Origin of the sequence: Photobacterium sp., assembly GCF_033720175.1 — a bacterium.
Lineage (GTDB): Bacteria > Pseudomonadota > Gammaproteobacteria > Enterobacterales > Vibrionaceae > Photobacterium.
Window position 1 is genome coordinate 57,672 of sequence record NZ_JAWWDA010000013.1, and the last position, 57,671, is coordinate 115,342.

46 protein-coding genes and 2 pseudogenes (2 of these 48 cut by a window edge) are annotated in these 57,671 nt (G+C 45.4%); 18 read left to right on the forward strand and 30 right to left on the reverse strand.

Going from position 1 to position 57,671, the window contains the following annotated elements:
* The 9 genes and pseudogenes from R3289_RS14645 to R3289_RS14685 form a co-directional block, all read right to left on the reverse strand.
* Positions 1-2,543 carry the 5' portion of a molybdopterin-dependent oxidoreductase Mo/Fe-S-binding subunit gene (locus R3289_RS14645; protein ID WP_318926430.1) on the reverse strand. Its footprint begins 334 nt before the window's first position, so the window shows 2,543 of its 2,877 coding nt (coding positions 1-2,543); the start codon lies at positions 2,541-2,543; its stop codon lies beyond the left edge, outside the window.
* A gap of 2 nt (positions 2,544-2,545) precedes the next feature.
* Positions 2,546-3,322, reverse strand: a complete 777-nt coding sequence (gene ygfM, locus R3289_RS14650; protein WP_318926431.1) for a molybdopterin-dependent oxidoreductase FAD-binding subunit — start codon at positions 3,320-3,322, stop codon at positions 2,546-2,548.
* Positions 3,323-3,779: 457 nt separating this feature from the next.
* Complete coding sequence (locus tag R3289_RS14655; protein ID WP_318926432.1) at positions 3,780-4,634, reverse strand: FAD binding domain-containing protein; 855 nt, start codon at positions 4,632-4,634, stop codon at positions 3,780-3,782.
* Positions 4,628-5,098 (reverse strand): (2Fe-2S)-binding protein, encoded by a 471-nt coding sequence (locus tag R3289_RS14660; RefSeq protein ID WP_318926433.1) that lies wholly within the window; start codon positions 5,096-5,098, stop codon positions 4,628-4,630. Before R3289_RS14660 ends, R3289_RS14655 begins: the two co-directional genes overlap by 7 nt.
* The gene (locus R3289_RS14665; protein WP_318926434.1) at positions 5,088-7,241 is read right to left on the reverse strand and encodes a xanthine dehydrogenase family protein molybdopterin-binding subunit; all 2,154 of its coding nucleotides are present in this window, start codon (positions 7,239-7,241) and stop codon (positions 5,088-5,090) included. Before R3289_RS14665 ends, R3289_RS14660 begins: the two co-directional genes overlap by 11 nt.
* Before the next feature lie 14 nt (positions 7,242-7,255).
* Positions 7,256-8,584: a putative aminohydrolase SsnA gene (gene ssnA, locus R3289_RS14670; RefSeq protein ID WP_318926435.1), complete on the reverse strand. Its 1,329-nt coding sequence runs from the start codon at positions 8,582-8,584 to the stop codon at positions 7,256-7,258.
* 15 nt (positions 8,585-8,599) lie between these two features.
* Entirely contained in the window at positions 8,600-11,731 is a 3,132-nt protein-coding gene (gene ygfK, locus R3289_RS14675) for a putative selenate reductase subunit YgfK (RefSeq protein WP_318926436.1), read from the reverse strand.
* Between the two features lie 351 nt (positions 11,732-12,082).
* A pseudogene (locus tag R3289_RS14680) lies at positions 12,083-12,157 on the reverse strand (IS6 family transposase); the annotation flags it as partial.
* A 139-nt stretch (positions 12,158-12,296) separates the two neighbouring features.
* Complete coding sequence (locus R3289_RS14685; protein ID WP_318926437.1) at positions 12,297-13,823, reverse strand: YfcC family protein; 1,527 nt, start codon at positions 13,821-13,823, stop codon at positions 12,297-12,299.
* Between the two features lie 709 nt (positions 13,824-14,532).
* Here R3289_RS14685 and R3289_RS14690 point away from each other — a divergent pair.
* Positions 14,533-14,622 (forward strand): annotated as a pseudogene (locus tag R3289_RS14690) (IS6 family transposase); the annotation flags it as partial.
* A 116-nt stretch (positions 14,623-14,738) separates the two neighbouring features.
* Here R3289_RS14690 and R3289_RS14695 read toward each other — a convergent pair.
* Entirely contained in the window at positions 14,739-15,332 is a 594-nt protein-coding gene (locus R3289_RS14695) for an NAD(P)H-dependent oxidoreductase (protein ID WP_318926438.1), read from the reverse strand.
* Between the two features lies 1 nt (position 15,333).
* Positions 15,334-16,248, reverse strand: coding sequence for an EamA family transporter (locus R3289_RS14700; RefSeq protein WP_318926439.1), 915 nt, complete (start codon positions 16,246-16,248; stop codon positions 15,334-15,336).
* A gap of 120 nt (positions 16,249-16,368) precedes the next feature.
* Between R3289_RS14700 and R3289_RS14705 the strand changes: the two genes are divergently transcribed.
* Together R3289_RS14705 and R3289_RS14710 are read left to right on the forward strand one after the other, a co-directional pair.
* Positions 16,369-16,869, forward strand: a complete 501-nt coding sequence (locus R3289_RS14705; RefSeq protein ID WP_318926440.1) for a MarR family transcriptional regulator — start codon at positions 16,369-16,371, stop codon at positions 16,867-16,869.
* Positions 16,870-17,569: 700 nt separating this feature from the next.
* On the forward strand, positions 17,570-18,844 hold the full coding sequence (locus R3289_RS14710; protein ID WP_318926441.1) for a divalent metal cation transporter: 1,275 nt from the start codon (positions 17,570-17,572) through the stop codon (positions 18,842-18,844).
* A gap of 122 nt (positions 18,845-18,966) precedes the next feature.
* Here R3289_RS14710 and mocA read toward each other — a convergent pair whose 3' ends face one another.
* On the reverse strand, positions 18,967-19,572 hold the full coding sequence (gene mocA, locus R3289_RS14715) for a molybdenum cofactor cytidylyltransferase (RefSeq protein ID WP_318926442.1): 606 nt from the start codon (positions 19,570-19,572) through the stop codon (positions 18,967-18,969).
* Positions 19,573-19,703: 131 nt separating this feature from the next.
* On the opposite strand from mocA, the gene yqeC reads away from it, so the two are divergent.
* The 5 genes from yqeC (at position 19,704) to R3289_RS14740 (ending at position 25,258) form a co-directional block, all read left to right on the forward strand.
* Entirely contained in the window at positions 19,704-20,576 is an 873-nt protein-coding gene (yqeC, locus tag R3289_RS14720) for a selenium cofactor biosynthesis protein YqeC (RefSeq protein WP_318926443.1), read from the forward strand.
* A 30-nt stretch (positions 20,577-20,606) separates the two neighbouring features.
* Complete coding sequence (yqeB, locus tag R3289_RS14725; protein WP_318926444.1) at positions 20,607-22,205, forward strand: selenium-dependent molybdenum cofactor biosynthesis protein YqeB; 1,599 nt, start codon at positions 20,607-20,609, stop codon at positions 22,203-22,205.
* Between the two features lie 85 nt (positions 22,206-22,290).
* Positions 22,291-22,737 (forward strand): MauE/DoxX family redox-associated membrane protein, encoded by a 447-nt coding sequence (locus tag R3289_RS14730; RefSeq protein WP_318926445.1) that lies wholly within the window; start codon positions 22,291-22,293, stop codon positions 22,735-22,737.
* Between the two features lie 28 nt (positions 22,738-22,765).
* Entirely contained in the window at positions 22,766-23,332 is a 567-nt protein-coding gene (locus R3289_RS14735; RefSeq protein ID WP_318926446.1) for a rhodanese-like domain-containing protein, read from the forward strand.
* Between the two features lie 3 nt (positions 23,333-23,335).
* Positions 23,336-25,258 (forward strand): methyl-accepting chemotaxis protein, encoded by a 1,923-nt coding sequence (locus R3289_RS14740; RefSeq protein ID WP_318926447.1) that lies wholly within the window; start codon positions 23,336-23,338, stop codon positions 25,256-25,258.
* A gap of 155 nt (positions 25,259-25,413) precedes the next feature.
* On the opposite strand, the gene R3289_RS14745 is transcribed toward R3289_RS14740, so the two are convergent.
* Complete coding sequence (locus tag R3289_RS14745) at positions 25,414-25,986, reverse strand: DUF2913 family protein (protein WP_318926448.1); 573 nt, start codon at positions 25,984-25,986, stop codon at positions 25,414-25,416.
* A gap of 205 nt (positions 25,987-26,191) precedes the next feature.
* On the reverse strand, positions 26,192-26,536 hold the full coding sequence (locus R3289_RS14750) for a hypothetical protein (RefSeq protein WP_318926449.1): 345 nt from the start codon (positions 26,534-26,536) through the stop codon (positions 26,192-26,194).
* A gap of 184 nt (positions 26,537-26,720) precedes the next feature.
* On the opposite strand from R3289_RS14750, the gene R3289_RS14755 reads away from it, so the two are divergent.
* On the forward strand, positions 26,721-27,230 hold the full coding sequence (locus R3289_RS14755; RefSeq protein WP_318926450.1) for a DUF4442 domain-containing protein: 510 nt from the start codon (positions 26,721-26,723) through the stop codon (positions 27,228-27,230).
* 70 nt (positions 27,231-27,300) lie between these two features.
* On the opposite strand, the gene R3289_RS14760 is transcribed toward R3289_RS14755, so the two are convergent.
* Entirely contained in the window at positions 27,301-27,678 is a 378-nt protein-coding gene (locus R3289_RS14760) for a nuclear transport factor 2 family protein (RefSeq protein ID WP_318926451.1), read from the reverse strand.
* Between the two features lie 246 nt (positions 27,679-27,924).
* On the opposite strand from R3289_RS14760, the gene R3289_RS14765 reads away from it, so the two are divergent.
* The gene (locus R3289_RS14765; protein ID WP_318926452.1) at positions 27,925-28,242 is read left to right on the forward strand and encodes a DOPA 4,5-dioxygenase family protein; all 318 of its coding nucleotides are present in this window, start codon (positions 27,925-27,927) and stop codon (positions 28,240-28,242) included.
* Positions 28,243-28,319: 77 nt separating this feature from the next.
* A complete protein-coding gene (locus R3289_RS14770) occupies positions 28,320-28,715 on the forward strand; it encodes a DUF2391 family protein (protein ID WP_318926453.1) in 396 nt (131 codons plus the stop codon).
* Positions 28,716-28,995: 280 nt separating this feature from the next.
* On the opposite strand, the gene R3289_RS14775 is transcribed toward R3289_RS14770, so the two are convergent.
* Together R3289_RS14775 and R3289_RS14780 are read right to left on the reverse strand one after the other, a co-directional pair.
* Entirely contained in the window at positions 28,996-29,880 is an 885-nt protein-coding gene (locus R3289_RS14775; protein ID WP_318926454.1) for an aspartoacylase, read from the reverse strand.
* Between the two features lie 152 nt (positions 29,881-30,032).
* The gene (locus tag R3289_RS14780; RefSeq protein WP_318926455.1) at positions 30,033-30,476 is read right to left on the reverse strand and encodes a hypothetical protein; all 444 of its coding nucleotides are present in this window, start codon (positions 30,474-30,476) and stop codon (positions 30,033-30,035) included.
* A gap of 255 nt (positions 30,477-30,731) precedes the next feature.
* Between R3289_RS14780 and R3289_RS14785 the strand changes: the two genes are divergently transcribed.
* Positions 30,732-30,950, forward strand: a complete 219-nt coding sequence (locus R3289_RS14785; protein ID WP_318926517.1) for a VF530 family protein — start codon at positions 30,732-30,734, stop codon at positions 30,948-30,950.
* A 76-nt stretch (positions 30,951-31,026) separates the two neighbouring features.
* Here R3289_RS14785 and arfB read toward each other — a convergent pair whose 3' ends face one another.
* Positions 31,027-31,440: an alternative ribosome rescue aminoacyl-tRNA hydrolase ArfB gene (gene arfB / locus R3289_RS14790; RefSeq protein ID WP_318926456.1), complete on the reverse strand. Its 414-nt coding sequence runs from the start codon at positions 31,438-31,440 to the stop codon at positions 31,027-31,029.
* 257 nt (positions 31,441-31,697) lie between these two features.
* Entirely contained in the window at positions 31,698-32,144 is a 447-nt protein-coding gene (locus tag R3289_RS14795; RefSeq protein WP_318926457.1) for a c-type cytochrome, read from the reverse strand.
* A 223-nt stretch (positions 32,145-32,367) separates the two neighbouring features.
* Here R3289_RS14795 and R3289_RS14800 point away from each other — a divergent pair, with 223 nt between their 5' ends.
* The 3 genes from R3289_RS14800 to R3289_RS14810 all read left to right on the forward strand — a co-directional run bounded on the left by R3289_RS14800 (position 32,368) and on the right by R3289_RS14810 (position 34,711).
* Positions 32,368-32,730, forward strand: coding sequence for a hypothetical protein (locus R3289_RS14800; RefSeq protein WP_318926458.1), 363 nt, complete (start codon positions 32,368-32,370; stop codon positions 32,728-32,730).
* A 179-nt stretch (positions 32,731-32,909) separates the two neighbouring features.
* Positions 32,910-33,623 (forward strand): SGNH/GDSL hydrolase family protein, encoded by a 714-nt coding sequence (locus tag R3289_RS14805; RefSeq protein ID WP_318926459.1) that lies wholly within the window; start codon positions 32,910-32,912, stop codon positions 33,621-33,623.
* 107 nt (positions 33,624-33,730) lie between these two features.
* Positions 33,731-34,711, forward strand: coding sequence for a nucleoside hydrolase (locus R3289_RS14810; RefSeq protein WP_318926460.1), 981 nt, complete (start codon positions 33,731-33,733; stop codon positions 34,709-34,711).
* Between the two features lie 252 nt (positions 34,712-34,963).
* On the opposite strand, the gene R3289_RS14815 is transcribed toward R3289_RS14810, so the two are convergent.
* The 7 genes from R3289_RS14815 to R3289_RS14845 all read right to left on the reverse strand — a co-directional run bounded on the left by R3289_RS14815 (position 34,964) and on the right by R3289_RS14845 (position 42,906).
* Positions 34,964-35,866 carry a LysR family transcriptional regulator gene (locus R3289_RS14815; protein WP_318926461.1) on the reverse strand — a complete coding sequence of 301 codons (903 nt, stop codon included), beginning with the start codon at positions 35,864-35,866 and terminating at the stop codon, positions 34,964-34,966.
* A 34-nt stretch (positions 35,867-35,900) separates the two neighbouring features.
* Positions 35,901-37,061 carry a M20 aminoacylase family protein gene (locus R3289_RS14820; RefSeq protein ID WP_318926462.1) on the reverse strand — a complete coding sequence of 387 codons (1,161 nt, stop codon included), beginning with the start codon at positions 37,059-37,061 and terminating at the stop codon, positions 35,901-35,903.
* A gap of 150 nt (positions 37,062-37,211) precedes the next feature.
* A complete protein-coding gene (locus R3289_RS14825) occupies positions 37,212-37,682 on the reverse strand; it encodes a hypothetical protein (protein ID WP_318926463.1) in 471 nt (156 codons plus the stop codon).
* 3 nt (positions 37,683-37,685) lie between these two features.
* Positions 37,686-38,519, reverse strand: coding sequence for a DUF3100 domain-containing protein (locus R3289_RS14830; protein ID WP_318926464.1), 834 nt, complete (start codon positions 38,517-38,519; stop codon positions 37,686-37,688).
* Between the two features lie 843 nt (positions 38,520-39,362).
* Positions 39,363-40,481 (reverse strand): glycine cleavage system aminomethyltransferase GcvT, encoded by a 1,119-nt coding sequence (gene gcvT / locus R3289_RS14835; protein WP_318926465.1) that lies wholly within the window; start codon positions 40,479-40,481, stop codon positions 39,363-39,365.
* 77 nt (positions 40,482-40,558) lie between these two features.
* The gene (locus R3289_RS14840; RefSeq protein ID WP_318926466.1) at positions 40,559-41,932 is read right to left on the reverse strand and encodes a sodium:alanine symporter family protein; all 1,374 of its coding nucleotides are present in this window, start codon (positions 41,930-41,932) and stop codon (positions 40,559-40,561) included.
* A gap of 347 nt (positions 41,933-42,279) precedes the next feature.
* A complete protein-coding gene (locus R3289_RS14845) occupies positions 42,280-42,906 on the reverse strand; it encodes an XRE family transcriptional regulator (RefSeq protein WP_318926467.1) in 627 nt (208 codons plus the stop codon).
* A gap of 584 nt (positions 42,907-43,490) precedes the next feature.
* Between R3289_RS14845 and R3289_RS14850 the strand changes: the two genes are divergently transcribed.
* From R3289_RS14850 to gcvP, 3 genes are all read left to right on the forward strand, one after another.
* Positions 43,491-44,786 carry a serine hydroxymethyltransferase gene (locus R3289_RS14850; protein WP_318926468.1) on the forward strand — a complete coding sequence of 432 codons (1,296 nt, stop codon included), beginning with the start codon at positions 43,491-43,493 and terminating at the stop codon, positions 44,784-44,786.
* Between the two features lie 93 nt (positions 44,787-44,879).
* Positions 44,880-45,257 (forward strand): glycine cleavage system protein GcvH, encoded by a 378-nt coding sequence (gene gcvH, locus R3289_RS14855; RefSeq protein WP_318926469.1) that lies wholly within the window; start codon positions 44,880-44,882, stop codon positions 45,255-45,257.
* A 166-nt stretch (positions 45,258-45,423) separates the two neighbouring features.
* The gene (gcvP, locus tag R3289_RS14860) at positions 45,424-48,312 is read left to right on the forward strand and encodes an aminomethyl-transferring glycine dehydrogenase (protein WP_413466711.1); all 2,889 of its coding nucleotides are present in this window, start codon (positions 45,424-45,426) and stop codon (positions 48,310-48,312) included.
* Positions 48,313-48,581: 269 nt separating this feature from the next.
* On the opposite strand, the gene R3289_RS14865 is transcribed toward gcvP, so the two are convergent.
* From R3289_RS14865 to R3289_RS14880, 4 genes are all read right to left on the reverse strand, one after another.
* Entirely contained in the window at positions 48,582-52,973 is a 4,392-nt protein-coding gene (locus R3289_RS14865) for a PQQ-dependent sugar dehydrogenase (RefSeq protein WP_318926471.1), read from the reverse strand.
* Between the two features lie 793 nt (positions 52,974-53,766).
* Positions 53,767-55,851 carry a hypothetical protein gene (locus R3289_RS14870; protein WP_318926472.1) on the reverse strand — a complete coding sequence of 695 codons (2,085 nt, stop codon included), beginning with the start codon at positions 55,849-55,851 and terminating at the stop codon, positions 53,767-53,769.
* Between the two features lie 373 nt (positions 55,852-56,224).
* Positions 56,225-57,136, reverse strand: a complete 912-nt coding sequence (locus tag R3289_RS14875; protein WP_318926473.1) for a hypothetical protein — start codon at positions 57,134-57,136, stop codon at positions 56,225-56,227.
* A gap of 180 nt (positions 57,137-57,316) precedes the next feature.
* Positions 57,317-57,671, reverse strand: partial view of a hypothetical protein gene (locus tag R3289_RS14880; protein ID WP_318926474.1) — the 3' portion only. The gene runs 89 nt beyond the window's last position; the window shows 355 of its 444 coding nt (coding positions 90-444); its start codon lies off the right edge, out of view; the stop codon is at positions 57,317-57,319.

The following is a 57,671-nucleotide window of genomic DNA, read 5'->3' on the forward strand; positions in this document are numbered from 1 at the left end:
TCAGGATTGATTGGCGTACCACAGTCAAGCAGGGCATGGAACTTGTTGAGCTTGATCTCACCGGTACGGGTATTCACCGCCACTTCGGCGAAGTTCGCGCCATAAGGGAAGGCAAAATCAGAAGTAATGAAACTACCGCTGGTCAGCAATTGGCCCCAGCCCTTACCGCCTTCAGCCTGATGGGCAATGTCACCGAAGGTAACTTGCTTGCCGTCTTTGCCTTCTACCGTTGCCGGGAAGACCAGTTTCACATCAGCAACCTCTTCACCCAGCATTTCAGCACCACAGATCAAGATACGCTCGCGCATTGCTTCCGCCGCTTTCTTCGCGGCATTACCAGAGAAGCAGGTACCGGAAGAAGCATAAGCCCCCTTATCAAACGGGCAGTGGTCGGTATCGCCCGAGATCACCGTAATTTCTTCTAGCGGCATCTTCAGCGTTTCGGCAGCAATTTTGCCGACCACAAGATCCAGACCGGTTCCGATATCGGCACCGCCGGAGTGGACGATCAGGGTACCGTCAGAGGCGAGTTTAGCCTTACAGTTTGCCTGATCGATATCGGGGATCCCTGATTTCTGCTGGATAATGGCAACACCACGACCTACGGTCCAGTCTGAACCTAAGTCTTCTTTTGGCAAATCCCAGCCGAATGCTTCACGTCCCTGTCGCAACACTTCGTCCAGCGCACATGAGAGTACGCGAGGCGGCTCTGCAGGAAGATCACCCTCGCCCACGGCTCCTTTAATCTTCAGCGCATCCCCTTCGTGAACACGGTTCTTCTCGATGATATCGAGCAGATCCATATCCAGCTCTTCGGCCAGCTCTGCCAGCATCATGGTTAAGGCAAACACGCCTTTTGGTGCACCATAGCCCTGGTAGGCACCGGTCGGACAGATATTTGAGTAATATGTCGTGACCTTAAAGCGCACGTTATCAATCGGGTAAAGCGGCAGTGACAGCGCAGGACCATTTGAAGGTACGGTTAAGGCGTGGTTGCCATAAGGGCCGGTATTGGCCTGGAAATCCATGTCGATCGCCGTCAACGTACCGTCTTTTTTCATCCCCACTTTCAGGTTCACCTTGGCAACGTGGCGAGTTGAACACGCGGTGAACTCTTCTTCACGGGTATAGTGCAGATAAACCGGACGGCCGGTTGTGAAGGTAGCAAACGCTGTTAAGTCTTCAACCAGGATGTCCTGCTTGGAGCCAAAGCCGCCGCCGACACGTTCTTTAACTACATGAACACGGTTCTGTTTGATCCCCAGGATCTTCGCTACCTGGCGGCGAACGTGGAAGGGTACCTGTGTTGAGGCGTGCATAACAACGCGGTTACCATCCATATAGGCATAACAGATGTGCATTTCTGTCGGTGCCTGCTGTGCCTGCTTAGACTCGTATGTACGTTCTAAGATCACGTCTGCATCGGCAAACCCCTGGTCGATATCACCGATTTGACCTTTAACAGAAGCGGCAATGTTCTTGCGCGGCTCACAGCCAATCGGGAAGTTGACAATCAGTTTGCCTTCACGCGGATCGGCATTTTTGTTCTGCTCTTCCAAATCGGCAGGTGCGCCCGCCATATACTCAATTGGTTCATTATGAATAATCGGCGCATCGGCAGCTTGTGCTTCGTCGATACTCATGACCGGCTTCAGCACGTCGTATTCAACATCAATCAGTTTCAGCGCGGCTTCTGCAATTTCAACACTTTCTGCAACCACAGCGGCGACACGGTCACCCACATGACGCAGCTTCTGACAGAACATACGACGATCAAGCGGTGACGGCTCAGGGCCTGTCTGGCCGCCCGGGGTGTAAGGAATATCCGGACAGTTTTCATGAGTGATGATGTGAACAACCCCTTCCAGAGCCTCAGCTTTGCTCACGTCCAGTCGTTTGATCCATGCATGGGGATGTGGACTGCGCAGCACCTTAAGGACACAGGCATCCGCCGGAATGCGATCTTCTACATAACAAGGCTTGGCCTGAACCATTTTCACTGAATCGTCTTTCGGGCTCACTTTGCCGATCACGTCCAGCTCATCGCAAAATTCTGGCGCAACGTCTTCTGTATACTCTGGCGAATTTTTACGCTTCGCCGCCAACTCCACCACCTGGTAGAACTGCTGATAACCGGCATCGCGGCTGAATAAACCGGACAGCGCATCATCGATCTCCTCACGGCTCGGCATCTCTATGCGTTCAAGCAACTCGGTTAAGATCAAGGCTGCCGCCGGATCGTTATAACCCGACTGGACAACACCGACATCGATCATCGCCTGCTGAACGACACTCAACTTATTGTGCGTGCTGAGTGATTCAGCCGTCTTCACTTCCGCACCTTCCAATTGTGCTGCGATCAGCAAAGATGCATTGACCAGTTTTCCGTTCAGTAAAATAACGTCAGAGCCGGCAAAACCAAAACCGTCATCACTGTTGCGTACTGAGTGCAGCCCCAAGCCGTGCAACACTTTCTGGACATTTTCACCCGCTTTGCAATTGAGTTCCTGAGAGCGGTTATTAAGAGTAAAGGTGATAGTCATGATTACGCCTCCTCTGCCAAATGCTGACATTCAGCAAGTAAATCAGTGACAACAACACCCGCGATATAACGCTTGTATTCCACACTTCCTCTTATATCGGCTTCCGGGTAGATGGCATCAGCCACAGCTTGTTCCAGTAACTCGCCTTTTAAGTCCTGACTCTCAACATCACGTAACCGAACCGGTGTCGGAGCGACGCCTTCCAGCGCAATAATCTTCTCTCCATTTTTCGCTACCGACACAGCAGCCGTTACAATGGAAAGTCCTGCGGCCGAGCGAGTAATGTTATAACCCAAACACATTAAATTAACGTTGGGGATAATCACTTTAGTAATTAATCCGCGCTTATCGCTGGCGATATATTCTTCAATATCCATTTCACCTGATTCAGCCAGTTCGAGTTTGGCTTTCAGTGCGATTAAGCTGGGTAGCAGTAATGCTTCATCCTGTACCGCCGCAATTTCACCACCGATGGTGGCCTGATTGCGCACATGACGAGAATAAATAAAGCCCGCTGCTTGTTTTAAGGCAACGGGTATTAGCTCACTATCAATCATGGTCTGAAGACGGCACATTGCACCGATGTGAAGCGCTTCACCCTGTTGCTCAATCTTATCTAACGCCAGATTGGTAAGAGAGATGGCAACTGTCTTTTCGGTTTTTGTTGGCGCGGCGTTTAGTTTTGATCCTCCGGCAAAATAGGTTGCAGCACCAAGGTGCTGCTGCATCAATTCGATTGCTTGCGCGGTAGTGTCAGGCTTCAAGTAGTGTTCAATCATTTTTCTTACCTTCATTGAATTCTGATTATTGTTAAAATTTTCATATCAATCGGAATAAGGAGTGATAAATAGGCGAAAGTTTCAATCTCTTACTTAAACCCATCGTATTTGAAAGGTAAAAAGGCAACTATTAAGCCAAACTTGAAAAAGCCCCAAATAAGAAATGATATTCGTGAGCGTGGTCAGAATTCAGGCGTGATTTGAGAGGTGCGTCAAGCTTCATAAACAGTGTTAGAGCGGTGTCAGATTTCCGAATATGGCGGTAAATAAGATTAATTATCAATACCCTGTTATTCCCTATCAAAATAATAACTTTGCTATCAAATTGATAGTGATAGTACTGATAGTGCTAGCGGAAAGACTCATTGATTTTAACGCGACAAATAACAGATTCAAAAAAGGGTATTAATTAAATTAATACCCTAAATACAATTGGACAATAATAGCCCAGCAATGACTACGCGGTGCTGACTTGTGTTAACCAGCGCCTTAATAGATTGAGAGAAGTACGATGACGATACAGAGCAGTTGAACGCTGATCATCAATCGGGCGAATGATTTTGCTGTACTGCTCCAGAATGTTACCGACGAACAACGGCTCACCAAGCATCGAAACTGGCTGACCAATGATCAACTGTTCTAACTCACGGCTTCTCACTACTTTAGGACCCACCGCGCCAAAGGCAACACGCCAGTCAACAACCTGCCCGTCAGCCACTTTAGCAAGGCCGGCGACCGACAGTTTGGTTAAGGCATTCGCCGCCCGGGTTCCGACCTTGTGATAGAACACTATCGGTAAGTCGGATTGCGGTACGTTGATATGGCTTAAAATTTCATCATCTTGTAGCACTGTTTTACCCGGGCCGGTAATGAAATCGGCAATGGCCATTTCACGCTGACCACGCAGTGAAGACAACACCACAGTCGCATTTAACAGGCATAGCGCCGGCAATGAGTCAGCGGCGGGCGACGCATTGCAAATATTCCCCGCCATGGTTGCCCGGTTTCGTAATGCTGGCGCAGCAATATTCGCCACCCCCTGACGCACGATATCCGGTACCAGAGGATCTTGTTCGATATCCGCCAGGCTGCACTCTGCACCAATAGAGATCCCATTTTCGATCGGAGCGATCTGCTTCAGCTCTTCAATCGCATCAAGAAACACCACATCCTGCTTAAAAACAGGTGTCAGACCTGATCGTACCGCATGCTGGACCATCAAATCAGTGCCGCCGGAAAATAAGGTATGCTTCCCCACCGCTATCCAATCAAGAGCCTGCGCTAAAGTATCAGGACGATAAACCGCTACCATAATCCTTCTCCTTTGGTTGCCGCGATACGGGCCGCATCGACAATCATGCCGTAACCGGTACAACGGCACAGGTTCCCGGAAATGGCAGTACGTATCTGATTCTCGTTCGGATTACTGTTTTGCTCCAGCAGAGCATAAAGCGCCAACACCATTCCCGGGGTACAAAAACCGCACTGAACGCCCTTGGCTTCAAGTAACGCATCAATCACACACTGGCCTTTCTCGGTCTGTTTCAGACCTTCCAATGTCATTATGTTCGCGCCTTCGGCCTGAGCAATCGGAAACATACAGGCATTTACCAGCCGCTCATTAAACAGCACGGAGCAGGCACCGCACTCACCTTCACCGCAACCTTCTTTGGTTGCCGTTTTAATCAGGTTACCCCGTAACGTAACCAGCAGCGATTGCATTGGATCGACATCGACAGCGACCTGTTCACCGTTAAGAACAAACTCAATTTTCATACTGTGCTCCATGCTCATCGCCATAAAGGGCTTCGCACACTTTTTCAGGTGTCACCGGAATTGAAGACAGCGGCTTGCCAATGGCGGATTCAACTGCCGCAGCGAAAGCGGCGGCTCCACCATTATGCGTCAGCTCACCCCCTCCTTTTGCGCCATTTGGCCCGTACGGATAAGGGTTATCAACTAATTCACTTTGGATCATCGGTACATCAAGAGCGGTCGGGATCACGTAATCTGCCATGGTTTTCTGAGCAAACACGCCATCAGCGTTCAGTTCCATTTTTTCGCAACTACCGTAACCCAGGGCTTGCACCAATCCGCCATCAATCTGGCCTTTAAACACCCGCTCATCAATCGCTTTACCAATGTCATAAACTGCCGAGGCGCCGATAATAGCCGATTCGCCGGTTGCCATATCGACTTCCACTTCCACCACGTTGATACCATAACTGGTTGCCTGATAGGCATTGCCTTGATACGTACTCTGATCCCATACGTGATAGTCAGGCTTGCGGTAGATTTCCTCGATTTCCTGATGCTCGCCGTCAATCCATCGGGACTGCATTTTTTGCGCCGCCTTCTCTAGCAAATAACCCACAATCAAAATAGATCGGGAAGCCACGGTCGGGCCAGAATCAGGGACAACACCGGTATCAGGCACTGCCAGGTGAATGTCATCGAGCGGCTTATTAAGCGTTTCGGCTACAATTTTACGGAATGTCAGGCTGAGCCCCTGACCAATATCGGTGTTCGACGCCAGAATTTGCAGCTGGCCGTTGGCTAACTTGATCAGGCGAACCTTCGCCCGCACTAACGTATCTTCCAGGTCACCGGCAAAACCACAGCCGTGCTGAAAGATTGCCAGCCCGATACCTTTACGCTTCATACTATCGGCTGGCTGAGCGGCAATTTCGTCGTTCTTGTTACGATAATCAGACAGGCTAAGTGCCCGCTCCAACATTTTTTCTAACACCAGATCGCCAAAAATCGCAGCGCCCGTTAACGTGGTTGATTCAGTGGTTAAGAGATGACGTTGCTTAAATTCAACCGGATCTTGCTTTAGACGCTTAGCAACATGGTTGATGTGGGTTTCCATACAAAAGCAGGTTTGCGGCGAGCCGAAGCCACGGAATGCACCGGTAGGGACAGTATTCGTTACCCATGCATGGCCCTCAACGCGAACATTCGGAATATCATAGACATTGGTTGCGGTTGTGATTGAACGCTGCAGTACGATACCAGACAAGCTCAGATAAGCACCTGAATTAACATCAAACTGGATATCCATCGCGACAATCTTACCGTGTTTATCGATTCCGGTGCGATAACGGAACTCGGCGGGATGACGCTTCGAGGTGAAGGCTATATCTTCACTGCGTTCAAGTACGATACGTACCGGACGCTGCAATTTTTCGACCGCAACCGCCAGCGGACCTGCCAGCACATCCGGATAATCTTCTTTACCACCGAATCCGCCACCAGTCGGACACTGGATCGCTCGTACATGATCGTGACCGAGCACCACACCCATGCAATGGTGAACGTACCATGGGCATTGCATCGAACCTTCGATCACTATTTTTCCATCTTTGGGGTAGCCAACCACTCCCTGGGTTTCGAGATAAATATGCTCCTGATAACCGGTACTGCAGGTCTCTTCAATGATAGTGACTGCCTGGGCAAATCCTGCGTCGATATCGCCTTTGGTTAAGGCATGGGTATCAAGAATATTATTTGTGCAGTGGATCGGACCATCAATCATCGCCTGGGACTGAGCAACCGTATAAGCGGGTGTCAGCGGTTGATATTCGATGGATATCTGCTGGATCAGTTGCTCAAGCACATCGGGGTTTTCACCGACCAGCAAAAACACCACCTGACCCACATAACGGACTTCATTCTCAGCAAAGGCTGGCCAATCAATTTCGACGATTGGCAGCACATTTTGCCCGGGAACATCTTTGGCTCCAAACAGATGATAACCTTCGGGCAACGCCGGTATATGTACGGATTTGATCACGCCTCTAGGGCAAGAAGAGCGGTAGAACCGCCCTTCTAATAGTCCCTCGAAATGGCGATCGGCAATATACTTTGCATTTCCTGTGGCTTCTGCCCACTTGAATTTAGTATTGACCGTTTCCATATCGGGATCTCACCTTAGTTTAATTGATCCATCGTTTTCCATAAACGCTGCGCGACTTTGCTTGCTTCGGCATAGATTGGCGCAATATCGAATGGGAAGGCGCGGTCTTCTAACACAAAGCGTCCTTCAACCATTACGCTATTGACGTTACCGGCATTGATACCAAAGGCGATATGACCCGGCAGGTTATCGGCGACAAACGGCGTTGGGCTGGTGTAATCCAGAATCGTGAGATCGGCCTTATTGCCTGCCTCTAAGCGACCGAACTTCGCCCCGAAGTTACGCGCCAGTATTTCATTTCCGTTCCACAGATTACGCAAGAAGCTATCTGGCCATAACGGACCGCCCGCATCACGGTGCTTGAAGAAGGCAAATTTTAGCTCTTCAAACATATCCGCACCGATACCGTCTGTACCCAGAGCCACGTTCTTGAAGCGTGTCAGTTTATGGTTATAGCCCACGTTGTTGTTCATATTTGAACGGGCATTGTGGACTAAGAAGCCATCTTTTGCGTTAAGGATATCGATATCGCGATCCGATAAGAACAAGCCATGCGCCAGTAAGGTTTTTTCGTTGATCAGACCGAAGCTATCCAAGCGTTCAACAATGTCCTGACTGTAATGATGGTGGCTATGAGTAACGTCATATCTGTCTTCAGCGACATGCACATGAATACCGCGTCCGGTTGCCTGCACAGCTTCCGCCATCATCGACAAACCGTCATTGGTCACAGTAAACGGAGCATGAGCACCGATGTGGGACTCAACCAGATAAGGTTCGTCACCTTGGGCCTTGGCACTGTCGATCAGCTGAGCAAACGCAATGTTCTCTTCAACCCCGGCCGCCATCTCTTTCATACCGCCATTGCGGTCGGTAGTTTCAAAACAGGTCATGCCGCGCAACCCTGCCTTTAAGAACCCTTTACGCAAGGTGTTCAATGAACCGGCAATATAGTTCGGTGACGCATGGTGATCAATCACCGATGTACAGCCGTTTTTAATCGCTTCCAGTGAACAAATCAAGCCGCTGTAATATACCGCTTCCTCATCCAGGGCACGGTCCATTCGCCACCACAGATTCTTCAGGATGGAGATAAAGTCAGGACTTGGCTTAATATCAGCCATCACGCCGCGAGCCAGGCCTGAATAGAAGTGATTGTGCGAGCACACAATACCCGGCATGACTAATTTACCCTTCATATCCTTGGCGATGGCATCTGGGTACTTCGCCGCCAGATTGGCACCAATTTCTATAATCGTGCTGCCATTAATCGCGATATCCACCCCTTCTTTAATGAAAGCGGGTTCAAATTGCACGGCCGTTGCATTTTTAAGTAATAACATTCCCTTACTCCTCACCTAAACATCCACTTTGCCAAGAAGGTAGTGATGGTTTGCATGCACATAGCTGATGATAGTTGCCTCATCGGCCAACGCCTCTGGCATATCAAGTTCACTCTTTTCGTTAATACTGAAGGTATAGATTTCACCTTGACTGCGCACTAACACCTCTGAACCTTCGATGTAGAAGCCGGCGTTGGTGCTATTAGTAAAGTCACCGCGCAGGTTGAACAGGGTGAACTTATCTTTATAAGGCTTGCTATCCCATGGGCAGAACTGCGCACAGTTACCACATTCATTACAGTAAGCGTCAAGATGCAAGGTCTGATACTGATCTTTAAAGCCAGGAATTGGCAATGAGATATTGGCGCGGTTAGGACACACATCCACACACTTGCTACAGATATATGAACATTCCAGGCAGCGTTTTGCTTCTTGTTCAATGAACGCTTCATGGTCTGCAGCTTCAAGTTCGCTAGCGGCAATCAGTTTGACCTGAATATCCCCTTTACGAGCGTAAACATCATCTGCATGAACCTGAGATTTCACATCGTTTTCTTGTTCGCTCTGTGCTTCGCGAGCCAGAATGGTCGTTGCCGTTTTACGGCCACCAGAGATAGCCGATACGATGGATGACGGACCGGTATTGGCATCCCCCATCAGGAACACGTTTTCAACCGCGGTTTCACACGTTTCGCTATCAACCGCAGGCCAGCCATCGTCACCCATAGGGATACCGATGCGAGTCAGCACATCACGGTTACTTTGCTCACCCACCGCTGTGATTAGGGCGTCGACCTGCAATTCCACAGTCTTATCGGTTGCCACCGGACGGCGACGTCCTTTTTCATCAGGCTCACCTAATTCCATCACACGGGCTGTCAGCTTACCGTCTGCATCGAACTGCTCAGGATTGGTCAGGAACATGAACTGCACGCCATCTTCAACCGCTTCTTCATACTCTTCTTTGTATGCTGGCATTTCAGCAATCGTACGGCGGTATATGATGGTGACTTTTTCCACGCCATCGACTTTCAATGCTGCGCGCGCACTGTCCATCGCGGTATTACCGGCACCGACAACGGCAACATGTTTACCCTGTTTATGTTCACCAAGAGGAAGCTTCTCGCCATCGTTGAAGCTACGCAAAAATTCCAATGATTTGAAGACGTTCGTGTTGTCGCCAGACAGTGAGATTGGATTGCCTTTATCGGCACCTATACCCAGGCAGATATACTTGTAGCCGCTGGATTTTAGTGTATCGACGGTCAGGTTCGGATTGCAGCCATATTCGATATTTACGCCATGTGCTTGAACGAAATCAATATCGTGCTGGATCACCTCAGCCGGAATACGGAACTGAGGAATGATGTTTTTAACCACCCCGCCTGCGTTTTGCTCTTTCTCGAACACGGTTACAGGATGACCCGCACGCGCCATGAAGTAGGCCGCAGACAAGCCAGCAGGGCCAGCACCGATCACCGCAACAGGATGCTTTTCACGGTCTAAATCCGGCTGATGCCATTTCGCTTTATAGCCTTCCCAGCCTTTTGCCAATGCCACTTTCTTCATTTCACGAATGTTCAATGCCCCTTCGTAGTCACGACGGGTACAGTTGTATTGACACTGGTGATCACAAATATGACCGGTAATGGCTGGCAGCGCATTGCGCGAATAAATCACTTCCAAGGCTTCTGTGTACTGATGCTGGCCCATCAGGCGAATGTATTCAGGAATATCCTGACTGATCGGACACGCGGTCACACAAGGGGCAATATAACAGTCAGTCAGTGGCACCGCTTTCTTCACGCTGATCTCTTCCGGACCACGCCATTCTTTCTGGGCGTAATCTGCTACCAGCGATTTCGCCGCTAATGCTTCAAGTTTGACTAAGTCGACTTGCTGCATGTTCCATTCATTACTTGTTTCCAGCTCTTTGGCACAATCAGCCAAACGCAGATAACCACCCGGCTTAAGCAGATCGGTTGCCATCGTAATTGGCCGGATGCCGGTTTCGAAAATCTCTTTAATGTTGAATTTGCTGGCACCACCTGAATAAGAAATCGGTAACATGCCGTTAAATTCACGAGACAGTTCCAGCGCCACATTGATCGATAGCGGGAACAGAGCACGGCCTGACATGTACATTTCTTTGTCAGGTAAGACCCCTTTACGGTTTAGCGTACCCAAGGTATTGGTCAGCTTCACCCCAAAACCAATGCCTCGGGCTTTACCCGAATCCACCAGACGGTGCAGCATGGCCTTGGCATCTTCAATCTGAAGATCATGGCTGAATGATTCTTCGCTAAGCGCAATGTAATCAAACCCGGCATTATCCAGAATGCCGCGCACACGCTCATACCCCAACAGCGTCGGGTTTAATTTAACAAAGGTATTAATACCCTTGTCTTCAATCATATAACGACAGATCGCTTCGATTTCATTTGGCGGGCAACCATGCATGGTGGAAAGCGTCACACCACGCGTCAATTGAGCCGGGATAGAGTCTGCCAAATGTTGCAGGCGCTCTAAACGGTGCTCAAAGCCATAGGTTTTAATGAATTCAGGATCGGCAATAAAAGCTTTCAGTTCAGCAATATAGGCATGGAATTTTTCATGCTTGCTGGAATCAACCATATCGTCGATATACGCCTGCATCGGAGCAGTCTGAATACCGGCCAGATCGTAGCCGACACTCATATTAAAGATGAAAGACTTATCTTCCCCTTCAGTGCGGGGATCAAACACTTCCTCTAGCAAATGCAGCGCAATCCATGCTTTCAGATATTCATCATAAGCCTTGGTAAGCGTGAACTCTGTTGACCATTCAGTATTAAAGCACTCATCTTCGGCATCAATACACGGCTTGGCAATTTCCAGCGTATCCAGCTTCTGAACTGTTTTCAGCTCCATGAAACGGCCACCAGCCAGCCAGGAACAGATGATATTTTGTGCCAGTTGCGTATGAGGTCCGGCGGCTGGGCCTACCGGTGTTTCATAGTGTTCATCCCAAACTTTTAAATCTTTGGTGTTTTCCTTGCGATAAAACTGCTTCGATGGGATCCCGAAAATCGATTGGCTTTCTTTATACTCACTGAAAATTCGGTTGAGTAGCTCGCCAAACGGAACGGGGCGCATGATGTCTCCCATGATAAATCTCCTTGATGCTGTATTTTTCTTGTTTTTTACACAACCAGCACATCAATTTAGTGCAATGCGTAGGGCTCAGATGTAAAAAGTAACAATTCGCTCGTTACCTCGTTTTGAATTCAATTGAGCAACTACTGCGCCAAACTTTAAAAACATTGTAATGAAGACGGAAATTCGTGACCCATGTCGAAAGTCAGGATCATTATGTGAATCAGCTCAAGGTGGGAAATTTATCTAAATAGAACAAAAACAAGTGGTAAATGAGTATGATTATTAATACGGATGAATTACCTATCAAATCAATAAAGATTTATCACTTTGATAATTATTAAGATGATAGTGATAAAGCTAGTGCCACTTCCCCTTCACTTTGATGTAGGTTTCATCGATCTGCCACGATGAGTCTGTGTGGATGAAACGATGGCGTTTGGCGTCATTGTGTTTGCAAGGTCCTTATCTGACGGTTTATGACCGAAAAAATGATTAAAGCCACGTTAATTTTTTAATTAACGTGGCTATGTATATACACGTGTTGTTGCTTCTTACATCAAGAGGCAAGGAGTAATTAAAGCATCATCACTTGAGCAACCAACAGTAGGGAACCAAAGCCAAGTAAGAAAATAACGATAGGAAGCACGAACTTCACCCACTTGTTAAATGGAATATCAAGCATCTGTAGAGTTACTAATACCAGCCCTGTTGGAGCTAAAAATAGCATGGCATACTGACCCCAGTTATATGCTGAAACAACAATATCACGAGGTATGCTCACAGTATCGGCAAGTGGAGCCATGATTGGCATCGCTAATACTGCCAGGCCTGATGAAGATGGAACGACTAATCCAAGAAGGAAGAAGACAAACATTTGAGAAACAGCAAATACACTGCCATGCATGCCTGAAACCAAATCTGAGGCATAAGCTAAGATGGTGTCTGAAATCATTCCTTGTTCAAGAACGATATTTACACCACGAGCCATGCCTATAATTAATGATACCGCGACTAACTCAGATGCCCCTTGGGTAAAGGCTTCTACGGCTTCCTTCTCCTTAAGCCCAGAGATAAATATAATTATAATGGCAATGGTTAGGAAAGATGCTGCCATTTGCGGGAACCACCACCCCCCCATTGAAACCCCCCAAACCATCATGGGGAACGCTATCGCAAATAAAGTTAAAATTATTTTTCGACGTAAGGTGAATGGTACTTTTTCTGCCAGGTTGTTATTTTTCAAAAAACGCTCTTTAAAAGACTCCCTGTCTGAATAAGTATAAGAAAATGAAGGGTCAGCTTTTATTTTCTTACAATACCAGTACAAATAACCTATAACCGTCGTCGTTCCAACAACTAAGCCAAACGTCCTGACGCCTAAGCCTTCTGTAAAGGAAATGCCAGCGGCATTAGATGCAATGACCACCGAGAATGGGTTGATTGTTGAAAATGCCGTACCTATTGACGCGGCAAGGAATATAGCACCAACACAAACGATAGAGTCGAAACCAAGAGCCAGAAAAATCGGAACAAGAATTGGGTAAAAAGCAACCGCTTCTTCTTCCAAGCCACAAGTTGTCCCTCCTAACGCCATAACGATACAGACTAAGGCTACGAATAAAAATTCACGTCCTTTCGTTTTTTCTGACAACGTTATCAGCCCTGCGTTAAATGCTCCGGTTTTATTGATGACTCCAATCATGCCTCCCAAAATCAAGATGAAAACAATAATATCTGCACCTTCAATGGTCCCTTCAACCATACTTACAGCCACATCGCCTAACCCTTTTGGAGACTGTTCTAACTGATGATAAGTCTCAGGTATCGCTATCGGCTTGCGAATTGTGCCATTGACGAACTGATCTATGCTTATATTGATATCAAGCTTTTTTAGTTCATCTTGAGTTGCGGCTACCGTTGTTACATCCCCAAAGGGGCTGACAACCTGTAAGGTGTTTTCATTTGAGTTATAAGATAGTTTTGAGTATGAGCCTGCTGGTACAATCCAGGTAAGGCCAATTGCTACTAACATTATTATGAATAAAATTGTAAAAGCAGTTGGGAATTGAATTGTTTTTTTTGAACTTTCAGCAATTTCCATAAAAACCCCTAAAATGTAGATTTAGTTCTTAAATATATCTAATAATCACCAGTAAAATATTATGTTATCAATTTTAATTATGTCGGTTATATCGCAAATATAGTCAGTGAAATATTATTCACATAGTTCGCGGGTGGAAACTTTCCATTTCCCGATACTTTAATATCAATCATTGATAGAGTGGTCATATTATAATTCGTCGAACTTTTGTGATCGTACAACGTCCGTTTTCATCTTAAACCAGACAGGATTTATATGTTTACATTGCGAATCTTCCCCAAAAAAGTTGGTATATTCCCCCGTGAGTAAAAATGCCACCATAACATCTTTTTAGTCACGAACCGCCTATTGTCAGTATAAAAAACTGTTATTATCTCTTTTCGATCGCGATTTTGGATGGTTCAGCACTGCATCAATAATCTGCAGAGGTGTATTTAGGATACTAACAATTAACGTCATTCCTGAATTCAATTTACAGGCGTTATGAGAGATGAATTAAAATATCTGTTACCCTGTTTTTTAGCCATCATAAATAGTTCATAAGACTGACACAGATTAAAATAAGGGAAAATAAAATCACAGGTGGAAAATATAGAAAATTTGATAAACGCGACATTTATCACACAAATGAAGATGTTGACGAAATATTATTCATGAAATTTATATTCAATCCTAAGTGGTGCATTAAAATATTAATTTTATGTCTCTCTGGCTTCGTCATGATGAACGTAAACCCCTTGTGCGGGAGAGATCCACTTTTATAAATCGTCTCTTCAATAGTGAAGTTGTTTACCAGTAATCATTAAGCCCATCACTGGGTAGAGCTGCTTTATCTGATTATTTGCAACAAGTCCCTCCGGAATACCTAAGCCACTGAAATGAAAAATTAGGCACCGTGCGGTGCCATCTTTTATCTTACATACCGTAGCGAAATGCCTTCCCTGCCGAGATCATATCGCGATATACCGGAGCCAGTGCTTGAGCGTAACTGGCAAGTAATGCCATTGTGTACTGATTGCGCTGATGCATTATTTGGTCGGTGCACTGGTGCTCGGCCGTCAGCAACTCTTCAACATTTCGAAAGATTAGATGATCGGGTAAAAAGCACGCGTGATTGTTCTTGTTGCCAGTCATGCGCAGTTCACTAATCGGATAGACTCCATTTACACTAGCGGACACACTCACCAGTAGCACTGGTTTATGGGCAAGCTCTTCATCTGTTGTCAGCAGCAAAAAGTTCTTAAGCGCTGGAGTCGCCATTCCGTGCCATTCAGGAGTAATCAGAACCACAGCATCCGATTGTTTAAGCATTTCGGCAATTGGCGCCCATTGCAGCCACTCTTCGGTCTGTTGCCAAACACCTTCGTTCCAAAATGGTAAGTTGAGCTGATGCAAGTCCAAAATATTAGCCTTATCGAACAGCTCTAAAGAAAGTGACTCCAAATAGCGAGCTACGTTTAGACTCTGCGAGTTAGTGCGTTGACTGCCAGATACAATTGTAATGTTCATCTTAATTCCTTTTTAAAAAGTGGCACAAAGGTAAGTGATTGGATTTATTTGACGAGGTAGCTACAGTTGGCATAGCCAGAACGATAGCAATTAGGACAAAAGCTGCGCCTAACAGCTGAAGCCATGTCAGGGTTTGATCGAGCACTACGTAACCCAAGATGCATGCAGATACGCTACTGAGAAAGCCGAGAAAAGAAACAGTAATAGGCGGCAGCTTTTCTATCCCGCGAAACCATAAGAAGTAACCTAAAATCGCACCTATAACGCTCAGATACAGGTATCCAATATAGTTTGGCAAACTCAAGTGACTAGGTAGCCCTTCTGCCCATAAAGCGACAGGAAGTAACATGACTCCACCAAAAAACAGCTGCCACCCCGTAAAACCCAGCAACGTAATACCTTTAGGTCTGCCCCATTTTTTCGTCAATACAACACCAGAAGCCATACTCAATGTGCCGACAGAAGCAACCACAAGACCAGTAGTGTTGAGCTGCGCAGAACCATTTATGACCAGTAAAGCTATCCCCACGATCCCAACCACACTTGCCAGAAGTTGAACCGGAGTCAACTCTGAATTGAGCCATTTCCTGCTCAGTAGAATCACGACGACAGGCTGTATAGACATAACCATCGCCGCCATACCACCAGGCAAATAGGTTGCGGCGAAAAATAGGCAGTAGAAAAACAAACCGATATTTAGAAATCCAAGCAGCGCAAGGCGTAGCAGCCAAAGTCCACTTGGAAAAGCCTTGCTAATGAGCACCAATAACACGCCTGCAGGCAAAGCACGAATGGTTGATGCCAGCAACGGACTTTCCGGTGGCAACAACTCTGTAGTAACGATATAAGTACTTCCCCACACAATCGGCGCTATAGCCGTCAAAACGATTGTCTTTATCTGATGTAATCCACTCATGCCACCGCTCCATTAACTCAAACAAATGTATCTTTCAAAAAAGATACTTACCACAAAGTAATAGATATTTGATTTTCGATCAAGTATCTTTTTGATAAGATATTTATGTGGGAGATAAAAATGCCATCGGATAGCGTCGATTCCATTTTGGCTCAGTGGGAAAAAGTCAGACCCGATCTAGACTGCTCTTCAATGGGTGTTGTTGGGCGGCTGCGCCGAACCAGTAATGCTTGGAAAACGAAAATGGATAAGGTGTTCAAAGAACATGGTTTAAGCAGTATCGAGTTTGATATCTTAGCAACAATGCGTCGTAACGATCCATCAGGTATCACGCCGACAGAGCTATACAAAACCTTGATGATCTCTTCGGGCGCGGTCAGTACGCGTATAGAGCAGTTGGTAAAAGAAGGACTGGTAGAGCGAATTTCAAGCGAACAAGACAGACGAAGCTGCAAAGTCACATTGACTAAAAAAGGCATTGAGATTGTTGATACTGCGCTAAACGCCCATGTAGAAAACATGGACAATATGCTGAGTGTATTAACGTCAAAAGAACAAGATCAACTAACCAACCTGCTACGTAAAATATTGATTTATGAATCAAATGGAAAGAATTCGTAAAGTCAGTTGAATAGAAATATTAACGGGGCCAAACTAGCCATTAGTTTGGATATGGCGGGGACTGTTGCTAAAAATTGGGCTTATCGCAAAAAATTCAGCCAAGGCTCAGAATTCCGTCTTTCCCATCGAATCTAAGCAGCAGCATGCCCTCTGAACGGGGCAATAAAGCCACAGAATATGAATGCTGCCAAACAGTCGCCATCTAATAAACCGCCAGACAAGTAGGTTTACTTACTTTCTCACACCTTATCTGGCGGTTATCTGGGATCTCTTTTCGGATTAAAGCAAACCTAACGTGTTCAGATTGATCTTATCGAACGAATCTACCGATTCAGCTTTAAGTAGAGTCAGTATTAAGGTCAGTTTACCTTGAGTTAAAACACACTGATTATTAATAATTTTATTATCGTTTTTTAACATGCCACCACCTAATAAACGATTAGTTCCAATCTCTTGCGTTGGAACTTAACCCTGCACTACTCGATTATATTGGTGATATATGCTTTTTTGGTTTTTGGCGCGTTTGCTAATCACATCTAAAACTGCGAAAAATGGAATGAGAGTGTTGAAAACAACCTCAAATCAAAAGAATACGTTAAATCCTATCAAACCAAAATCAAAGATAAATTTATTCCGCCAGCTCATTCAATCACTGATTAAGGGGCTGGCTGAAATATAATAACAATATCAGGATGTAATCATGGAAAGTACAGCAAACGTCCAAGTTGAACCCAGTATAGATCGATTAAAACAACTGATTCGGTCATTAGGCCCCGGTATTATGATGGCAACCGCCGCCGTTGGTGGTTCTCATCTTGTAGCATCAACCAAATCCGGTGCCATTTATGGTTGGCAGCTTGCCGGCCTGATTTTGCTCGTCAACTTCTTCAAGTACCCATTTTTTCGAGCAGGCGTGCAGTACACCATGGGAACAGGTCAAAGCCTGATCCAAGGTTATAGTCAAATGGGACGTGGTTATTTATGGCTTTTTACTGGCCTTAATGCCATATCTGCCGTGATCAACACCGCGGCGTTACTTTTATTTAGTGCTAGTTTACTTGGGTACTTCCTACCTGTAGAACTGCCGCTGACCACTTTAGCGGGAGTGGTACTGATTGCATGTTTAGCCATTTTGTTTGCCGGTCATTACAAAGCGCTCGATAGCCTGTCAAAAGTGATCATGACGGTTCTTGTGATTGCCACTGTAGGTGCTGTGATCGTTGCTGCGGGTAAAGGCAGCGTTGCACCCGCTGATTTTGAGGCGCCTTCAGCCTGGTCAATTGCTTCAATCGGATTTCTTGTTGTAATGATGGGCTGGATGCCTGCGCCAATCGAGATCTCTTGTTTAACGTCAATGTGGCTTAAGAGTCAGCGTAAAGAACAACCTGTGACGGCCAAATCAGCATTTTTTGATTTTAATGTTGGCTACATCGGAACGGCATTATTGGCTATTGTTTTCTTATCTCTGGGCGCATTGGTACTTCACGGTAACGGTACGGAATTAAAAAGCTCAGGTATTGGATTTTCACACCAACTCGTCAGCATGTACGCATCAACCATTGGTGAATGGTCTCGTTACCTTATCGCCGTTATCGCTTTCTTCTGTATTTTCGGCAGTACGATCACGGTTATTGATGGCTACTCCCGTGCATTGGCAGAAGCACAACTGTTGTTACAGAAGAAAGAACTGGAACAGCGCCGCTACCACCAAGGCTGGATGTTGTTAGTCGGTAGTGTTGCAATGGGGATCCTGCTGTTCTTTACCTCGGCATTAATGCCAATGCTCGATTTCGCTATGATCATGGCGTTCATGACAACGCCTATCTTTGCCTTGTTGAACTACCGATTAGTAATGAAAGCGGATCTGCCTAAAGAATTGGCGTTGAGTAAAAGCCTGAGAGTCTTATCTTGGGCCGGGCTGACCTACTTGTTTGGTTTCTTAGCCATCTTCATCTGGTGGAAATGGTTAATGTGATCAGCTTTAACCGATGACACCATAATCCGATCAAAAGCCAGCGACTCCCCCGCTGGCTTTTTTTACTCGGCGGTAATTCATAGCGTTGATACAACGGCTATCAAATTGATAGAAGTGATATCTCAGTTATCAATTTGATACTTATGGTGTGCGCTCTCGCACACAGCCTGATACGCCGCCGGCGTGTCGACATCTAAGTAAATATCTAACTGCTCTAAGCCAAGAAATTTGACCTTATTAGCCATGATAAGCGGCTTCATTTTCCCATCAATTTCTGAGCGTTGAATGACCGGTATGATCGATTTTGGTAACAACACCGGATGTCCCGGCTTCTCTTTGGTACCGGGAAATACCGTGTGCTCTCCACGCTCTGACCAGACTTGCTGATAGATGTCAGCAGACACACACGGCATGTCGCCATGACAAACAAAGAAGTGCTCACTGCGTACTTCACTGACACCAGCCTGAATGGAACTGAACATGCCCTGCGGGTAATCAGAGTTCACAACAACCCTGATTTTTGCACTGTTTTCATACCGTTCAATCAGCTCATTGCCACGATGCCCGACCACCAGAATCACCCGGGAACAAAAGCGAAGTGCATTTTCGATACTCTCGTCAAGGATCGTATGGTGACGGTAAGGTAGCATCATTTTCCAGCTCCCCATTCGGGAAGACAGACCGGCAGCTGGCATCACACAATCTACGTCTTGCTGTTGGTTACTCATTGAATTTCCGTTAATAATTCTAGCTCGTAAGATCTTACTTTGCTTAGTATCAAGTTGAATAACACCGCTAACTATAGTGATCCAGATTAACAGAGCAACACTGCACACTAAAAAATAAGAAGAGAGGCACCATGCGCGGCAGAACCGAACACATCCCACAGCTCCCTATCACTCCTAGCATTTTAGATGCCGCTTTTTCTGCGCCTTTTATCATCTCTCTCGTGGGTGGAGGCGGTAAAACATCCACGGCATTTTGGCTGGCACAAGAATTCAAAAAACGTGGTCATTGTGTACTGGTCACCACCACCACAAAAATGTACTTACCAGCACCAGAACAAGCAGATTATTTTATCTGTGCTGAAAATAATCACCCGGAAAAAAGCCCTGAAACGGCTTTGCTTTCACGCCTGCAAAACCAAGAATCGAAACCCGCTATCACTTTTTGCTATCAAGGTGAAATAGCGCCGAATAATGAAAGTAAAACCGGTGATATCAAAGCGCAGACCAAAGTGTCGGGGATCACACCAAACCTTGTTGAGCAGCTCAAAAACACCTCCCCTTTCACAGTTTTTATTATTGAAGCCGATGGAGCTAAGTGTTTGCCAATTAAGGCTCCTTCCGGGCATGAGCCTTGCATTCCAATTAACTCGGATATGGTGATCGGCGTGACAGGGGCAGAGATTATTCATTCTCGGGCTTGTCCTGAGAGAGTTCACAGATGGAACACGTTCTCTGCACTTACACAATGTTCGGAAGGTGACGCTATCGGTCACCGAATATTGTGTCGATTGATTGAGCACCCACATGGAATGTTTAAGCAGGCTCCAAACCATGCCATCAAGATCTGGTTAGTCAATAAAGTTGATCTTGCGCCGTCGTACTTAAAGCTGACTCAGCTGGCGCAAACGATCATCGCACAAACCCACCAACTTGATGCGATCTGGCTTGCTGCGATGCACGATCTATCGCCGATAAAAGACATTGTAACGAGGAGAAACTCCTGACCTCGTTACGCGATATAGAGGTCAAATTTAATGAATATTTTTGCTCAGGCAGCTCTGTTAGAACAACAAAACATACCTTTTGCGTTTGCTAACATCATCGAGACCCGAGGTTCGGCACCTCGTCATTCAGGACAGATGATTATCAAGGCAGACGGTACCATCACCGGTACGGTCGGTGGTGGCATGATCGAACGCTACGTTATTGAACAGTCACTTGAAGCCCTGCAAGAAAGGAAACCCCGGGTAGTAAAAGGCCGTATGACTCGAACCGGCCCGGAAGCGATGGGCATGGACTGCGGTGGCGCAATGACGGTTTCAATCGATGTTTACGGCCTGCGCCCGGCTCTATTACTAATTGGTGGCGGCCACGTAAACCGTGCCGTTGCCCATGCGGCTCATGTTTTAGGTTTCGATATCAGCGTTGCTGATGCTTACGAAGACAGCCTGGCCGAAGAGCATTTCCCCCCCGGTACCAAACGCATTTTAGGCAAAACGATGGATGATGCCATCGACCAGCTGGATATTAACAAAGAGAGTTTTGTGGTTATTGCAACTAACCACCAGGATCAAGATGCGATTACCAAAGTCGTCGGTTGTGATACCCAATATATCGGCCTGATGGCCAGTCGCCGCAAAGTACAGACATTATTCAATCACTTGCGAAAAAGTAACGTCAGCGAAGCCCATATCCAGGCTATTCACTCGCCGATTGGTTTCAATATTGGCGCAGAAACACCGGAAGAAATTGCCATCAGCATTATGGCTGAAGTCCTCAAAGTGAAACATCAGTCTTCTGGCGGGTTAATGAAAGATGATACCCGCCTCAATCGCAACAAATTGGTAATGATCCGTGGCGCTGGCGATATTGCGACGGGAGTGGCTATTCGCCTGCATAATGCGGGCTTTAAAGTTGTGATGACCGACATTGCCCAACCCACAGTGATTCGTTGCACCGTCGCCTTTGCCCAATGTTTATACGGTGATCCCGTTGAAGTCGAAGGCGTAACAGCCAGAAAAGCCCATAGCAGTGAAGATGCCTTTGCTGCCATTGAACAAGGTCTGATCCCGGTTATTGCTGATGAACAATGCAGCTCGCTTGCCAGCTTAGCACCGACCTTCCTTGTCGACGCCATTCTTGCCAAGCGCAACCTGGGCACAACCCAAAATATGGCTCCGATCACCATTGCTTTAGGTCCGGGCTTTAATGCTGGCATCGATTGCGATGCGGTCATTGAAACCAACCGCGGCCATCATTTGGGCCGGATCATCTATCAGGGGGAAACCCAGCCAAATACCGGGGTTCCCGGCAACATCGCCGGCTATACCCACCAGCGAGTTCTGCGCGCCCCTTGCCAGGGAATTATGCACAACCATGTCAAACTCGGCGATATTGTCGAAGAAGGGGATGTGATCGCCCATGTTGGCGACAGCCAGATTGTTGCACCGTTGAACGGCATGGTACGCGGACTGCTCAACGACGGATTAAGCGTTACTGAAGGATTTAAAATCGGCGATATTGATCCCCGCGGCATAGAGGCCGACTATACAACCGTTTCAGATAAAGCTCGTGCCATTGGCGGCAGCGTTCTCGAAGCGATGCTGTACCTGGAGCAAACTACATTGAATTAACGTCTTGCAGAAGAAAGCCCGTGCAGGGCTTTCTCTCTGACGCAGATTAAAATCAACGTCAACGTCACGGAAAGAGAGTATTGCTATGAAAACAAGAGGATACGTTCATCAGTTCATCACCAGCTTTATTTTCATGTCGGCAGCAGCGATTGCGCTAAAAGGCTTCTTTGCCCCCGAAAACACGGCGCTGCTGTTGCTCGATACCGGCTTACTCTCCGCTATGTATGTTGACCCCATAGCCTTCGCATTACCACTTGCGCTCTCGATTTGTGCAATGCTCGCTTTTTATGAGCTAGTAAGTCTAGTGCCTGTTGTTGCCTGTTTTGCGTTGTACACCGTACTTTCTGGCATCGCCATCCAGCAAGGCCTCAACATTGATTGCGGTTGTAACCTGCCAGGATCTCTGGAATCAATTGTCTATAGTGAAATCGAACCGCAGTTCTTCATATATCTGATCATTACCCTGATGGCTGGCGCTTTACATCTCTTCAATGCCAGGCGCCCGATACATACGACTGCACATCCAGCCTGATTACATTACTTAACTGAGGATAATAATAATGCTTGTAGATAAAAACCTTTCCCGACCATCACAGCGCGGTTTTTGGCTTAACACCTTTATTCTCGGCGCTGCGCTACTCATCTTTCCCTTGAGTGCATCTGCCGGGTTGTTTGGAAATAAATTTGAGAACGAGGTTAAAACCGAGCAAATCGCAATCAACCTCCATAACGAAACAATGCAAGGCGGTTATCAGTTAATTAATACTGAAAAAGTCAAAGCGCTACTTGATGACAAAAAAGATGTTCTGATCATTGATGCCATGCCATTTAAAGACAGCTATAAAAAGGAACACATTCCTACCGCTCAGCAGTTCTTATTCCCTGTCTCGTCTATGCCTGAATGGAACAACGCTGAAACCAATGGCCAAAGCGAGCAAGACTTCACCCAGATGTTAGGCACTGACAAAGACAAAATGCTGGTGTTCTATTGCGGTTTCGTCAAATGTGGCCGCAGCCATAATGCCGCAACATGGGCCGTTAAGCTGGGCTACAACAATGTATACCGCTATCCTGGCGGCATCTTCGCCTGGAAAGGTGCAGGCTTTAAAACGGCCAGTGTGAAGTAACCAATGAATAAGCTCAATCACATCTCAATAAAAAATAAAATCATCTTCGCGACCTGTATTGCGCTCCTCTTCTCGCTTTCAGCAACAACACTGATAAATAATTATCAGGTCAAACAGTTGATGCTCAAGCAAGTTGAAGAGCAGCAGTTGCCGACGGCTCTTGCTGTTATCCGTGAAGCCATAGAAAGTGATATTAAGCTGCCGGTTCAAGCTGCCAGCCAACTGGCAAACAATGTCTTTATTCAGAACTGGATATTAAACGGTGAATCCGATAGCAGACGAGCCGAAGTCTTAAGCCAGTTAGACTCCCTGGCTAACACGGAAAATGTGAACGGCACCTTCCTGGTGTCGATTAAAGGCTTACATGACTATCGCTCTGGCGAAGGTCTCAGAGGGGCCGTTTCAGTCGATGACCCAGCCTATTCCTGGTTATATAACCAACTCCGTACTGGTGAAGCTGTCAGCCTGACTTTTGATACCGGTCAGGAAGGACAGGAGCGCCTGTTTATCAATAACCTGATCACAAAAAATGGCGAACCGCTCTCGGTTTCCGGGATGGCAATTGATCTCAGTCAGCTATCCGCCATGCTGCGACAATACAAGCTGGGCGAAACAGGTGGCGTCTATCTTGTCTCACAGCAAGGCGAAATCAGAATACAGCCTGAAACAGGCGTCATGAAAAATCAGTTACCCGCCCCTCTGAAAACAGTATTGCTGAATCAGCAAGAGTTCAGCCTTGGTAAACTGAATACCGGTCAAGGTACACACCTTGTTGCCTCAAGTTATTTACCCATAATTGATCTGTATATTGTTGCTGAAATTTCCGAAAACGAGTTATACCGCGCCTTTGACTCCGTCACTGATAAAAACATCCTCATTAACATCGCCCTGGCGGTATTATTCACCCTTCTTGCTGCGCTTTTAGCCGCTAAGATCGTGACTCCGATCCGCAATGTCGCCCATTTAATGCGTGAGATTGGTGAAGGCGAAGGCGACCTCAACCAGAGGCTAGAAATAAAGGGCAATGATGAAATCACTGAGCTTTCGATAGGTTTCAATAGCTTTGTCGAAAAAATACACCACTCGATAAAAGAGGTTTCACAGGTCAGTGCTGAGCTAGTCGCCTCGATTGAAAACACCAAACAGCTTTCTGAAGGTGCGGGACATATAGTAGAGGATCAAAAAGAGCAGACAACCCAAATCGCAACCGCAATTAATGAAATGGGTACTACCATCTCGGAAATGGCGCGTAACGCTTCAATTGCGGCAGACTCAGCGCAGCAAGGCAACAACGAGGTGTCGAACGGCATCGATATTGTCCAAAGCAACATCGAGTCGATGTCGGCGTTATCACGTAATGTGAATTCAGCCTCTTCAGTCATTACCAACCTCGCCCAGCAAACCGATAAAATTGGTGCCATCATCGATGTCATCAATGGTATATCAGAGCAAATCAATCTGCTGGCACTGAACGCTGCGATTGAAGCTGCGCGAGCAGGCGATCAAGGTCGTGGCTTTGCTGTGGTCGCCGATGAAGTCCGCTCTCTGGCACACAGAACAAACCAATCAACGCTTGAAATACAGGAAATGATCACCCAACTGCAGCAAGGCACCAAAGAAGCCGTCAATGTGATGAATGAAGGGAAAAGCAGCAGTAAGTTAAGCCTGGAACTGGCAGGAAATATCGGCAGTTCTTTAGCTGCGATTCAAAAAACCATCGCCACCATCAATGATATTAACACCCAGGTTGCAACCGCGACAGAAGAGCAAAATGCGGTGGTTTCTGATATCGGCCGGAACATAGAGAAAATAAGCGAACAAAGTTATCAAACGTCAGATGCTTCAAGTCAGACAATAGAAGCTTGTCACCAGCTCAATGCATTATCCGGCCGATTAAAAAATCTAATCATCCAGTTTAAGATTTAACCTAACGAATGCTGTTAGTTACAGATAACAAGCTGTTCATCGGTTTCTTCGGCCTTAGAGATACACTTCCAACGTGCGGGCTGTCAGGCGACAGCTCGCAAACTCTCAACAAAATGAGCATTCAGTCACCTATTCGAAAAGCCTCCCTCAGTAAGTTACCGCCGAAATAACTCGACCCGCAGGTGGCTTTCGTCTTCGTATGCGACAACCGATTGGAAATAGCCGCTTTGCTCTATAATGGAAGAAAATAAATCTTTGTGGTCTGAACTGCCGATAAAAAGGATCTGGGTGGATTTAATCATCAGTCCGTCATCATCAAAGCTCGATGTTAAATCTTCATCAACCACACATACCAGCACCTTGCCATATCGAGCCTTCAAGTCGATATCGTGGGCCAGCGAATATTGAACTTTAGTACTAAGCTGAAATTCAATATCCTTGATGAGTCCGACAAAACGATACAGGTCAGTTGAACAAGTGTGCAGCAGGCGCTCTTGTTCACGAACTAAAATGGCTTCCAAATTGCTATCCGGTTGCCGACCGAGCAACAGCCAATTTTTCGTTGACTTCTTGACAGCCCGATATCGATTGGATTTGACTATGGGTTTGAGATACTGAACAAGCAGGTTATTCATCTCAGTTACAGTAAGGCGTTTGTCGAGTTTTTTAAATTCCAGGTGTAGCAAGGCGTGAGTACTAATGTCTAACAGAAGTTGGGATTGGCTCATTCGCGTACCGAGTTGAAACAGGTATTAATGCCAATATCATACTATTACTGTTGTAAAATAATAGTCTTCTTCCCAGATCGAGCATCTTATCGGGCTTTAGGCTAATAATCGTGCAGACTGACAGTGATGCCGGAAGGGAACCTAACTATATCACCATAATCAGGTTCAACTTTTTAAGCTCGGAATAACGTCAAAACATGACTAACTAGTGTTTAAAGGTATTCGTTTCATTTTCGCTGGTTGCAGTGAGATCGCCTGCGGGATTAATCAGGTGAGGCAATATCTTCGTTAAGTTTAGCTCGATATCGTTATCTTCCACAGGACCAATGACCTCGTTATACCACCCAAGCAAGCCAAGTACAGCATAGCCAATTGCATCGTCACTCTCGCGATGCTCAATAATGATCTGTAGAAACCGTAAGATAGCCTTATCATTTGATTTGGCTTGTTTTAGTGTTGTTTGAAAGATATCTGTGGCTTCAGCAATCAAGCCTTCATATTCAGTCTCAATCGCGACTTTAAAAGATCCACCATCAACGGAAATTTTCATATTAATTTAGCCTTTTATTATCATTGGGGGGAATATTAACGAATAAAGTACAATTTGTCGTTGGCCTCTCTCTAAAACACACTCCGAAAGTGGGCTCGTCCTACTCTTCAGCGAGCGATAAAGTTGACAGAACCACCGTATAGAGCTTAACTGGTCTAATGAGTTACTATCAGGAGAAAAAGCAATGGATCGCAGAGTCATTAACGCAAATATCATGCTTAAACATTTTGCAAAGCATCAGGTTCAATTAATTGATTACTGTACGCCCGAGGTTTTGGCGATTGATGACGAGCAGCTATCCCTCAAGTTGCCATTGAATCAAAAGACCCGGAATCACTTAGGCAGCATGTACTTCGGCGCATTAGCCATAGGGGCAGATATTGCCGCTGGCCTGATGGCAATGGAACTCGCCAGCAATTCTGGACTTAATGTGTCCCTTGCCTTTAAATCCGTCCAAGGTGATTTTCATCGCCGACCAGAAGATGATGTCATCTTCCATTGTCATCAAGGGAAAGACATTAGAGAGATGCTGGAGATGAGTAATCAGACGGGTGAGCGGATCAACAAACCGATCACCGTTACGGCAACGTGCCCAACCAAAGACGGTGCACAACCGGTCGCAACTTTTATCCTGACGTTGTCACTCAAGATTGTCCCGTCCTCTGTTGCTTCACCCACCGAGATAACCTCCTGAAATGCATGTTTTGAAGGCGACATTCTGTCGCCTGATGACATGATTGCATTTAAGCAGAAACACTTGCGGCCTAAAGTCTGGCAGCCATCAATTGATGGATAAGATTAATCGCCTTAAGCGGCCGCAGCATCACCTTGAAGTCAATAATCTTACCACTGTCATCCCAGCGGATCATATCTACCCCATTGACAACAATTCCGTCTATTTCAACGCTAAATTCCAATACCGCATCACGATCATTCACAATTTCACGCTCGTACCTGAATGTCTCGTTGAAAAGCACCCCAAACGCAGCTGTCAGGTATTGCAAAGTGATTGCCCTTCCCTTCTGAGGTGTATATGCCACAGGAGAATGAAAGGTGACATCATCAGCGAGCAGCTCATTTAATGCCGACATATCCCTTGACTCGACAACCTGATGCCAAGTATCAATTACTTTCGTATCCATTAACAAATTTCCTATTGCTGGAGAAACAGAAGAACTAAACTATACTTCATAAATACAAATCTAAGCTTATGACATAAAAGCATTTTAACCAGTTAAAACGCGAAAAAATCATGCGAGAATTAATCACCGCTGTCCGGTATTCAACAGATCCGTTCATATTCAATATAACTGACCAACTACATCAAACCAGCTAACTGGTACCAATACATACGCTCGATATAATAAAGGAAATAAAGGAGTACCAAAATGTATCATGCTCATATCTATTTTGATTTGCCGAAACTAGCGCTAGCAAAACAAGTTCATCAGCTAATTGCCTCTAACCGAAGTGATATTAGAAAAATATTTCCTCTTGTTACCCGCAGGGTTGGCCCACATGATAAGCCGATGTTTGAGGTTCACTTTAATGATGACCAGAATGGATTTATTGACTGGCTCGATCAGAATCGACAAGGACTATCAGTACTTATCCACCCGGTGACAGGAGATGAGCTGTCCGATCACACCACAGGCACACAATGGTTAGGCCAAGCCCTACCGATTCACATTCAAGCCATAGTATAATACCTGATTGAATCAGCCACTAAAAAAGAGCTTATATCATAAAGCTGAAACGGCAATCATGGTGAAAAGGGAACTTAATGAAATTCAGTTTTAATATGGAAGATGCAAGTCAAGTGTTTGTTGGCGCTTTTGCGCTTGCAGTGCCTATATCCTTTTCTGAAGAGGCCTGGCGTTTAGGTGAAACGCTCCCTTTCCCGAATCTACTGACGTTATTTGCTTTATCTGTCCTCTTTATTGGTGTCTTTACTTATCAAAGTGTATTTCAAAAAAATATTAATGAGCGGTTATTTGCTTTCGTTTTTCGTATCGTTATATCTTATTTAATGACTGCGTTAGTCGTTTGCTTAGTACTTTTCTGTTTAGACAAACTTCCATTATTTGACGACCCAATAACGTCTTTAAAACGGATGATTGTCATTACCATGCCAGCCTCTATGGGAGCAATAGTGGTAGATAGTTTTGACAAAGAATGAAGTAATCGTTTAGCCATTATCATATCCACACTTGGGGGTCGCTTAAAATGGCTTGCGCTGTATCCGACAACTCGACAAGTGAGCGAAATAGCAGGAACTGACCTGGCTGGTATCACTCCGAGTCCTGCATCTTGAGGCTACTTGGTATATAAGCCGAGTGCCACTCCACAAAGTGGCACTGGTACATCAAATTATTTAATCGTCTATTATTCGATAATAGTCGCTTTACACTATCGTTGGCGGCTGATTTTTTGACTCACTATAACGATAACTCCGTTGGTCAAAGTTCTATAAGCCGTTTTTTAGCTAGCGACATCGCCAGGTTGTTGTCATAGTAAGCGGCCTCATTAATAAAGTGAGGATAGGCTTCATAATCACCTTCCCAGCAAACTTCTTTACCGTCAAACAGGGTAAAGATCGGGTCACCTGAATGCAGTGGTTTAAAATCATTATCCTGAATATTTTTATGTACCATACCGGCACGCTCACCGTTTTCATCTTCTGGTAATTTCAGCGTTTCGGTATATTGGAATGCTTCATAACTGGCAGGAAGTGGCGGCAACGCATTGGTATTATGCAGTTCGATGTAATCCAGAATATGGCGGGTCATTTCTTCCATCCAATCCAGCACATCCTGACGGATCACCGATTGAGGTTGCGGGCCAATTTCAACAATCACACCGTTGGGAGAGATTGAACTGAGGAAGAAATGCTCTTCAACGGGCACCTGATCCTCGAAAACTACAACTGCAGATGGCATACACGATTTCACATAGGCGCCCATTTTGCGATTAAAGTCATCTGACTGCAGCAAAATAAGCGAAGGTCCCATATTACTGGTGGTGTTATGAAGATCGATGATGAAATCGGTTTTAGCATTGCCCTTGGGGCCAAGCTGATTGTTTATCGCTTTTGCTCTGCTTTGCTCATAATTGGCAAGCTCCTGATCTTCGAGATCGGCCAATAAAAACTGACGATTCAAATCACAATCAATATAACGCTTGTTCTCTTCATGTGCTTTCGGATTGGCAAAAACCATTTGTGTCGCAAAACTGGTACGAGAAATTAGCTGCGCGTTTTTTTGCCACTTTCGTAGCAAATAGATGCCACTAAATTCATTACCATGTGTGCCGCCGACAACGGCAACTGTGTTAATTTTATTCATCGTTGTTTCCACCGGCTGATTTTCACGGGCTGAGTGCTCACCGATTGAGTATTAAAAGGCACCAATCTCACTAGCCATTCATTTTTTATGCATAAATCCAGTGTACGCATTTTGCTGATTCATGCCAGTGAAAGATGGCTTTTCTCTTGTTATCAAACCGGTCGTGTTTGGATCAGCTTCAAATATGAATGCAAATCACCATTTTTATACTCAATAGCAGAGTGAATATTAACGGTTTTATTGGCGATAACCGCGCAGTGGTATCGGTTATCGCCTTTATTGATTTCAATCTCAATCACACCGTCGACTAAAGACCAGTGGCCTTGGGCTTTCATTCGATTGAACAATGAATATTCATCTAATGTCCCGTCAGCATGCAATATTAATTCAGTGATATAACCTGCACTGCAGGTTTTAATCCAATGTTGACAAGCAATCTCAACAAGAGTGAAATTTCGTTTGTTTTCAAGCCACAGATCGATTTTCTGATGTAGGTCTTCATCTAAATCAGGTAGCGCATCAGTCTCTAATAACCTCGCCCTGTCTGTTTCGCGAAAGAACAACTGTAGTAACTGAAGTGTTTTTTTCTCTGACATCCCTATCGCCTCAAACAGTAAAATCATAAAGAGAGTAAAGAGAAACAACGCGAATCGCTAAAACTATCATGACAAATAGACTAGAAGTGTTAGCAAGATCAATAAATTACAATACTAGCCGGATGATTATCTTGCTCTCTGAAAACGGTTTGACCGATACTGAATGCAGTTCGCCGCAGAATGCGCCTCGACGGGAATACTATCGATGGTGAAGCTGATATACTTATCGCTGGTTTCATTAATCTGCCACAAGTTATGACACAAGAAAATAATCCACTACACGGCATTACCCTGGAAAAGCTCCTCACCGAACTGGTCGAATACTATGGTTGGGATGAGCTTGGTGCCCGCATCAATATCCGTTGTTTCAACGATAACCCCAGCATTAAATCCAGCCTCAAATTTTTACGTAAGACAGAGTGGGCAAGAGTGAAGGTCGAAAACCTTTATCTTAAAATGCAAAAACACCGCTAAACTGAACTCCCCCAAAAAAGCGCTAAATTATCTAGCGCTTTTTGTTTTTTTGAAGCAAAACACCTTAATGCTGTAATTAAAAACTCACCTTTCCGCGCAGGGACTTAGTGCCGCCTCGCTGAGTTTTTTTATCCATTCTCCGGCGTTTTGAACCTAATGTCGGTCGGGTCGCCCGACGTGCTTTCACCTGAACAGTGGCTGAAATGATTAACTCTTTTAAACGCTCCAGCGCATCTTCTCTGTTTTTTTCCAGAGTACGGAATTGTTGCGCTTTGATAATGATCACGCCATCTTTGGTCAGCCGGTGATCAGTCAACTTTAAAAGACGCTCTTTATAGAATACCGGTAAGCTGGAGCGATTAATATCAAACCGGAGATGCACAGCACTGGATACCTTATTGACGTTCTGCCCGCCAGCACCTTGTGCGCGAATAGCTGTCATTTCGATTTCCCAATCGGCCAGCTGAACATTGTTGGATATGGTTAACATAGTTGATTTAGAAACCTGGTCAGTTGAGTCTGTAGTATACCAATCGTCATTGTCTTTGAGATAGATCTTACGTGTTGCTTCTGGATGCTTAATCTAGCTTCCTTGCCAGAGGCTATCAGAAATTAGCAGTCAGGGAGGCAAAAATCGTTAAAATATGATTTAAAAAACAAAAAAAAAGCAGCCAGCAAAAAAAGCTGCTTTTAACTCTGTTCTTGTATGCCGAAAATTAATCACTCAACAGAGCAGGCTTGAGCACCTTACCGGTAAGGACTGTAAAGAGTTGGTTCGTACGGCTCAAGTTCATAATGCGACTCTAGGAAAGTAACCAAATCAATCAATTGAGTAACTGTTAATGCATCATTATAGTTAGGCATTATTGATTGACCCTCGTATTGAATAACATCAAGTTCATACCCTTCTGCAATTTGATGCGATGGGTTTATTACCGATGTAACGAGTTCAGCATAATTCTTAATCCGCTTAACCTTTCCACCAAGCGCAACAGAAGCCGTTGCTCTCTCCGCTGCCGATTCAGGCCGTTCAAATCCCTCCATTGTATGGCATTCAAGACATTGCATGGTCAAAAAGACTTTTTCCCCATTAGCCACATTCCCTGCGGGTAAACTAAAGCCCGTAGAACTCGGCTCACATCCCGTTAATCCCACTGCAGCTAATAGTAAAATGAATATCAGATTTTTATTCATTACCGCCACTCCTTATTTTTACTAAAATAATCGAGTTTACAAACGCTCAATTAAACAGAGAGTTCACTGACAAGTGTAGAATAAAATCATTCGCTTCGTTCAGAACCGCGCCATATCCTCCAACTCTCCTTTCCGTCAGTTATTATCTTAACTAGGTCATTGACGCTATATAACTCCGTTCTATAGTTAATAAGAACCAACACAGAGACAATATGGGGGAGCTATGACATCTCAAGTTTCATATTCTAAACTGGAAAAAGCCTACGGCCATGATTTTCGTAATAAAATCAATATGACCCGAAACACTAATGAAGTTTACGATGTGTTCTGCTACACCGTTGCTTCAATATTCAATGAAATTGTAGACAAAAAAAAATTCAAGGAAACTGACATTGACTTCTACCCCGAGAAGGAATGCCACTATGAGCTAGGCGAAAAACTGAAACAAGATTCGGCCATAACAGAATGCCTGAATGACTCTGACTTAAGCCGTATCCTGAATGATCTGGCTCAGACCGCAGCCAACAGACACACCCACCTGGAGAAACATCCGGAAAAGACAAACTCCAAGATCATGCGTCATTGAACTGCCTGATATCAATCAGATTGAATAACGGATCATGTCCGGTTATTCACTATTTAAATGTGGTTAATTTCAGTGGGATTACCTCAGTGGCACAACTTCCCCTCCAGCCGCCCAAAACTGGCGGGGGGGTCCCATCGAAACATGTTAGCGCCATGAAAGGACCCAGTAAGGAAACAGACATGCTTCACTACTTAACGCTGTTGTTAATGGGCCCCGTAGTTGTGGCTCAGGGACTCTATGTTCGCAAAGTAACACCCAGATTAGAAGAAGCGACCGGCGATCGTAGTGGACGTTGCGGACAAGGTCAGTTACTTCGTCTGTTATTAATCGGGGACTCCGCAGCTGCAGGCGTTGGTGCCAGCAGTCAATCAAAAGCCCTGTCAGGTAATCTGATCAGCGCATTAAGTGGAAAATTTCAACTCGAGTGGCAACTACTGGCAAAATCAGGATATACCACACAAGATACCTATGACATGTTGATACATCAGCCGAAAGAACAATATGATGTTGTCGTTATTTCATTAGGAGTTAACGATGTTATCAAAACGTTCACCACTAAAGACTGGTTAAAGCACCAAATAGCCCTGATTGTATTTATTCGTCAACACTTTTCCTGCCGACAAATAGTACTCACCAAAATCCCTCCGATGGAGCGTTTTCCGGCCTTACCTCCTCCTTTACGCTGGTACCTGGGAAGAAAAGCGAGAGATTTCAATCGGTGTCTGAGCGACTGGACTATAAGTCAGGATGATTGTGAACTGATCGATATTAACCACCGGTTAAAGCCCGAGCAGATGGCAACTGATGGCTTTCATCCCGGACCGGGGATCTATCAATTTTGGGGGCAGACTATCGCACAAGTGATCAAAGCCCGCTGGCAATCAAATGGCTGAGCTGCACTTACATCGAATACCTTATGTTTTTTTTGACATCAATCACAGTTCTGCCAACTCTGTTAGTTACTATATTCCCGTTTTAAATTTGTTGAACATACATACTAATGACTAAAAAAATCATACTAGATACTGATCCCGGTATTGATGATGCAATGGCTATTTTGTTTGCCGAAGCACATCCTTCGATTGAAATGCTGGCCATAACCACAGTATACGGCAATGCGACTATAGACAATGGAACCCGTAATGCCCTTTTCCTGAAGCAGAAATTTCATCTGCAAGCCGATATTGTTAAAGGCGCAAGCAAGCCACTCAATCGTCCGCCCGTTGGCCCTACCGTTGTCGTTCATGGTGAAAGTGGTTTTGGCGATTTGGTACTGCCTTCTGACATCACAGAAAAACCCGACCCTCGTCCGGCTTACCAATACATTATTGATACCGTCAAGGAACAGCCCGGAGAAATTACACTGGTTGCGGTCGGTCCGCTGACAAATATTGCACTTGCTCTCGAAGCTGCACCAGAAATCGTAGATTTAGTGAAAGAAGTGGTCGTTATGGGCGGCGCATTTGGTATGAATGGCCATCGAGGTAATGTCACCCCTTATGCCGAAGCCAATATTCATGATGACCCCCATGCTGCTGACATCGTCTTCTGTGCTTCATGGCCGGTGGTGATCATTGGTCTGGATGTTACCGAACAAAGCTTTTTCACTGAGGAATATTTAGACCGACTACGCGATGATAGCGGTGACGCCGGCCAGTTTATATGGGATATCAGCCGCTACTATCTTCATTACTATTCACAAAAATTGGGCCTGAAGGGCTGTCACGTTCATGACCCATCCGCTATCGCTTATGTCATAGATCCCACTCTATTCACCTTACGCAAAGGCCCGGTTCGCGTTGTGACTGATGGCCCTGCCGAAGGACACACCATACAAAAGTTTGATACGCGAGAATATCATATCGATGACTGGTCAATCATGCCTGCTCAGCAAGTGGGTATTTCAGTTAAGGATGGAGATCTGCTTAAATTGTATCGACAAAGTCTTGTTGATTACAGCCACCGCTCACAGAAAGGTTAAGGCTGCTTCAAGCGCGGGGATACCGCTTAGTTAACGATATATTTCAAAAAGCCTGCTATATGCAGGCTTTCATATACAAATCCCTCAATGATCACTCAACTATCAATCGGTGGGTCATCAAATATGATCCCTTACTGAAACATCAGATCGTCGATTTTTTACGGTGCGAACACCGTGATGAGAAAGCTGCTCCGCCTTCTTTCTTTAAGCGAACAATCGCATTGGCATACAAGAATCTCTAAAGTTAATAAGCTACATTTTATTCAGCCATCGATGTAATATTGACAGTAATGTCGTAGCACTTGGTGGTAACGTACGACCAACTCGAGTGATTACATGAGTTTCGCCGCTTTTTAATATTGGATTGTCAATTGGAACAGAAACCAATATCCCTTCATCTATTTCTTTTGCTGCAACGAAAGCAGGGAGTACGGTCACTCCTAAGTTTGCGATGGCAAACTGTTTTATCGCCGCAAAAGAGTTGGTGGTTAATGCTGGATCAAGGCTGATCCTTGCTTGAAAAGCGGCAAGGTGAAGCATTTGTTGTACACCAAAAGTACTATCTAACAATGCTATGGGATAAGTTAGCAGCTGCTCTAAAGTTATTGTTTGTTGTCTAGCGATAGGATGATTCACATTAACAACAGCTTCAATAGGTTGCGCATTCACACTATGAGTTCGGATTTCTGCTTGTTTTGGCGGATGATATACTAAACCAATATGGGCTTCGCTCATTTCTATTTTACGGATGACGTCATTTGTTCCACTGGTTGTAATCGAAAGAGTAATTCCGGGATGTTTTCGATTAAACAGAGCAACAGGTTTGTTGATAAGTTCAGGTACAAACCCTTCACCAACCGCGAGCTCTAGCCGACCTTTAGCCAGGCCCTTGAGCTGATTTAACTCTCTTAAATAGGTGTCTTCTAGTCCTTGTAGTTCCGAATAATAACGAAGTAATACATCTCCAACTTCTGTACTGATCACTCCACGTCTTCCGCGCTCAATAACAGATAGACCAATCTCTTGTTCTAATTGTGAAATCTGCCGACTAATCGCCGAGGGTGCAATGTTTAGTCGATCTGCGGCAGTACGAATACTGCCGGCAGTGACGGCTTCATAGAGGTATTTAATTTTCCGGTGATTAATTGTCTGCATATGAGTATTGTTAACCTTATCAATCACCTGCCGTTTAAGCCGTATGTGCTAATTCAATCCAATAATTCGCACCAAATGCGATGATTTCATCATTAAAATCATACTCTGGATTGTGTAAAGAATTGCTTTGATGTCCATTACCAATCCAGATATAAGCGCCTGGTTTTTCGATGATAAAGTAAGCGAAGTCTTCAGCCCCCATACTTGGAGGCAAGTCAGTGTACACACTGGTATCACCCACGATTGATGCTGCTGCGGTAACACATTTTTGCGCATTATCTTTATGGTTAATAGTTGCAGGAAAACACTTGGTGTAGTTAAGCTGAACATCCATATTGAAACTTACACCGATACCTTGGCATATCTGCTCCATACGTTCAATGATATGTTGTTGAACTTCTTTCGAAAAACTCCTTACCGTCCCCTTTAAAATGACATTATTAGGGATAATATTATACGAGTCCCCTCCAGTAATTTGAGTCACACTAACAACGCCTGATTCAACAGGGCTTATATTGCGACTGATGATTGTTTGCAGACTTGTGATCAGCTGTGCTGATGCTGCGATAGGGTCATTTGATAAATTTGGAATACCACCATGACCACCTGTTCCCTTGACGTGGATATTAAATGTATCCATAGCCGCCATAACAGGACCCGAGTGCACTGCAAATTTTCCAGCAGCAATGCCCGGCCAATTATGCATCCCATAGGTTGCTTGGATGGGGAATTGATCAAAAAACTTTTCATCTTCCACCATTACTTTTGCACCGCCTTCGTTTTCTTCTGCCGGTTGGAAAATGAAATATAATGTGCCTTCAAAATTCCTATTTTGACTTAGCCATGTAGCCGCAGTGAGCAACATCGTTGTATGACCATCATGTCCACATGCGTGCATTTTCCCGTCATAAGTCGAACGATGCGCGCAATTGTTTTGCTCATGCATGGGCAAGGCGTCCATATCGGCACGTAAACCTATATGACGGGAATCAGGGTTCTGACCTTTTAGCACACCGACAACGCCTGTTACCGCAAGGTTTTCATGAATACTATCTAGCTGCATTTCGCGCAACAGACTAGTCACTTTTTCGGCGGTTCTAATCTCTTTAAAAGCCAATTCTGGATGAGCATGAATATCCCGACGAAAATCTCGCATGATAGTAATGAGTGGGGAGTCATGTTTAATGTAAGTCATATTGATACCCTGATTAGATGACTAATGCGTTGCGACATTGGTGATGTAGAACAAAGTCGCTGAAGGCGCAATATGCGCAATCAGCGTTTCGATTATGAATGGCGAAAAACCATAATAAAGTACTTAGAGTAATTTCATTGCAAAATGCAATTATAAAAAGGCATTGGCAACAACAACAGAACCGAGGAAAGTACCAGTAAACACTAACAGAGAAATTAGGATGATTTTCAATCCAGATTTCTTAAATAGATCAATTTCACTCCGACCGATAGCAATTGCAGCGTAAGCAAGAACAGGCGTTACCATTGACAGAAAGTTTATCGTCTTGAGTTGTTCTAATACTGGCTCAGCTATAGGGGAAACGGGTAGTGTAATTAGGACACTCACGAGCGATACCCATGCGACAGCTGGCAGAGCCAATGGTATTGCTTTTTTGAGTAGTAAACTCACAACGATAATGGCAAACAGTATCATCATTCCCGGTAATGCCGATAATACAGAGTTACCGGTACCAGCCCAGTTACTGATTAAAGAAACCAAAGACAAGACGACAAGTACGATTGATGTCTCTTTAATACTCAAAGGTGCAACATTTTGGTGTTCGATATTTTCGCTATGCATGAGTTAATCCTTGTTCGACATAAGCTGAGAAGAGGAAGTTGTGCGGAATTTACTTAATGTTTTGTATAACCACTCAGCGAATGGAAGTCCGACAAATATCGAAACATATAAGCCAGTAGCATTGGTTAATAGGTTACTGGCGCCAGCAAATGCGAGTATTTCGTCAGCTTGACCCGGATAGATCGCCGATAATGCACCTGCACAGGCCGCTGTCATACTTCCACTGCCTACGCCACAACCCATTGCGACAGCTCGGATATCAAAGATATCCAGTGACGCCACGTAGCCTGCTATCAATGCGAAAAATAAAGTGCCGAACATTGTCCCCATTACGTAAACACTGATGACACCAACCCCTTCAGGCCCTTTTAAACCATATCGCTCTGAGATCAGGGCAATATTGGGTTCCCTCGCGATTGAATAGGTTGCACCAATGGCTTCTCGTCCCATCTTAAGTATTAATACGGCAACAGGCATAGAGATCATCAATGTGCCGAGGTTTCCGAGTTCCTGAGCCAACATTGCGGGTCCTGCTTCAGCAATTGTCCCCAGAGACGGACCGATTAAAGTGCCAAATTTTGCAATAAAAGGAAGTATGGCAATAATCAATAACTGGGACGCAACGCCAGCTTGCTTTTTGGATAATAGCGATTTGGCTTTGGGAATAATATTGGGGTTAACAAAGAGACAAAGAATAAACACATAGAACAGAGGCAATAATAATAAAACACCCGGTCCAAGGTTGAATTTTTGTATACCTATAAATTCTGCAATAATTGAGGCAATCACGACGAGAGCGTGCATTCGCCAATTCAATAGCAATCCTAGCTGATTCATAACATTCCTTATCAAGATTGAGTTTTATAATCTATTAATAAACGTATATTTTTTCACCGTAACATAAAAGGGAAAGTTTGTTGCCTTTATGGCAACGGTGTAGGTATGAGAATCTTATGAAGAAGTGCAAGCGTACTCATTTCTAGGTGGAATTAGGCTTCGAGCGCGTAAAACTGCCCCAAACAAATAAGACTTAAGGGTTGTCGAGCTGTCCATTTTTAATCCTTGGCCCGTTACCTGCGGGCCAAGTCTCTTGAACTCTGAGATGTGATCAAGAGACAAGCTTTGTGCAGGCTTTTTCACCAAGCCTGACGTTAGCATTATCTCAGGCATGAGACGTATGAGCCGCCGACTTATTTCTATAATATTACTAAGAAGCTAATTTAATATGGGGGGGCTGAACAATGAGTGGGTTTGTTGCTCCTAGAGACTGGTCTTTTGTTGCCGACATGAATTACAGTGGCTCTGTGACCGTTACCGATGTTGGGTTATGGATACAATGGCTGTTTTTTTACCCCGGTGATATTGTCATTAATATTATGACCAACTTTTTACCACAAGCATCTGATTTGCTAGGAATTAGTCTTCATACTTATGGTGGGTTGATTTCATTTGTTCTGTCATGTTTTCTATGGTGGGTAATGTTGAGGGTTGTGTTCAATAATTTGACCCCATTATGGAGCAGAGATTTCTATATTTAATTATTAGACAGTAGTGTGTTTTCATCTCCGAGAATGACATTGTGGATCGGCGCAGTAAAAAAAGGAGCCTCAGGCTCCTTTCTCTGTCTTAGGCGTTAATCAGGCCACCTCTAATTCAAAGCGGCTTTGACTACGGCGGATCTTAACCACGAAAATAACGCTGAGGCACAAACGGCATTTTCTCAACAGTCATCGCTAGTTTCTTACCACGTACTTCAGCAAAGAGCTCCGTTCCTATCTGAGCCAGATCCGTTTGAACATATGCCATGGCAACCGGCATGCCTTTCGATGGGCCAAACGTTCCGCTCGTTACAATACCGACCTCTTTATTATTGGCATCAAATAGCTTACTGCCTTCACGCACAGGGGCTTTTGACTGGCCAATCAGACCAACTCGCTTACGAGCAACATCTTTGGTTTTAATTTGTTCAAGAATAAGATCTGCACCAGGGAAGCCGCCTGCACGCTCACCGTCTGCGCGGCGTGACTTGCTGATCCCCCAAAGCAGGCTGGCTTCTACCGGTGTTGTTGTCGGATCAAGATCGTGGCCATACAGGCACAGTCCGCATTCAAGACGCAGTGAATCACGCGCACCAAGACCAATCCACTCGACTTCAGTATGGGCAAGTAATTCACGAGCCAAAGCGTCAGCTTTATCTGCCGGTACAGAAATCTCGTAACCATCTTCTCCGGTATAACCAGAGCGGCTGACATAACATTCAACCCCTACCAACTTCAACTTAGTGGCATCCATGAAAACCATGTCATTCACGGCAGGATTAAGGCGCGCAAGTACGTCAGCAGCTTGTGGGCCCTGCAATGCCAGCAACGCACGATCTTCAATCACTTCCAGCGTCACATCGCCAGGCAGGTTTGCTTTCAGGTGAGCAATATCTTGCTCCTTACATGCCGCATTAACAACCACGAACAGGTGATCACCAAAATTAGTGATCATCAGATCATCGTTAATACCGCCATTTTCATTGGTAAAGAAAGCATAACGTTGCTTACCTGCAGGCAGGTCGATGATATCTACCGGTACCAGTGCTTCAATTGCTTTAGCAGCATTTGCACCATGAAGACGTACCTGACCCATGTGCGACACATCAAACAGACCAGCGGCATTACGGCAATGCAGATGCTCTTTACGCACCCCTAGCGGGTACTGAACCGGCATATCATAGCCAGCAAATGGAACCATTTTCGCACCCATTTCAATATGAAGTGCATGAAGAGGGGTTGTCAGAAGTTCTTGGGACATACGTTTAATACTCCATAAGCCGCATACCTTGCGGCCAATTGTCCATACAGTCGTCAGTAATACAATTCATACTAACGTTATGATTCATAATCCTTATCTTCACCCTGACGCGAGAAATACTCTTTTGTCAGTTTAAAGACCACAGGGCTTAGCAATACCAGAGCAATCAGGTTAGGAATTGCCATCATTGCGTTTAATGTATCTGCAAGTAGCCAAATGAATTCTAAAGAACTGGTTGCACCAATTGGAACAGCAACAATCCAAAGAACTCTAAAAGGAACAACCGCCTTGACACCAAATAAATACTGAACACACCTTTCGCTGTATAAGCTCCAGCCCAAAATGGTGGTAAAAGCAAAAATAGACAGCGCAATCGCGACTATGTAGTTGCCAAGGCCGGGTAATACAGAAGAGAAGGCCAGCGAGGTTAATGCTGCCCCGGTTTCACCCGTCGACCAGGCACCAGATACGACAATAGCAATGCCTGTGATGCTACAAACGACAAGCGTATCGATAAACGTGCCCAGCATCGCCACGAGACCTTGTGCGACCGGGTTCTTCGTTTGTGCGGCAGCATGCGCAATAGGCGCGCTGCCTAAACCCGCTTCATTTGAAAACACACCCCGTGCCACACCGAACCGGATCGCCGCCCAAACCGCTGCACCAGCGAAACCACCTTGTGCCGCAACTGGGGTAAAGGCGCTACTGATGATCAGGGAAAATGCCGCGGGAATTTCAGAGAAATGCATTCCCAGTACCAACAATCCCGAAGCAATATAAAAAGCGGACATTAACGGAACCAACTTACCGGCCACATCAGCAATACGTCTAATTCCGCCCATCAGAACCAGGCCAACAAGGATCATCATCACCAGCCCCGATACCATAGGTGGAGTACCGAAACTGGAACTCACCGCAGCCGCTACCGAGTTTGCCTGCACGGTATTACCAATACCAAAACCCGCTATCGCACCGAAAATGGCAAACGCAGTTCCCAGCCATGCCCACTTACGGCCAAGGCCATTTTTGATGTAGTACATCGGCCCGCCGACATGGTTACCCTCTTCATCGGTCTCTCGGTATTGAACCGCACACACCGCCTCGGCGTATTTTGTTGCCATGCCCACCAGCGCAGTACACCACATCCAGAACAGTGCACCAGGCCCGCCCAAGAAGATCGCCGTTGCCACCCCCGCAATGTTGCCGGTACCGATGGTCGCAGAAAGGGATGTCATTAACGCATTAAACGGACTGATTTCGCCTTTTACATTTTTTTCTGTTTCAGGAATTCGGCCTGACCACAGTAATCTAAACCCCGCTCCAAGCTTCACAATTGGCATCAGCTTTAAGCCAACGGTTAGAAAAACTCCGACACCGAGGATCATTACCAGCATGGGAGCGCCCCACACCAGGCTATTTATTGCAGATATAAAGTTCGTTACAGCTTCCATATGGAACTTTCTCCTTCACTTTTTACATGTCTGCAAAAACATAGGTTGGCTCTGTTTTTCATACCACAACCACCAAGGCCGAATGTTATGCTTTTGTTAACCTGTTTCCTATAATAAACAAAGTTTTGTTTTGTTCAAACAGGGCTTAATCACGAAAAGCCACAAAGATGGCTACATTTACAACTTAAGCCGGAAAAATCAGTCATCAGCAACGCAACTCTCCCCTGTCAAAACAACAAAAAAACCTTCACAGTTAACGGCTTGTTTTAGTTACTGCGATATTTCAAAATTAGCCGCACCTAAAAAACTAATTACTGAAAAGAAGATCCAGCTCACACTCAATATGTTTATGAAGCCGTAACCCACAGAATGTGGGCATCTTCTTCACTCATTGAAATAAGCATATGCCCCATATTGGCATCGTAATAGACTGAATCACCTTCTTTGAGGTTTACCGGCTCATAAAACTCAGAATAAAACATAATTTCACCCGATAAGACTAGCAAGAATTCTTCGCCATCGTGGCGGATCCAGTCTGGATAATCTTCAAAAAAACGCGCCCGAACACGAGACTTAAAAGGCATCATTTTTTTATGGGTCAGCTGGGTAGCCAGCAATTCATGTTCATAAGTCGAAGTCGGATGCGGCTTACCTTCACCAACGCGAGTAATATCGCGTCGGCCGGTCGCCTTTATTTGCTTGGGCGGCGCAAAAAGCTGAGGAATATCAACATTTAAACCATTGGCCAGCTTCTGCATTGCTTGAAACGTTGGCGATATCTGTTCATTCTCAATCTTAGACAATGTCGATCGCGCAAGCCCGGTTTTTTTACTTGCCTCTTCCAGTGTCAAACCATGTGCCATGCGTATTTCTTTCAATCGCTTGCCCAACTTAAGCGGCTCGATCTTGCTCGTTTCCTGCTCTTTGGCAACACTCATTGACGGATAAATGTCTTGCTTGTTTTCATTACTCATTGCAGCCCTCCCTGGCGACTATGCTGTGCTCACTCTGGTATAGGTAACCAGAAACTTAAAGGCTAAAGCGAATAAAAAGCATCGCCTTCACAATACCCTTAAACAAAATTTCCTTTAGGAAACCACAGTTTTTCAAAAATGGAATAGATCGTATTTATTTACCCTGCATTGAATAAAAGCACATCAGCGCTCATTCAGTATCATCTACTGACATGTATTCTTCATCCCATTCCCACAGCCTTGATCTGAAGCTAACACACATTTCCAACTTTGCGTTAGAAAGGAGAGCTGACAATAAACTCGCCTTATCATAAAATTTCACATAACATTACGCAAACGTTTGCGATCAACCTTGGTCATTAAAGTAGACAATGATCCATTATTGGAAATTTTTGTTTGATCGGCTATCTATAGATAAGGTATGTTACGTACTTGTTAGGAGCAAGGCATCGTTGCAGTGCGCAAAAAAAATACGGCAAAACATTATTTGTGACTCAATAACTATAAAACGATCCATAACTAAAACGTGTACGGCTCTGATATAGCACTAAACCGGCTTGGAGTTCGACCCGAGGATAACGTGAATGAAAGCTTCGTATCAAAATCATGATTTAGAAATGTTCTTTTCCACCAGCCTTTCGCAGATTGACGGTGCCGTCAATTCAGGTATAGAGGCAGAACTGAACCGCCAGAATCAACAGATTGAACTGATCGCCTCTGAAAACATCGTTTCTAAAGCAGTCATGCAGGCCCAGGGGAGCTGCTTAACAAACAAATACGCTGAAGGTTACGCAGGCCGTCGTTACTACGGTGGCTGTGAACATGTTGATGAAGTCGAAAAGATTGCGATTGCTCGCGCCAAACAATTATTCCAGTGTGAATACGTAAACGTTCAGCCACACTCTGGCGCACAGGCTAACGGGGCCGTTATGCTGGCCCTGCTCCAGCCTGGCGACACAATTCTAGGCATGTCACTCGATGCCGGTGGTCACCTGACTCATGGTGCGCGCCCGGCCCTTTCGGGCAAATGGTTTGATGCCGTTCAGTATGGCGTAAACAAAGACACTCTGGAAATCGATTACGATCAGGTTCGTACACTGGCTAAAGAGCATCAACCTAAAATGATCATTGCGGGCGGCTCTGCTATTCCTCGCCAAATCGATTTTTCAAAATTCCGAGAAATTGCGGATGAAGTCGGCGCATACCTGATGGTTGATATGGCTCATATTGCTGGCTTAATTGCAGCAGGCGAACACCCAAGCCCCATTCCTCATGCTCACGTGGTTACCACAACGACCCATAAAACCCTTCGGGGCCCACGCGGCGGCATGATCCTGACCAACCACGACGATATCAATAAAAAGATCAACTCTGCTGTATTCCCGGGCCTTCAAGGTGGTCCGCTAATGCATGTCATCGCCGGTAAAGCGGTGGCGCTGGGCGAAGCCTTAGAGCCCGATTTCAAGCTTTATATCAAAAATGTGATTAGCAACGCCAAAGTTCTGGCAGAAGTATTACAGACTCGTGGCTGCGATATCGTTACAAATGGCACAGATACGCACCTCATGCTGGTTGACCTGCGCCCTAAAGGCCTAAAAGGTAACTCTGCTGAACAGGCACTTGAGCGCGCGGGTATCACTTGTAACAAGAATGGCATTCCATTTGATACCGAGAAACCGATGGTGACATCTGGTATCCGCCTAGGAACACCGGCTGGTACCAGCCGTGGCTTCGGTAATGAAGAATTTAAACAAATTGGTGAGTGGATTGGCGATGTCCTGGACGGGCTGGTTGCTAACCCGGAAAACAACAGTGAAGTAGAAAAACGCGTCAAGCAGCAGGTACAAAAGCTGTGCAGCCGTTTCCCTCTTTACCAGTAACAACACGCTATTACTTCAATTGACCTGTTGCTGCCAAATCAACAGGTCGTATAACAAACATTATATGCGGAACAATTGCGCAAGGAGTTTTAAATGGAAAAGACACTGAAGTTCGCTGAAAGCCATGAGTGGGTACGTGATAACGGCGATGGCACTATCACAATGGGCATTTCTGACCATGCTCAGGGTCTGTTGGGCGATGTTGTATTCGTGGATCTTCCTGAAGTAGGCGATTCGACAGAAGCGGGCGAAACGTTCTCTCTGGTCGAGTCGGTAAAAGCGGCTTCTGATATCTACTCTCCGGTAACCGGTGAAATCGTTGAAATCAATGAAGATCTGGAAGACAGCCCAGAACTCATTAACGACGAACCGTACGAAGGTGGCTGGATTGCCAAAATCAAGATCACTGACGTTGAAGATCTAGCTAAGCTTATCGATGGTGATAAATACCTAGAAACTATCGAAGACTAAGTCAATCTCGGCTTTTGAGTTCTGTCTTTTAATCACCAGATTGAAATGTCAGCCGGCTTGAAAGCCGTTTTTCAGCCCTCACGATGACTCATCGCAATTGCATCAAAGCGAAGCAGCTTTTCTGATGTAATTGATAGCAACTGTTCAGGAAAGAACCATGACCGACATGACTCTTCTAAATGCATTAACTGACGATCAAGATTTTGCAAGACGCCATAATGGCCCTGATGCGGCTCAGCAAAAAATCATGCTGGAAACCATCGCCGTTGAAAGCGTTGATAAGCTGATTGAACAAACGGTTCCGGCAGCTATTCGCCTACCTGATGCGATGAAACTGGATCAGCCTCAGAGTGAAGCCGATATGCTGGCTTCACTAAAAGCGATTGCCGGTAAAAACACGATCAACCGTAGCTATATCGGTCAGGGTTACTACAACACCCTAACGCCAAATGTCATTCTTCGTAACGTGCTGGAAAATCCGGGCTGGTATACGGCGTATACTCCTTACCAGCCAGAAATATCTCAAGGCCGCCTTGAATCTCTGCTTAACTACCAGCAGATGATCATGGATCTTACCAGCATGGAACTGGCAAACGCCTCGTTGCTTGACGAAGCCACCGCCGCAGCCGAAGCCATGACGCTGTGTCAGCGTGCAGGCAAAAGCAAGAGTAAGGCCTTCTTCGTATCAAACGATCTCCACCCGCAGACCATCGACGTGGTTCGTACCCGTGCAGGCTTTATCGGCATCGAAATCATCACCGGCTCTGTCGACGAGCTGGACAGCCTCGATGTATTCGGCGCGTTACTTCAGTACCCGGGCACCAGCGGTAACCTTGTTGATCTCACCGAAACCATTGAAAAAGCGCACGCAAAGAAAACACTGGTCGCAGTGGCTTCTGATCTTCTGGCACTAACACTCTTAAAAGCACCGGGTGAAATGGGCGCTGACGTGGTGATCGGTAGCGCACAGCGCTTCGGTGTGCCAATGGGCTTCGGTGGTCCCCACGCGGGCTTCATGGCAACCAAAGACAAGCATAAGCGTACCATGCCAGGACGGGTGATCGGCGTCTCTAAAGACTCGAAAGGCAACCAGGCACTTCGCATGGCAATGCAGACTCGAGAACAACACATTCGCCGCGAAAAAGCGACATCTAACATCTGTACCGCACAGGCGCTTCTCGCCAATATGGCTGCATTCTATGCCCTGTATCACGGTCCGGAAGGTCTGCGTAAAATCGGCCGCCGGGTACACCACCTAACCGCCATTCTTGCTGCCGGCCTGCATCATTCAGGGATCGAACTGGCAAACGAAAGCTTCTTCGACACCATTACCCTGAACACAGGCAAGAAAACAGACGAATTCTATAAAAAAGCACTGGAAGCAGGGATCAACCTGCGTAAATACCCTTCTGCCGATGGAAAAAGTGCTCAGCTTGGGATCAGCATCGATGAAACCAGCAAGGTTGAAGATATTGAAGAGCTGCTTTCACTCTTTAGCGGCAACCAACTAAAAGCGTCAATGTTCACCGCCGATATTGCGGCTGACGAGTTTGCCGCCATTCCTGAAAGCTGTCGCCGTACCAGTCAATACCTGACTCACCCGGTCTTTAACGCGCACCACAGTGAAACGCAAATGATGCGTTACATGAAGAAGCTGGAAAATAAAGATTACTCACTGACTCACGGTATGATCCCGCTGGGCAGCTGTACCATGAAGCTTAACGCAGCCGCTGAAATGATCCCTGTTACCTGGCCTGAATTTGGTGCCCTGCACCCATTCGCGCCCGCAGAGCAAACCAAAGGCTACCAAGAACTGGCAGCGAAGCTCTCTGAAATGCTGTGCACGGTGACGGGCTACGATGCATTCTCGCTACAGCCTAACTCGGGTGCGCAGGGCGAATATGCCGGTCTTATTGCAATCCAGCGTTACCACCAGCATAACGGCGATAGTCACCGCAACGTCTGTCTGATCCCAAGCTCAGCACACGGTACAAATCCGGCATCAGCCGCGATGGTATCGATGAAAGTGGTTGTGGTTGGCTGTGATGACAAAGGCAATATCGACGTTGACGATTTGAAGGCGAAGATCGAAAAACACCGCGATAACCTGTCGTGCATCATGATCACCTACCCGTCGACCCACGGTGTATACGAAGAAGCCGTTCGTGAAGTGTGTGAACTGGTTCATGCCGCAGGCGGTCAGGTTTACCTTGATGGCGCTAACATGAACGCACAGGTTGGCCTGACAAGCCCAGGTTTCATTGGCTCTGATGTCTCGCACCTGAACCTGCACAAAACGTTCTGCATTCCGCACGGTGGCGGCGGTCCGGGTATGGGGCCTATCGGTGTTAAATCTCACCTTGCACCGTTCCTGCCTGGTCACGTTGAAACCGAAGCAAGCCAGCAACAGCAATATGCCGTTTCGGCATCAGAGCTGGGGTCGGCGTCTATTTTACCTATCTCATACGCGTATATTGCGATGATGGGTGAACAGGGCCTGACAGAAGCCACAAAGCTGGCAATCCTGAACGCTAACTACGTGATGGAACGTCTGCGTGTACACTACCCTGTTCTGTACCGTGGCAGCGAAGGCCGTATAGCTCACGAATGTATTATCGACATTCGCCCGCTGAAAGAAGCCTCTGGCATCTCTGAAGAAGATATTGCCAAGCGCTTGATGGACTATGGCTTCCACGCCCCGACCATGTCGTTCCCTGTTGCCGGCACACTGATGATCGAACCGACCGAATCTGAGGATTTGGCTGAGCTTGATCGCTTCTGTGACGCAATGATTGCTATCCGTCAGGAAATTGCACGCGTACAAGCTGGCGAATGGCCGCTAGACGACAACCCACTGGTAAATGCGCCACATACCCAAGTCGATCTAATGGAAGCCGAGTGGAGCCACAGCTACACCCGTGAGCTCGCATGCTTCCCGTCAAACCAGACGAAAGCATCAAAGTACTGGCCGACCGTCAACCGCGTTGATAATGTCTTCGGTGACCGTAACCTGGTTTGCTCATGCCCAGGCATCGAGAATTATATTGAAGATTAAGATTTCACTAACTACGTTGAAAACCAATAACTGAGTTGGAAACTGAAGTGATACAAAAAAGGCGAACCGGATGGTTCGCCTTTTTGTTCTCTAAGAGAAGGTTTAATTTTTCAGATTGATCTCTAACTTCCAATGGGACAATGCTGTGGTAGTGCGTTTTGTCAGTAATCTAATAGCATGATTGGATTTATAAAAATCTCGGCCGCAAGCGACCGAGTTTTAAGAGCGAATGATGTTATCGTTTCGGTAACATCACAAAACAATCCCGGTTAAGGTAAACCGTATTCCACATGTAACAGTGGTGCCCCATCGGCACTGCCTTCATAAGCTTCTGCGATTCGCTCACCCGTGCCAGTGATAATGATGACCAGGGAATTACCGCTTGACCAGGATCCCCTGTCCACAACCTCCTGAATGACACCAGCAATGCTGGGTGTCATCTGGTCGGGACCGGCCTCTCCCACATTCGTCCATGGTGCAGGCGACCATGGCACAGCCATAACCGTTTTCACTCTGGAGGAAATGTTCCCGCGGGTTGAAGTGAATGCTGCCGCGTTATCGGTATTTTCCCCATGAATCAGAAGTGACGTTTCTACTGTGCTCGTCTCGTCAGCCTGAAACTGAATGTAAGCACTGGTGATGACCGCATTCTGAGGAATATTTACCGCATTGAAGCGCAGGCCAACCAACTGATCACCACCGCCGTCATAGACAAGCTCAAGGTCGGTGCTCGAGAGTTGCATTCCCCCCGTCGCTCTCTCCTCGGCATCATCGGCACCGGCCGTGATCCGGATGTCTAACACGCCTCCTGCTGCAGTCACATCGATGTTAACGGTAGCCGTATCGCATGCCCCAAGAGAATCACAGATCTGGTAGACGAAGCTGTTAGCACCATTAAAATCCAGTACCGGTGTATAGGTGAAACTGCCGTCCCCATTGTTCAACAGCGCACCATTCGACGGCTCCGAGCAAGTGGGACAAGCGGTATTCACCGTCGCAGGGTCAAGATTGCCATTGGCGTCGAAATCGTTGGCCGCTACATCAATGTTCACTGCCGTGTTCTCGGGCGTGCTGGCACTGTCGTCCTTGGCTACGGGCGGCACATCGATGGTTGTGAATGAAAATTCCACATGAAGGAGCGGTGCCCCGGCGGGCGTTCCGTCATAGGCTACGGCTACTCGTTCACCGGCACCAGTGGCAATAATCGCCATTGAGTTACCGTTAGACCAACCCGGCTGGTTCACAATCTCCTGAACGACTGCGGCAATATTGGGAGTTCGCTGACCAGTGCCGCTCTCTCCTGCGACGTCCCACGATACGGGCGACCATGTCACTGTAGCCGCCGTCCGGGGCCGGGACGAAATATTCCCTCGGGTTGAAGTGAATGTCGCCGCATTGTCACTGACCTCCCCTTGTAGCACCAGCGTGGTTCCCACTGTATTTGCCTCATCCGCTTCAAACTGAATGTATGCGTTAGTAATGGTAGCGCCCTGAGGGATACCCACGCCGTTGAAACGCATGCCTACCGCCTGATCACCACCGCCGTCATAGACAAGCTCAAGGTCGGTGCTCGAGAGTTTCATACTCCCCGTCGCTCTCTCCTCGGCATCGTCCGAACTGGATGTTACCTGCACCTCAATAATCTCGCTGTCTCCCTCTGGAGGTGTGACGATAACCGTGATCGATGCAGCGCCGCTCAGGCCGCCGCTGTCGATGGCGCTTGCGCTAATAGTATGCGCTCCAAGGGACAAGACCTCGGTCGTGCTGCCACCGATACCCATCGGACCATCCAGTGAGGATGTCCAGCTCAAGATATTCGTCAGGTCCCCGTCCTCGCTGTCACTGGCCGACCCCGTGAACAGAATCTCTGTGCCCGCGATTACGCTCGATCCATCCGACGGCATAGCAATCGTCACGCTTGGTACGCTGTTTACAGAACCCGTGAAATTAGCGGTAATGGTCTCATCTGTGGGGCCAATGGTGATCAGCTGTGTTGCCGGCCCGCCGATCGACCAGCTATCGAAGCTGTAGCTTCCCTGCGGATCAGGCACCGAGATCTGGCGGCTTCCACCTTCGGGGACGAGTACATTGAACGGTGCGACGCTAGTCCCGCCGTCATAGGTGAGATTGAGACCGCTGGGCACGCTGCTAAAGGTATAGGTCAACAAATTAGCAAGCAAGTCGACGCAGTCTTTATCGCTTAGCCCGTCGCTGTCGGTTGCCGTCAGACAAAGCTCAATGTAGGTGTTATCGCCATGATCGTAGTACACGAAGCTGCCGGTTTGGCCCGTAGCCGAATAGAAATCGAAGTGCACGTGTTCATTGTGGTGGAGCTTGCCCTCCCAGACGAGTGCACTTCCGGTAAGTTCACCATCTTCGGGGTCAGAACCGGTACCGCTGATATTCACGGTACTGTTGATCACCCATAGCTCAGAGCCGGTCGGTGATGAGATCGTGGCCGTTGGAGGGGTCCCTACTGACGTTACGTTGACCGTAATCGATGCCGAACCTGTCGCGCCGTCGTTGTCTGTGACCCTCGCCGTTATGGTGTGCGTGCCGTTCGACAGAACTGCCGTCACACTGCCCTCGTTGTCGGGTAGTGGTCCGTCTAGAGAGGAAATCCAACTTAGTGCCGACGTCAGGTCGCCATCCTCAAGATCGCTGGCCGTGCCAGTAAAAGTGATCGGCGTACCTCCAGATACCGTCGTGCCGGAGGACGGCGCTGAAATGATAACGCTGGGTGGACTATTGCCACCCGTTTTGGAAACGCCAATGTGCAACAATGGTGCGGCAGTGGCGCTGCCGTTATAGGATTCCGCCACCCGTTCGCCGCTACCGGAAAAAAGGATGACCAGTGAATTGCCGCTTTCCCAGCCTGCGCGGTTAACAATTTCACTGATGATCGGAGAGATATCAGGGGTGCGTTGATTACTACCCGCTGCACCCACGGTCGTCCATGCAGCCGGTGCCCACGCAACATTCGCAAACGTTACTGGCCGGCTGGAGATATTCCCCGCAGCCAGATCAAAGGTCAACGCATCGTCGTTGGCTTCGCCTTCAATCAGCAGTGATGTTTCAACGCTGCTGACTTCATCAACGGTAAACTGAATAAAAGCTTCTTCAATCTGAGCACCAGCCTCAACAGCGATATTGTTGAAGCGTAAGCCGATTATCTGGTCTGAACCGTCAAAGACTAATTCAAGATCTGAACTCGTTAGCCTCATAGTGCCATCCGCAGTTTCTTCGGCGTCGTCCGATCCCGTCGCCACCCGAATATCCAGGTTCTGATTACCCGTACTACCGCCTTGGTAAACGATGCGCTCAACAACATTGGTTTGAACGTTGACCGTGTAGAGATCGCCATCGGGTCCAACGGCCATATCCACGGATAGAAGCTCAGTTGCGAATGGTGTGACGGTCACTGAATTGCCGTCGATCTGCGCGTAGCTCATTTCTTGGGTGGCATAGTCGGCGAAGAACATCTTGCCGTGATATTCCGCAGGCCATTTGGTGTGGGTATAGAATCCGCCAGGAATGATCGACCCGCCAATACCACTGACGTGAGGGTAAGCGTACGGCGCAGCAACGGCATTGTTCGACGTGTAGTACTCCTGACATTCGGCGAGCGAAGAATAGATCGGCTGCTCTATCAGCACCGCGTTTCCCCCTTCATAGCAGGGCCAACCGAAATCGGTGCCTGGAGGACCATAATTTAATTCTTCCCAGCCATTTCTCCCGACGTCACCGCTATACACTTCGCCTGTGTACGGACTAATCTGGATCCGGTAGGGGTTTTTGAAGCCAAGCTGCCACACCTTAGACCGATTGCTGTCAGGATCTCCATCCCAGAAAGGGTTGTCTGGCAGACCGCCGCCAGTGATGGGGTCGATCCGCAGAATCTTGCCGATTGGGCTGTCGATATGCAATGAACGCAAGGCCCGTGGATCTGCTGTGCTCCAGGAGGAAGCATCGCCGCTGCTGATATAAAGCATGCCATCGGCCCCAAAGGTGACCGTGCCTAGGCTATGGCTTCGACCATCGGCGGCAATGCAGTCGCGAATGTATGCTCCTGTTGGCCCACAGGTCCAGGGTGTCGACAGGTCGTCTTGTCCTGCAGCGGGGTCGCCGATGTTTTCCCACACGCTTGTTGTACCAAGCAGTATCACTTCGCTACCCGGCAGCGCTGTTTTATAGTTTGTTGCCGGATCGGCAGACACTCGAATCATCCGTGCCACGCGCTGCCCCGTTCCGTCCGGACCTAAGTTGTCTATCTGACCCACCGTCTCGGGAGGATCATAGGTGTAGAGCAGGTATACCCATGGGGTGTTGGGAAAGTCTGGATGAACAGCTGTACCGAGCATACCGCGATCACTGGATGAGTTAACCTCAGCCTCGATATTGATAAAAGGCGTATCAATGAGAACATCATTCTCCACAATCCATACGATCCCTTTTTTGGTCCCCACGAACAGCCACCCATTAGGTGCCCACTCAAGATCAACTGGGCGGCTTAAGGCATCGTCGCTTACATAAGCCTCCAAGACGAAGCCTTCAGGCAAACTTGGCGCGCCATAGACCGGCGAACCAGCCATACCAATGACGAAGCTAGACACAAGACATAACGGCCATAACCATGTTAGAAATTTCTTGGCGTTTAACATGAGAAAAGCCTTATCTGAAATTTTGCATTGAATGCGAATTTGTCGTTATTGCTTCGTGGTACTGGCAGCGATAGGGAAGGAAGTTTTTAGTATGTCTTCGTTGCGGATTTCCATTTTCGGATAATAGAGAGCACTTGTCATTCGTCATTATAGTTTCCCTCGGTCATGCATTATTTGCCTAACATTTTATTCAACGCACGCTGTTCGTATATCTTCCAGATAGCCAAAATACACGAAGCCAATATTCGTTGAAAAATATATACGCATGTGGGTCGTGTATCTTAAAATGCAAGCTACCGCCTACATACCGCTCTAAACTCAATGCTAAATAGCTTTCTAATCGTAGACCTTTTGAGGAAGGTAACTCAGTCCAAATTGTGAGATCTAATCAGTTATCACACATAAGCATCTATGCCCCTTAGGAGTTCATCCTCACTTATCACCCTATTAGTTTACGTATGGCAAATCGGCATAAACAGAATGTTAATGAGTAGAAAATCTAACAAGAAAGGGGGGTAAAATCGTGCCAGATGGTGAAGCTGGCAGGAAGTTGGATAGTTCTGAGTTACAGCGTTTGCTAATTTAACCCTTCCCGAATTATCTCAGTTATGGCAAAACAAGTTAGGTATATTACTCTAGCCAGCTAAGAATGAATGATGGGAATAAGGAATACTGGCGCTGGGCAAGGCCTGCCCGAACAATTGGAATAAAAATGCTAACTAACATGAAACGGCATTTAACCCTTTAGCACTAACAAGTTTTGATAGTCGCTCTGTGGAGCGGCTTAGATCTGTTATTTATTCTTGTATAAGTCTATTGCAAAGTGGTTGAAGATCAAAAACCAGTCTTGGCTATTGTTACACACAGCTTTAGTTTTATTCATTATGCTGAGAAATTCTTCGTTGCCTGTACAGTGACCTAACATTGTAATTAGTTGATTTGAACTAAAGAATCGGCTGTTTAGAGTATTGAGAGAATTGTCTGGGTTGATGTACTCATTTTTAAAGATATCACTCTTGTAAATATTTTGCAGCTTTCTAAATGTTTTATTTATTTTTTCAATTTTCTCGATTACTTTCGGATCACTATCAGTAGTACTAATAGTTGAATTGATGAATGATATCAGAATGCTTCTAACGCTGTTAACATCTGCTAGACTGTAAAAATCGAAGAGTGTCAAAGACACTTTTTCAATACTTCTGTCTTTAAGTTCAAGAGTGAACCCATTCTCGAATTCAATTTTTCCTTGTTTTCTAAGTAAGTATTCATGCCTACAAATTTGCTCTTGAGAATTTAGTAGTGATAAAGCTAAGTCCCACAATCCTGATAAGATATCTCCGCTTTTTGATTCAATGTCCAACTCTTTAGATTTTTCTTCAATGAAGATGATTCTGTCACTAGTTTCAATGATAAAGTCACATTCACCATCTTTTGAACTTGAACTAATCTCTTGAAAAACGTTTCCTTTAACTTTGTATTTTAATCCAGCTTTGTGAGATATTTTTTTTGCATTCAATAGGTTTTTTATAAATTCTTCTGATATATCTCCACGTAAGTCGTTAAATCTTTTTCCTACTATGCCTATTTGAGCACAATCATTTTTCAGCTTATCTCTTAAAAACCATACAAATCCATCGTTATGAAAATATGAGTTTAAATAAAGGATCTTTTCATTTTTTTTAATAAATGGTTTTTCGTAGTAGTTTATCGCGTTTATATCGAAAGGATTTAGATAGTCACTATTAACTTGATTTTCTTCTATACATAGTTCATTCAATGCGCTGTTTATCGCATTTTTTGTATATTTCCCTAATAATTTAGAATATAGCTCTACTTCTTCTATGGACTGTATATTAATGCTCGGTGTTGTGTTTACTATGTCAAAAATATCAATGTAAATATTTAAATCTATATCATTGGGTATTTTGGCATTATGATTTTTATTGAACATACCGTTGATTATTTTTCTGGCATTACTATTACTATACTGATGGACAGTGAATAGTTCATCGTGCAATAAATTTTTTCGCAAATACGGGATTATATCTTGACCTGAAAAAATGCTTTCGTATGGATTTAACCATTGCAGCTCTAATATTGTCATTAGATCTTTCGATAGCTCAATAATCTCTGATATCTGCTTTTTTGCTTGATGATTCTTTACTGTATTCAAATTCTTTATTGACAGGTTATAAAGGTAACCAAAAGGAATATTTTGCTCTGGTTGAGAGTTTGTTGGATGTAACTCTTTCCTCAAGTAAAATCTATCATGCTTTCTCCTATAGCATGATTTAATTCTTTCAAGAATATCTTGATAAAGTTTGTCACCTAATTTTTTGGCTCTAAAATCGATTCTTTGCAGAATGTTTTTGAATTGATCATCACTTAAGTGAATTTTACCTTCGATTACATCAACCGTGATTCCTTTTTTTCTGAACCTTTTCACTGCTTCTGATATGATTTCGTTTTGTTCATTTAGAGATAAATATGGATGATTATGATTAGCCATATAAATGTAATTTTGTATTAGTTTATGTGCCTCTATCCATTTTTGTTCATTGATGGTGTACCCATCTAGAAAATTTAAAAAGAATCTGAGGTAAGCAAGAAATTTGAATTCATTAGGGTTTTTACTGTTACAATAGAAATCATAAGAAAATTGGTTAAAAACCGTGATGTAATCTTCGTAAGGACATTCATTTGAAGTAAGTAACGATACTATTCTTCTCTTTATAAAGTCCGTGACTTCATTAGTCGTTTTAGAAGAGGTGAAGGTGTAACCTATTTCGTTAGCTACCGCTATAAAATCCTTCTTTGTTTTAAAATCTATACTCCAATCGTAAGTCGATGTAGTCAGAGTAGAGAACAATTGATTCATCGTCACACCTTATATTTACAATAATATCAATAGCTTTCTGGGTTACATGGTACTAAATCAGAATACACCTTTTAAACTCACAGAGCGAGATAGATAGTGCTAGTGAACCAAATAAGGATGCCCTGATAGGCCTTTCGTCTATCCATTAGTTTATGTACGTGAAAAACTCAGTATCGTGAATTGCACTGAGTATTAACGTTAACTTGGAACGGGGTATAAGCGTGCCAGAGGAAGCACCTGGCATACTGTTGGACAAAAGTGAGTCAGTGATTTGCTAATTTAACAAAGCATCAATTAGATGAAATATGGCAAAGCATCTATCTCTACCTACTCAACGCCCTCATTAGGGTTCAACGTGTATCTGTTTACTTGGTTATAATTGCGTATAAATAGCAATTGGCTCGACAATGATCTCATTGCCTTTTATACCGTTAAAGGTAGTTTCTAAGTTATATAAATGCTCTCCCATGTTCTCGAAATGGGAGAAAATATTTGAATCATCAGCAACATTGTCAAGATTAGGACTAGGAGCCGGTTCACATTGGCAGATCACACCTAATACAATAAATTTTTTCGATGTGTTTCTTGAGTACTTTCGGTATATCGCAGTTAACGAATCTCTTAAAAAATCACTATTTAGGCATGATGTAAATGTGGTATCACCGTATTCTTGCTTAAGGCGAACTATATCATCTCCAAAATGTTCCAAGACGGTGTTGAAGCCTTTCTGTGATAATTTGGGGATACCAGCTAACTCAGCCTTACGCTCACGAATCAGGTTATCTATCTCTGCCTGTAATTTTTTTGTGCTCTGTAATTTAGGGTCAGTATGTTTTCTTCGTTCAAGCTCTTGTAATTCAGCAGTTAAAGGCAGGGTAGCGATAGCATCACTAATATCGCTAAAGTGTTTGAAAAACTCTTGCAGCTCTTTCAAGTTAAGAAAATTACCCTTTGCTTCGATTTTTACAAAAGACTTACCTGAGTCACAGATGTCAGAATAAGAATATTCTACATCATTCAAATCGAGTAACCGACCAGTGGACTTTAGCTCTTCTTCAAACAGATTAAACGAATGGTCATGTAGGAATTTTTTTTCGGTAAATTTACTTGTTTCACGAATAACATCAGCAATTACCTTGCTCGAAAGTAGTTTATCTTTAGATTGTTGTTCATTAGATTCATCGAGTTGTTGCTCATTGAGAACATATTCAGTCACACCCTCAAAAAGTTGTGAGGATAAAGAATATAATTTATCTTCATCTATATAAATGAAATTTTTAATCATTTCGCTTTCCTAACATAGTCCGTTTTTTGAAACGTTCTCGCGCTTCTTTATGATCTTTTTTTCTTTCTTCCAAAAATTGTTGATGCGAGTATTTGCGCTTGGTGTCAATATACGTCCACGCCGAAAAAATGATTGTTGCAATAACAGCTATAAACGTTATAACGCTAATTAAGATATCTGCTAGCATGGCGATTCTCCACCATGGGATGTAATTCTAGTTTCAGATTTTGCTTTTGCTGTTAACCTGAAGAAAACGATAAAACAAAACACGAAAGAACAACTAGCTAGAACCATTGATGAATTAGTGAGCTGTCCAAGTTTTATCTTGTCATACCCGGACTCAATTATAAGCAATGCGAACATTAACGCTCCGTATAATACAATAGCGATAATTGACCCTGTATTGCTAAACGACTTCCAGGTTTCGTCGCCCGACATATGTTCCAATTCATTAAAAATTGAGATGTGAAGTACAAAACCAAATGCGATGAAATCTGCAGCTGAAATTAAGTCAATTCCTTCAATAAATGAACTG

Excerpts from the sequence above, each read along its gene's own strand:
- ygfM (WP_318926431.1), bottom strand. The coding sequence starts at position 3,322 with ATGATTGAACACTACTTGAAGCCTGACACTACCGCGCAAGCAATCGAA.
- R3289_RS14655 (WP_318926432.1), bottom strand. The coding sequence starts at position 4,634 with ATGGTAGCGGTTTATCGTCCTGATACTTTAGCGCAGGCTCTTGATTGG.
- R3289_RS14660 (WP_318926433.1), bottom strand. The coding sequence starts at position 5,098 with ATGAAAATTGAGTTTGTTCTTAACGGTGAACAGGTCGCTGTCGATGTC.
- R3289_RS14665 (WP_318926434.1), bottom strand. The coding sequence starts at position 7,241 with ATGGAAACGGTCAATACTAAATTCAAGTGGGCAGAAGCCACAGGAAAT.
- ssnA (WP_318926435.1), bottom strand. The coding sequence starts at position 8,584 with ATGTTATTACTTAAAAATGCAACGGCCGTGCAATTTGAACCCGCTTTC.
- ygfK (WP_318926436.1), bottom strand. The coding sequence starts at position 11,731 with ATGGGAGACATCATGCGCCCCGTTCCGTTTGGCGAGCTACTCAACCGA.
- R3289_RS14685 (WP_318926437.1), bottom strand. The coding sequence starts at position 13,823 with ATGGAAATTGCTGAAAGTTCAAAAAAAACAATTCAATTCCCAACTGCT.
- R3289_RS14695 (WP_318926438.1), bottom strand. The coding sequence starts at position 15,332 with ATGAACATTACAATTGTATCTGGCAGTCAACGCACTAACTCGCAGAGT.
- R3289_RS14700 (WP_318926439.1), bottom strand. The coding sequence starts at position 16,248 with ATGAGTGGATTACATCAGATAAAGACAATCGTTTTGACGGCTATAGCG.
- R3289_RS14705 (WP_318926440.1), top strand. The coding sequence starts at position 16,369 with ATGCCATCGGATAGCGTCGATTCCATTTTGGCTCAGTGGGAAAAAGTC.
- R3289_RS14710 (WP_318926441.1), top strand. The coding sequence starts at position 17,570 with ATGGAAAGTACAGCAAACGTCCAAGTTGAACCCAGTATAGATCGATTA.
- mocA (WP_318926442.1), bottom strand. The coding sequence starts at position 19,572 with ATGAGTAACCAACAGCAAGACGTAGATTGTGTGATGCCAGCTGCCGGT.
- yqeC (WP_318926443.1), top strand. The coding sequence starts at position 19,704 with ATGCGCGGCAGAACCGAACACATCCCACAGCTCCCTATCACTCCTAGC.
- yqeB (WP_318926444.1), top strand. The coding sequence starts at position 20,607 with ATGAATATTTTTGCTCAGGCAGCTCTGTTAGAACAACAAAACATACCT.
- R3289_RS14730 (WP_318926445.1), top strand. The coding sequence starts at position 22,291 with ATGAAAACAAGAGGATACGTTCATCAGTTCATCACCAGCTTTATTTTC.
- R3289_RS14735 (WP_318926446.1), top strand. The coding sequence starts at position 22,766 with ATGCTTGTAGATAAAAACCTTTCCCGACCATCACAGCGCGGTTTTTGG.
- R3289_RS14740 (WP_318926447.1), top strand. The coding sequence starts at position 23,336 with ATGAATAAGCTCAATCACATCTCAATAAAAAATAAAATCATCTTCGCG.
- R3289_RS14745 (WP_318926448.1), bottom strand. The coding sequence starts at position 25,986 with ATGAGCCAATCCCAACTTCTGTTAGACATTAGTACTCACGCCTTGCTA.
- R3289_RS14750 (WP_318926449.1), bottom strand. The coding sequence starts at position 26,536 with ATGAAAATTTCCGTTGATGGTGGATCTTTTAAAGTCGCGATTGAGACT.
- R3289_RS14755 (WP_318926450.1), top strand. The coding sequence starts at position 26,721 with ATGGATCGCAGAGTCATTAACGCAAATATCATGCTTAAACATTTTGCA.
- R3289_RS14760 (WP_318926451.1), bottom strand. The coding sequence starts at position 27,678 with ATGGATACGAAAGTAATTGATACTTGGCATCAGGTTGTCGAGTCAAGG.
- R3289_RS14765 (WP_318926452.1), top strand. The coding sequence starts at position 27,925 with ATGTATCATGCTCATATCTATTTTGATTTGCCGAAACTAGCGCTAGCA.
- R3289_RS14770 (WP_318926453.1), top strand. The coding sequence starts at position 28,320 with ATGAAATTCAGTTTTAATATGGAAGATGCAAGTCAAGTGTTTGTTGGC.
- R3289_RS14775 (WP_318926454.1), bottom strand. The coding sequence starts at position 29,880 with ATGAATAAAATTAACACAGTTGCCGTTGTCGGCGGCACACATGGTAAT.
- R3289_RS14780 (WP_318926455.1), bottom strand. The coding sequence starts at position 30,476 with ATGTCAGAGAAAAAAACACTTCAGTTACTACAGTTGTTCTTTCGCGAA.
- R3289_RS14785 (WP_318926517.1), top strand. The coding sequence starts at position 30,732 with ATGACACAAGAAAATAATCCACTACACGGCATTACCCTGGAAAAGCTC.
- arfB (WP_318926456.1), bottom strand. The coding sequence starts at position 31,440 with ATGTTAACCATATCCAACAATGTTCAGCTGGCCGATTGGGAAATCGAA.
- R3289_RS14795 (WP_318926457.1), bottom strand. The coding sequence starts at position 32,144 with ATGAATAAAAATCTGATATTCATTTTACTATTAGCTGCAGTGGGATTA.
- R3289_RS14800 (WP_318926458.1), top strand. The coding sequence starts at position 32,368 with ATGACATCTCAAGTTTCATATTCTAAACTGGAAAAAGCCTACGGCCAT.
- R3289_RS14805 (WP_318926459.1), top strand. The coding sequence starts at position 32,910 with ATGCTTCACTACTTAACGCTGTTGTTAATGGGCCCCGTAGTTGTGGCT.
- R3289_RS14810 (WP_318926460.1), top strand. The coding sequence starts at position 33,731 with ATGACTAAAAAAATCATACTAGATACTGATCCCGGTATTGATGATGCA.
- R3289_RS14815 (WP_318926461.1), bottom strand. The coding sequence starts at position 35,866 with ATGCAGACAATTAATCACCGGAAAATTAAATACCTCTATGAAGCCGTC.
- R3289_RS14820 (WP_318926462.1), bottom strand. The coding sequence starts at position 37,061 with ATGACTTACATTAAACATGACTCCCCACTCATTACTATCATGCGAGAT.
- R3289_RS14825 (WP_318926463.1), bottom strand. The coding sequence starts at position 37,682 with ATGCATAGCGAAAATATCGAACACCAAAATGTTGCACCTTTGAGTATT.
- R3289_RS14830 (WP_318926464.1), bottom strand. The coding sequence starts at position 38,519 with ATGAATCAGCTAGGATTGCTATTGAATTGGCGAATGCACGCTCTCGTC.
- gcvT (WP_318926465.1), bottom strand. The coding sequence starts at position 40,481 with ATGTCCCAAGAACTTCTGACAACCCCTCTTCATGCACTTCATATTGAA.
- R3289_RS14840 (WP_318926466.1), bottom strand. The coding sequence starts at position 41,932 with ATGGAAGCTGTAACGAACTTTATATCTGCAATAAATAGCCTGGTGTGG.
- R3289_RS14845 (WP_318926467.1), bottom strand. The coding sequence starts at position 42,906 with ATGAGTAATGAAAACAAGCAAGACATTTATCCGTCAATGAGTGTTGCC.
- R3289_RS14850 (WP_318926468.1), top strand. The coding sequence starts at position 43,491 with ATGAAAGCTTCGTATCAAAATCATGATTTAGAAATGTTCTTTTCCACC.
- gcvH (WP_318926469.1), top strand. The coding sequence starts at position 44,880 with ATGGAAAAGACACTGAAGTTCGCTGAAAGCCATGAGTGGGTACGTGAT.
- gcvP (WP_413466711.1), top strand. The coding sequence starts at position 45,424 with ATGACTCTTCTAAATGCATTAACTGACGATCAAGATTTTGCAAGACGC.
- R3289_RS14865 (WP_318926471.1), bottom strand. The coding sequence starts at position 52,973 with ATGTTAAACGCCAAGAAATTTCTAACATGGTTATGGCCGTTATGTCTT.
- R3289_RS14870 (WP_318926472.1), bottom strand. The coding sequence starts at position 55,851 with ATGAATCAATTGTTCTCTACTCTGACTACATCGACTTACGATTGGAGT.
- R3289_RS14875 (WP_318926473.1), bottom strand. The coding sequence starts at position 57,136 with ATGATTAAAAATTTCATTTATATAGATGAAGATAAATTATATTCTTTA.